Origin of the sequence: Bdellovibrio sp. ArHS, assembly GCF_000786105.1 — a bacterium.
Taxonomy (GTDB): Bacteria; Bdellovibrionota; Bdellovibrionia; order Bdellovibrionales; family Bdellovibrionaceae; genus Bdellovibrio.
This window is the reverse complement of sequence record NZ_JTEV01000033.1, coordinates 1-42,221: the sequence shown is the minus strand read 5'-3', so window position 1 is coordinate 42,221 and position 42,221 is coordinate 1. Positions and strand designations below refer to the sequence as shown.

General features: G+C 44.8%; 45 protein-coding genes. 25 read left to right on the top strand and 20 right to left on the bottom strand.

Annotated features, from left to right (window positions below):
• The 3 genes from rplI to rpsF all read right to left on the bottom strand — a co-directional run.
• Window positions 1-152: 50S ribosomal protein L9 (gene rplI / locus OM95_RS15515; RefSeq protein ID WP_041875789.1), on the bottom strand; the 152-nt coding region annotated here is incomplete at its 3' end.
• Window positions 153-167: 15 nt separating this feature from the next.
• Window positions 168-1,055 (bottom strand): DUF2232 domain-containing protein, encoded by an 888-nt coding sequence (locus tag OM95_RS15510; protein WP_041875786.1) that lies wholly within the window; start codon window positions 1,053-1,055, stop codon window positions 168-170.
• Window positions 1,056-1,070: 15 nt separating this feature from the next.
• Entirely contained in the window at window positions 1,071-1,523 is a 453-nt protein-coding gene (rpsF, locus tag OM95_RS15505; protein ID WP_041875784.1) for a 30S ribosomal protein S6, read from the bottom strand.
• A gap of 149 nt (window positions 1,524-1,672) precedes the next feature.
• Between rpsF and OM95_RS15500 the strand changes: the two genes are divergently transcribed.
• Together OM95_RS15500 and OM95_RS15495 are read left to right on the top strand one after the other, a co-directional pair.
• Window positions 1,673-2,365: an FHA domain-containing protein gene (locus OM95_RS15500; protein WP_041875781.1), complete on the top strand. Its 693-nt coding sequence runs from the start codon at window positions 1,673-1,675 to the stop codon at window positions 2,363-2,365.
• A 9-nt stretch (window positions 2,366-2,374) separates the two neighbouring features.
• Window positions 2,375-3,253, top strand: a complete 879-nt coding sequence (locus OM95_RS15495) for an alpha/beta hydrolase (RefSeq protein WP_041875778.1) — start codon at window positions 2,375-2,377, stop codon at window positions 3,251-3,253.
• Between the two features lie 81 nt (window positions 3,254-3,334).
• Here the strand turns inward: OM95_RS15495 and OM95_RS15490 are convergent, their stop codons facing one another.
• The 6 genes from OM95_RS15490 to OM95_RS15465 all read right to left on the bottom strand — a co-directional run bounded on the left by OM95_RS15490 (window position 3,335) and on the right by OM95_RS15465 (window position 9,833).
• Window positions 3,335-4,978 (bottom strand): S8 family serine peptidase, encoded by a 1,644-nt coding sequence (locus tag OM95_RS15490; RefSeq protein WP_041875775.1) that lies wholly within the window; start codon window positions 4,976-4,978, stop codon window positions 3,335-3,337.
• Window positions 4,979-5,183: 205 nt separating this feature from the next.
• Window positions 5,184-5,432 (bottom strand): hypothetical protein, encoded by a 249-nt coding sequence (locus OM95_RS15485; protein ID WP_041875773.1) that lies wholly within the window; start codon window positions 5,430-5,432, stop codon window positions 5,184-5,186.
• A gap of 134 nt (window positions 5,433-5,566) precedes the next feature.
• Entirely contained in the window at window positions 5,567-6,319 is a 753-nt protein-coding gene (locus OM95_RS15480; protein ID WP_291516599.1) for an SGNH/GDSL hydrolase family protein, read from the bottom strand.
• Window positions 6,320-6,446: 127 nt separating this feature from the next.
• The gene (locus OM95_RS15475; RefSeq protein ID WP_041875768.1) at window positions 6,447-7,235 is read right to left on the bottom strand and encodes a succinate dehydrogenase/fumarate reductase iron-sulfur subunit; all 789 of its coding nucleotides are present in this window, start codon (window positions 7,233-7,235) and stop codon (window positions 6,447-6,449) included.
• A 10-nt stretch (window positions 7,236-7,245) separates the two neighbouring features.
• Window positions 7,246-9,162, bottom strand: a complete 1,917-nt coding sequence (locus OM95_RS15470) for a fumarate reductase/succinate dehydrogenase flavoprotein subunit (protein WP_041875766.1) — start codon at window positions 9,160-9,162, stop codon at window positions 7,246-7,248.
• Between the two features lie 11 nt (window positions 9,163-9,173).
• Entirely contained in the window at window positions 9,174-9,833 is a 660-nt protein-coding gene (locus OM95_RS15465) for a succinate dehydrogenase cytochrome b subunit (RefSeq protein WP_041875763.1), read from the bottom strand.
• A gap of 182 nt (window positions 9,834-10,015) precedes the next feature.
• On the opposite strand from OM95_RS15465, the gene OM95_RS15460 reads away from it, so the two are divergent.
• The 8 genes from OM95_RS15460 (at window position 10,016) to OM95_RS15425 (ending at window position 17,573) form a co-directional block, all read left to right on the top strand.
• Window positions 10,016-10,789 (top strand): electron transfer flavoprotein subunit beta/FixA family protein, encoded by a 774-nt coding sequence (locus tag OM95_RS15460; RefSeq protein WP_041875761.1) that lies wholly within the window; start codon window positions 10,016-10,018, stop codon window positions 10,787-10,789.
• Window positions 10,790-10,799: 10 nt separating this feature from the next.
• On the top strand, window positions 10,800-11,768 hold the full coding sequence (locus OM95_RS15455; RefSeq protein WP_041875760.1) for an electron transfer flavoprotein subunit alpha/FixB family protein: 969 nt from the start codon (window positions 10,800-10,802) through the stop codon (window positions 11,766-11,768).
• Window positions 11,769-11,893: 125 nt separating this feature from the next.
• Entirely contained in the window at window positions 11,894-12,424 is a 531-nt protein-coding gene (locus tag OM95_RS15450) for a lysophospholipid acyltransferase family protein (RefSeq protein ID WP_291516597.1), read from the top strand.
• A 53-nt stretch (window positions 12,425-12,477) separates the two neighbouring features.
• Window positions 12,478-13,287 carry a peptidylprolyl isomerase gene (locus tag OM95_RS15445; RefSeq protein ID WP_041875755.1) on the top strand — a complete coding sequence of 270 codons (810 nt, stop codon included), beginning with the start codon at window positions 12,478-12,480 and terminating at the stop codon, window positions 13,285-13,287.
• 15 nt (window positions 13,288-13,302) lie between these two features.
• Window positions 13,303-14,271, top strand: coding sequence for a peptidyl-prolyl cis-trans isomerase (locus OM95_RS15440; protein WP_041875753.1), 969 nt, complete (start codon window positions 13,303-13,305; stop codon window positions 14,269-14,271).
• Window positions 14,264-15,208, top strand: a complete 945-nt coding sequence (locus OM95_RS15435) for a peptidylprolyl isomerase (RefSeq protein WP_291516595.1) — start codon at window positions 14,264-14,266, stop codon at window positions 15,206-15,208. The genes OM95_RS15440 and OM95_RS15435 overlap by 8 nt, the downstream gene beginning before the upstream one ends.
• Window positions 15,201-16,151, top strand: coding sequence for a 4-hydroxythreonine-4-phosphate dehydrogenase PdxA (locus tag OM95_RS15430; RefSeq protein WP_041875750.1), 951 nt, complete (start codon window positions 15,201-15,203; stop codon window positions 16,149-16,151). Before OM95_RS15435 ends, OM95_RS15430 begins: the two co-directional genes overlap by 8 nt.
• A gap of 51 nt (window positions 16,152-16,202) precedes the next feature.
• Window positions 16,203-17,573 (top strand): phosphomannomutase/phosphoglucomutase, encoded by a 1,371-nt coding sequence (locus tag OM95_RS15425; protein ID WP_041875748.1) that lies wholly within the window; start codon window positions 16,203-16,205, stop codon window positions 17,571-17,573.
• 181 nt (window positions 17,574-17,754) lie between these two features.
• Here the strand turns inward: OM95_RS15425 and OM95_RS15420 are convergent, their stop codons facing one another.
• The 10 genes from OM95_RS15420 to dnaA all read right to left on the bottom strand — a co-directional run bounded on the left by OM95_RS15420 (window position 17,755) and on the right by dnaA (window position 29,031).
• Entirely contained in the window at window positions 17,755-18,075 is a 321-nt protein-coding gene (locus OM95_RS15420) for an ATP synthase F0 subunit C (RefSeq protein WP_041875746.1), read from the bottom strand.
• 36 nt (window positions 18,076-18,111) lie between these two features.
• Window positions 18,112-18,801, bottom strand: a complete 690-nt coding sequence (gene atpB, locus OM95_RS15415; protein WP_041875744.1) for a F0F1 ATP synthase subunit A — start codon at window positions 18,799-18,801, stop codon at window positions 18,112-18,114.
• Window positions 18,791-19,147, bottom strand: coding sequence for a hypothetical protein (locus OM95_RS15410; protein ID WP_041875742.1), 357 nt, complete (start codon window positions 19,145-19,147; stop codon window positions 18,791-18,793). The genes atpB and OM95_RS15410 overlap by 11 nt, the downstream gene beginning before the upstream one ends.
• A 6-nt stretch (window positions 19,148-19,153) precedes the next feature.
• Window positions 19,154-19,378: an AtpZ/AtpI family protein gene (locus OM95_RS15405; RefSeq protein WP_041875739.1), complete on the bottom strand. Its 225-nt coding sequence runs from the start codon at window positions 19,376-19,378 to the stop codon at window positions 19,154-19,156.
• On the bottom strand, window positions 19,378-20,175 hold the full coding sequence (locus OM95_RS15400) for a tetratricopeptide repeat protein (protein ID WP_041875737.1): 798 nt from the start codon (window positions 20,173-20,175) through the stop codon (window positions 19,378-19,380). The genes OM95_RS15405 and OM95_RS15400 overlap by 1 nt, the downstream gene beginning before the upstream one ends.
• Window position 20,176: 1 nt before the next feature.
• Window positions 20,177-22,660 carry a DNA gyrase subunit A gene (gene gyrA / locus OM95_RS15395; RefSeq protein ID WP_041875735.1) on the bottom strand — a complete coding sequence of 828 codons (2,484 nt, stop codon included), beginning with the start codon at window positions 22,658-22,660 and terminating at the stop codon, window positions 20,177-20,179.
• A gap of 26 nt (window positions 22,661-22,686) precedes the next feature.
• Window positions 22,687-25,107 (bottom strand): DNA topoisomerase (ATP-hydrolyzing) subunit B, encoded by a 2,421-nt coding sequence (gene gyrB / locus OM95_RS15390; RefSeq protein ID WP_041875733.1) that lies wholly within the window; start codon window positions 25,105-25,107, stop codon window positions 22,687-22,689.
• Between the two features lie 47 nt (window positions 25,108-25,154).
• A complete protein-coding gene (gene recF, locus OM95_RS15385; protein WP_041875732.1) occupies window positions 25,155-26,282 on the bottom strand; it encodes a DNA replication and repair protein RecF in 1,128 nt (375 codons plus the stop codon).
• Entirely contained in the window at window positions 26,282-27,388 is a 1,107-nt protein-coding gene (gene dnaN, locus OM95_RS15380; protein WP_041875730.1) for a DNA polymerase III subunit beta, read from the bottom strand. The genes recF and dnaN overlap by 1 nt, the downstream gene beginning before the upstream one ends.
• A gap of 227 nt (window positions 27,389-27,615) precedes the next feature.
• Complete coding sequence (gene dnaA, locus OM95_RS15375; protein WP_041875728.1) at window positions 27,616-29,031, bottom strand: chromosomal replication initiator protein DnaA; 1,416 nt, start codon at window positions 29,029-29,031, stop codon at window positions 27,616-27,618.
• Window positions 29,032-29,215: 184 nt separating this feature from the next.
• Here dnaA and rpmH point away from each other — a divergent pair, with 184 nt between their 5' ends.
• The 8 genes from rpmH (at window position 29,216) to rsmG (ending at window position 36,246) form a co-directional block, all read left to right on the top strand.
• Window positions 29,216-29,365 (top strand): 50S ribosomal protein L34, encoded by a 150-nt coding sequence (gene rpmH, locus OM95_RS15370; protein WP_011166211.1) that lies wholly within the window; start codon window positions 29,216-29,218, stop codon window positions 29,363-29,365.
• Window positions 29,355-29,714 (top strand): ribonuclease P protein component, encoded by a 360-nt coding sequence (gene rnpA / locus OM95_RS15365; RefSeq protein ID WP_041875725.1) that lies wholly within the window; start codon window positions 29,355-29,357, stop codon window positions 29,712-29,714. Before rpmH ends, rnpA begins: the two co-directional genes overlap by 11 nt.
• Complete coding sequence (gene yidD, locus OM95_RS17545) at window positions 29,683-29,949, top strand: membrane protein insertion efficiency factor YidD (protein ID WP_363228134.1); 267 nt, start codon at window positions 29,683-29,685, stop codon at window positions 29,947-29,949. The genes rnpA and yidD overlap by 32 nt, the downstream gene beginning before the upstream one ends.
• Entirely contained in the window at window positions 29,933-31,564 is a 1,632-nt protein-coding gene (gene yidC, locus OM95_RS15360) for a membrane protein insertase YidC (protein WP_291516593.1), read from the top strand. The genes yidD and yidC overlap by 17 nt, the downstream gene beginning before the upstream one ends.
• A 45-nt stretch (window positions 31,565-31,609) precedes the next feature.
• Entirely contained in the window at window positions 31,610-32,170 is a 561-nt protein-coding gene (locus OM95_RS15355) for a R3H domain-containing nucleic acid-binding protein (RefSeq protein WP_041875723.1), read from the top strand.
• Between the two features lie 86 nt (window positions 32,171-32,256).
• Entirely contained in the window at window positions 32,257-33,699 is a 1,443-nt protein-coding gene (mnmE, locus tag OM95_RS15350; protein WP_041875721.1) for a tRNA uridine-5-carboxymethylaminomethyl(34) synthesis GTPase MnmE, read from the top strand.
• A gap of 2 nt (window positions 33,700-33,701) precedes the next feature.
• The gene (gene mnmG / locus OM95_RS15345) at window positions 33,702-35,630 is read left to right on the top strand and encodes a tRNA uridine-5-carboxymethylaminomethyl(34) synthesis enzyme MnmG (RefSeq protein WP_041875718.1); all 1,929 of its coding nucleotides are present in this window, start codon (window positions 33,702-33,704) and stop codon (window positions 35,628-35,630) included.
• Entirely contained in the window at window positions 35,581-36,246 is a 666-nt protein-coding gene (gene rsmG, locus OM95_RS15340; RefSeq protein ID WP_041875715.1) for a 16S rRNA (guanine(527)-N(7))-methyltransferase RsmG, read from the top strand. Before mnmG ends, rsmG begins: the two co-directional genes overlap by 50 nt.
• 27 nt (window positions 36,247-36,273) lie before the next feature.
• Here rsmG and OM95_RS15335 read toward each other — a convergent pair whose 3' ends face one another.
• Window positions 36,274-36,774, bottom strand: coding sequence for a hypothetical protein (locus tag OM95_RS15335; protein ID WP_291516591.1), 501 nt, complete (start codon window positions 36,772-36,774; stop codon window positions 36,274-36,276).
• A gap of 121 nt (window positions 36,775-36,895) precedes the next feature.
• Here OM95_RS15335 and OM95_RS15330 point away from each other — a divergent pair, with 121 nt between their 5' ends.
• The 7 genes from OM95_RS15330 to atpA all read left to right on the top strand — a co-directional run.
• On the top strand, window positions 36,896-37,729 hold the full coding sequence (locus OM95_RS15330) for an AAA family ATPase (protein WP_041875791.1): 834 nt from the start codon (window positions 36,896-36,898) through the stop codon (window positions 37,727-37,729).
• Entirely contained in the window at window positions 37,722-38,747 is a 1,026-nt protein-coding gene (locus tag OM95_RS15325; protein ID WP_041875713.1) for a ParB/RepB/Spo0J family partition protein, read from the top strand. The genes OM95_RS15330 and OM95_RS15325 overlap by 8 nt, the downstream gene beginning before the upstream one ends.
• The gene (locus tag OM95_RS15320; protein WP_041875711.1) at window positions 38,738-39,103 is read left to right on the top strand and encodes a polymer-forming cytoskeletal protein; all 366 of its coding nucleotides are present in this window, start codon (window positions 38,738-38,740) and stop codon (window positions 39,101-39,103) included. The genes OM95_RS15325 and OM95_RS15320 overlap by 10 nt, the downstream gene beginning before the upstream one ends.
• Window positions 39,104-39,197: 94 nt before the next feature.
• On the top strand, window positions 39,198-39,629 hold the full coding sequence (locus tag OM95_RS15315) for an ATP synthase F0 subunit B (RefSeq protein ID WP_041875709.1): 432 nt from the start codon (window positions 39,198-39,200) through the stop codon (window positions 39,627-39,629).
• Between the two features lie 10 nt (window positions 39,630-39,639).
• Window positions 39,640-40,188, top strand: coding sequence for an ATP synthase F0 subunit B (locus OM95_RS15310; protein WP_041875707.1), 549 nt, complete (start codon window positions 39,640-39,642; stop codon window positions 40,186-40,188).
• A gap of 3 nt (window positions 40,189-40,191) precedes the next feature.
• On the top strand, window positions 40,192-40,740 hold the full coding sequence (atpH, locus tag OM95_RS15305) for an ATP synthase F1 subunit delta (RefSeq protein WP_041875704.1): 549 nt from the start codon (window positions 40,192-40,194) through the stop codon (window positions 40,738-40,740).
• Window positions 40,741-40,742: 2 nt separating this feature from the next.
• On the top strand, window positions 40,743-42,221 hold a 1,479-nt coding region (gene atpA / locus OM95_RS15300; RefSeq protein ID WP_041875703.1), incomplete at its 3' end, for a F0F1 ATP synthase subunit alpha.

The following is a 42,221-nucleotide window of genomic DNA, read 5'->3' as shown; positions in this document are numbered from 1 at the left end:
TTCAAGTGTTCGTACTCTTTTACGCGTTTTTCAGTAGCTTCCGCAGCCAATTTGCGTGGGAACAAAAAGTTTCTTGCGAAACCTTCAGAAACGTTCACCAACTCACCAACACGACCTACATCTTTAACATCTTTTTGAAGAATAACTTTCATGTGATCTCCATTTCGTTAGTTGTTTTCAGCAGGCTTCACCTTGTTCAGGCGCGCTCTGAAATCAACCCAGTAATCGATCAAGCCAACTACGCTCAAAACAAGCAATAACTGACCGACCAAAATTATGTACGTCAGAACTCGCATGAAAACACCGGCTTTCATTGAGTTCAGAAATACCTCCAACACTGCCAGCCCTTGAAAGAAATAAAGAACGATAACAACGTTCACAATATTCACTGCGAGGATGGAAGTGGCCTTACCGCCAAAACTCACCATTGTCAGAAGGAAGGCAGTCATCGCAACCCAAATTACAAAATCCGGGACACGATATTCCAACAACTTGAGCTGAGAGGCAATTTTCTCACGGGGCAAATTGAGCCATGAAAAAACCCTTCTCTCAAATATAAGCCCCACACCCAGCGCTATTATTAATAAAATAACGATGGCTGAAGGGATCTGCTGCACCAGAATCGCCGGATCCAACTTTACGGCTGGATTCATTTTCTGAACCTGACCCGAAAACTGCTCCATTAATTTTTGGACTTCAGCATACGTGTTGATTCCGTTCTTTTGAAGTGCTCCAAAAAGTCCCAAGCCAGCGGCTGCAGAACCGATTGCGACACTCGCAAGTCCAGAGATCCACCACCCAACACCCTTTTGCTCTAACTCCATGTAGGCCCCTAAAGTCATCCAAACAGAGCCAAGGAAAAGCGCCAGAGGTTGTGCGTTCAGGAGCCACGCTGCTCCTGTTACCACCAGTCCCAAAATCCAAAAGGCGACGGGACCGTAGGTTTTACGTAGCACACGAAGAAGAGGCGCGCCCATAACCACAGTCAACATCGACAACAAAATCGAGAGAGATGAAATTGTGATGAACTTCTGTGGCGTCGCGGTCTTCTTCATGGATTACGCTCTTAATTATTCGCCTTTATCGAAACGTTCTGCTTTTGCAGCTGCGAAAGCAGCTTTACGAGCAGCGGCTTTTGCTTCACGCTCTTTTTCGCGTGCAGCAGATTCAGAAAGACCTTTTTTGAAGCCTTCCATGAATTTAGCCAAAGAAACACGCTCGTCTAGACGAGTGTGCATAAAGCGAAGAACTTTGTCGTTGATACGCATAGTTCTTTCAAGCTCAGAGATAGCTTGAGTATCTGCTTCGAACGTAGAGTGGAAGTAGATAGCCTTTTTTGTTTTGCCAATTGGAGTCGCTAGAGTTCTTTTGCCCCAAGTTTCCAAAGAGTTAACAGAACCTTTGAAAGATTCGATTGTCGCTTTGTTCTTTTTGAACAAATCTTTTTGCTCTTCAAGAGTTGCATCTGGGTGCATAAGGACCACAACTTCGTATGGCTTCTTTGCAGATTTAGTAGTTTCCATGAACTATATCCTTTCGGTTTAAGCCCCCACCATAGCGAGTGGGAACAAGGATGACTTTTTTAAAATGTTTAGAGGGTTTAGCACGGCTTAGGACCAAGCACAAGGATTAGGCATTTGAATAGTGAATAAACCAGCCCTAGAATAGGTAAATGGTCACTTTTATTGAGATTCTGGATGGTCCCAACGAAGGTTCTCGCTTCAAGGTAGAAGACGGAATCACCCTGGGACGCTCTAAGGCTGACATCATTATCAAAGACCCCAAAGTTTCGGGGACCCACGCCCAAATCGCTATAGACGGGAAGGGGCAATTTGTTTTGATGGATTTAGACTCATCCAATGGTATTCATATCAGCGGACGCCGTGTAAAAAAAGTCGCGTTATTACCAGGAGTTATCTTCGAAGTCGGGCGGACTCAGTTTCAAGTCATCGCGGTGGAAGAAGAGCTCGCCATCGACTTCAGCCGCCTTGTGACTTGGCGCAATATTTTGAAAGACAAACTCGCAGAGGTTCCTCCTCCGGAAGCACCCGAGGAAAGCCTCATATTGCAAAGATTTAGCCCCGCGTTAAAGCTGACGTTCACCCAAGGCATTCAAGCCGATGAAGAAATTATTTTAGGCTATGGCCCCCGCAAGGCGGGTTCCGAGTCCCTGGATATTGAGCTTCTAGATGAAGAAGCCCCGAAGGAGGCCTTCGAGCTTCGTCCGGGTCCAGGTATGGTGGAGTTAAAAATTAAAGCTCTAGGGCGTGTGACTCTTAACAATAAGTCCTCAGATGCCGAAATGCTTAAAGATGGTGACTTGATTTCTTTTGGAAACACGCTCATTAAAGTGACCTACTTGTAGAGGATTTTCATGTTAACGACACCCAAGACCACCGGCAGCTTTGAAAGCTTCGACGGCACTTCGATATATTACGAAGTGCGCGGGCAGGGTGAGCCTCTGATTCTTATTTATGGAATCGCCTGTATCATGAATCACTGGCACCATCAGATCGAATATTTTTCGCACCGATACCAAGTCATCACCTTTGATCTTCGTGGTCATCAAAAAAGCAATCCGGTGACGGACATGAGCCAATTGACGATGGAAGCTTTGGCTAAAGACGTCTTTGCGCTTATGGACCATCTTCAGATAAAGAAAGCCCACTTCGCAGGACACAGCTTTGGCGTGCCAATTATGCTTAAGGCTTATGAGGAAAAGCCGGACATATTCTTATCGATGATTTTCATCAATGGCTTTGCTCGCAATCCCATCAAGGGAATGTTCGGCCTGGATGTCATTGAACCTTTTTTCTATTTCGTGAAAGAACAATACGAGAAACAACCCGACGTGTGGAATACTCTGTGGAAATTGGCTGTCGACAACCCGATGTCCGTTTATATCGCCGCACTAGCTGGTGGTTTCAACTTACGAGTCAGTCACATCAAAGACATTGAAGTATATTTACGGGGTGTCGCAAGGCTGAACCTAGAGGTTTTCATCACGCTTTTTGAAGAGCTGATGGAATATAACGGTGAATCCGTTCTAGAAAAAATTGCTGTGCCAGCACTGATCATTTCTGGTGAAAGAGATATGGTGACGCCACTGCGCTTTCAATATCACTTCAAAGAAACCATTCCGCACTCAGAGTTCGTACTCGTGCCTTACGGGTCGCACTGCACCCAGTTGGATTTTCCCGACTATACGAATCTTAAAATAGAGAAGTTTCTTAAGGAAGTTTCCGGGAAGTAGCGGCTTCTTTCCCTTTGCCTCTAACTTAAAACAAGAAAGCCACCCTTAAGGTGGCCTTCTTTATTAACGGTAACAGACGAATTATCTGTAAGCCGCTTTTGTGATATCAAATCCGTAGCGCTGAACAGAGTCATCAGATGTGAAGACAATTTTCACATATTCGCCGTCAATAGTCGTCGAGAATGAGTCATCATTCTTTCCGCTCATATCGGCAATTTTTTTACCTTTAGCATCGAAGAACTCAACTTTGTCATAGTCTCTTTCAGTATCAAACTTCGAGAAATATAACGCGATCTGTTTTGCACCAGGAACACGCACTTCGAATTCTTCCTTCGTCTTTTCTTTGTAAGGATGAGCCGAAGAAATGTTCACAGGAACAGTTTGCCAGTTTACAGGATCATTTGGATCTGGCGCTGGCAATGTATTCGTCAACATCGCATACGCATTCACCATGCCGCCCTTGGATTTACCACGAAGGCCCGCGATAGGCTTAGACGTCGCGATAATTCTTTCTTTCATTTCAATCGCTGTTAGATTGGGCTCATTAGCTGCCAACAAAACCGCCATACCAGAAACGTGTGGCGTTGCCATCGAAGTTCCTGACCATGAATCGTATTTACCACCCGTGATCGAAGAAACGATGTTAACACCAGGAGCGCCGACGTGAACTTTCGTTTTACCGTAGTTCGAGAAAGAAGCAATTTGACCTCTGTTGTCTACCGCGGCTACTGAAAGCACGTTTGGCACGTCATAAGTTGCTGGATAAGTAGGGCTTGCGTCGTTGTTGTTCGACTCATTTCCCGCCGCCGCAACAAATAAAGCTCCGGCTGCGTTGGATCTTTCAATTGCCTGCTTCAGAGTTTCAGAGTAACCGCCGCCACCCCAAGAGTTCGACATAATTTTCGCACCCATTTTTGTCGCGTAGTCGATACCTTTAAGAGCGCCATCTAAGGAACCTGAACCACTTGCGGAAAGGAATTTCACGCCCATGATACGAACGTTCCAAGCAACCCCGACGATACCTTTGCCGTCATCGCCTGTACCACCGATAGTGCCCGAGCAGTGTGAACCGTGACCGTGATCATCCAAAGGATTTCCGGTCGGCGCATTTGCGTTCACAAAATTAGCACCATGAATGTCGTCGATGATGCCGTTTCCATCGTCGTCAACACCAGGTTTGCCGTTAAGTTCCGCTTCGTTCGTCCACATATTGTTAATCAAATCAGGGTGATTATAATCAACACCTGTATCAATAACCGCTACGATTACATCTTTCGAACCCGTCGTGATGTCCCACGCTTGTTCCGCGCCAATATCAACGCCAGCGACACCTGCTCTGCGTTCAGAGTCTTGTTGTCCGCTATTTTTTAATCCCCACAACTGACCCAGCATAGGATCATTTGGAGTTTTATTAATACGATAGATGTAGTTTGGTTCTACGATATCGACGATTGGATTTTCAGAAAGGGATTTAACAACATTCGACTGGATTTCAAAAACCGGGCGCTTGATCACCACGATGTTTTGTCCCGGAATTGTGTCTTTAATGTAAGACCCAAGTTGCGCGCTAAGAACATTGACTGAAGATTTCGCGGAAACAGAGTCTTTCAATTTGACAATGTACTCACCTGGAACTGATTCAGCCGGCGCTGCGAACGCGTTTGCACCAACTAGTAGTAAGCCCAACATGGCTACTTTTGAGGCTCTTTCCATAAGCCTTTTCATATCCCCTCCTTCAATGGGTGATTCGATCGACGACGAGGAAAAATTTTCCCTGCACGTGCCCAGTTCCAAAATGGTACCAATGTGAAGGTGAGCTGGTTATTAAATTTTGAAGAGAAGAATTAATTGAGGCCAATTCTTGGCACTAGGTCTTGCTTTTCTCGACGAAGGACCAGAGAAGTTCTAGCCCTTCTACCCTTAGGCACGACTAAGAAACGGCTTTTTTTCCAGACGAAGGACTTGTTTTTTCCTCGATAAAATCAAAACTCAGTTGCTGCGGAGATTTGAGAGTCGCAATCTTCTGTGGATTCGCAGCGATCTCTTTTTTCTCTGTCGGCGTTGTAACATTGACGCCATAAGAGGTTTTCATGAGGTGTTTGATAAACGCTTCTTTGACACCCTCTGGAGCATCTTTGTTAAAACCTAACTCTTGCATCAAAACATCAATCTTCTTCATAAGCCAATCCTTGGTCTAGTTTCGGAAGTTTGTTGCGTTAGCTTTAGAGGGAATTCAGAAAAGATGTGATGTCGAAGATGTCTCTCAATGAGACGACCTTCGCTGCGCAGTTTAAAGGTTAAAATTTAGAATAATTATTTCGTGCCGAGGGGATTTTTCGCTCGCGACGTCGCTGGCGAGGCTTCTATTTCGCGAATACGATTTGCCACGCCGCGCGCCCATTTCGCGCCATTTTTTGCGTCGAAATGAAGGCCGTCCGCAGTGGTGCGAATATCCTTTTCAGTGACACCGATGTCGCGAGTGCTGTCGATCACCCTACAACGCGGTTCCACTTCTGTTTTTATAATTGAAATCACTCGCGCCAGGCGTTCGTTTGACTTGTAGTAGGGTTTAGAGCCAACTTTGTCGGTCCACGTTGGCGTCACCCAATAGCAAGAGCCACTGAATTTGCCTTTGGTTAAAGTCTCTGTGATTTGTTTAACTTGAGCGACGACGGCTTTATCTGATTGGGGCGTTGGGCTTTTATAGTCTGCAAAATTATCACCCAGCTCAACGATCAATCTTTGTGGTTTCGTCTCATCCAAGAGGGCCGAAAGAAGGGGAGCTGTGGCCTTCGTGCCGCCAGGAATTATTTTTTGACGATCATTTTGGCGATCGGCAAAACCATAGCTTAGTGTTCGTTTCGCTGCAGAAGAGTCGGTGAATGAACGAGCCGTGCCACCGGCAAGTCCGACCGTGCGCACGTTTTCCTGCGCGACTTCATTAAAATATTTGTGAAGATTTTCACCAAACGGGCCGACAACATGGGAGTCACCAATAATAAGTGTGTTGGCAAAAGAGGCCTCTGAAAACAGGCAGAAGATTAAAGCAGACGCGATGTATTTCATATAAATATCGTGCCGTCGATCCATCACAAAAACAAGAATGCCTGGCAAAGACTGGTCTGGGTTTCTTAGAAATAAAAAAGGGAGCCCGCTGGACTCCCTTTTTACATGGCTTTATCAAGGCTCAGAGTTAGCCTGCGCCGCCATCTTTGTGCTTTTCACGTTTTGTCACGTTGGCCACAAAAAACTCACGGTTCATGCGGGAAATATTGGTAAGTTGAATTTCCTTTGGACAAGCCGCCTCACAGGCGCCTGTTGTCGTACAAGAACCGAAGCCTTCAGCGTCCATCGCCGCAACCATGCGCATCGCGCGTTCTTTTCTTTCAACCTGTCCTTGGGGAAGCAAGGCCATGTGCGAGATTTTTGCAGAAGTGAAGAGTGCTGCAGACGCATTTTTACAAGCCGCCACGCAAGCACCACAACCGATACATGTCGCCGAAGACATCGCCTCGTCCGCATCGGCCTTGGGAACCAGAACCGCATTTGCATCAACTGCATTTCCTGCATTTTGGCTGATATAACCACCGGCAGAAATGATGCGATCCAAAGAAGAACGATTTACCATCAAGTCTTTAATCACTGGGAAAGCTTGGGCGCGGAACGGCTCGATGGTCAAAGTAGCACCGTCCGTGAAGTTTCTCATGTGCAATTGGCACACCGTCGTAGACTTCATCGGACCGTGGGCTTCGCCGTCGATAACAAAACCGCAGGCCCCACAAATACCTTCACGGCAATCGTGATCAAATGCGATGGGCTCGTCACCTTTAGCAACTAGCTCTTCGTTCACGGCATCTAGCATCTCGAGAAAAGAAGCATCTTCAGACACATTCTTCGCTTGAAGATCCACGAAGCCACCTTGGTCTTTAGGACCTTTTTGTCTCCATACTTTTAAAGTCAGATTTAATGTTTTTCCAGCCATTTTACGCCTCTTATTTATAGCTACGAGTTGCTAGATGTACGTTTTCAAATTTCAATTCTTCAGTGTGGCGAACAGAGGCTTTGTTTTCGCCTGTGTATTCCCACGCAGCTACGTGACAGAAGTTCGTATCATCACGCTTCGCTTCGCCGTCGACTTGATATTCTTCACGGAAGTGACCGCCGCAAGATTCTTTGCGCTCAAGAGCATCACGACACATCAACTCGCCCAACTCCAAGAAATCGGCCACGCGTCCTGCTTTTTCAAGCTCAACGTTAAGATAGCTTGCCTCACCTGGGATGCGTACGTTTTGCCAGAATTCTTCACGAAGTTTAGGAATCTGCTGAAGAGCTTTTTTAAGACCCTCTTCGTTACGACCCATACCACAGTATTCCCACATGATGTGACCCAGCTCTTTGTGGAAGCTGTCAACCGTGCGGTTTCCTTTGATGTTCATAAGCTCAGAGATTTCTTCTTTAACCCCATGTTCAGCCGCTTTAAAGGCGTCGTTGGTCACGGACACTTTTTCAAGCTTGGTGTTTCCAAGGTAGTTACCCAAAGTGTAAGGAAGAACGAAGTATCCATCTGCCAAACCTTGCATAAGCGCCGAAGCACCCAAACGATTGGCGCCGTGGTCAGAGAAGTTTGCTTCACCGGCGACAAACAATCCAGGAATCGTCGATTCCAAATTGTAATCAACCCACAAGCCACCCATTGTGTAGTGAGGCGCAGGGTAGATCATCATCGGTTGTTTGTAAGGATTTTGACCCGTGATCTTGTCGTACATTTCGAACAAGTTGCCATAGCGCTCGGAAATTTTATCTTGGCCCAAACGCTTGATGGCGTCCGCAAAATCCAAGTAAACAGCTTTGCCGCTTTCGTTGACTCCGCGGCCTTCGTCACAACGATATTTAGCCTGACGAGAAGCTACGTCTCGAGGAGCCAAGTTACCAAACGAAGGATAGACGCGTTCTAGATAGTAGTCGCGTTCATTTTCAGGAATATCGTTTGGATGGCGTTTGTCGCCGACAGCTTTAGGAACCCAAACACGTCCGTCATTGCGGAGTGATTCAGACATCAACGTCAGTTTTGATTGGTTTTCGCCGTGAACAGGAATGCAAGTTGGATGGATTTGCGTGTAACAAGGGTTCGCAAAGTAAGCACCACGTTTGTGAGCTTTCCATGCGGCCGTCACGGCACAAGCCATCGCATTCGTAGAAAGGAAGAAAACATTCGAGTAACCACCACTTGCGATCACAACCGCATCGGCTTCGTGGGATTCAATTTCACCAGTGACAAGATTGCGTACGATGATTCCGCGCGCTTTCCCGTCGATAACAACAAGATCCAGCATTTCGCGACGAGTACGAAGCTCGACAGTCCCTGCATCCACTTGTCTCATCATTTCGGAGTAGGCTCCCAACAGAAGCTGCTGACCTGTTTGGCCGCGCGCATAGAACGTACGGGAAACTTGCGCTCCACCAAAAGAACGATTTGCCAAAGTTCCGCCGTATTCACGCGCAAATGGAACACCTTGCGCCACCATTTGGTCGATGATGTTTGCAGATACTTCTGCCAAACGATACACGTTCGCTTCGCGGGCGCGGAAGTCTCCGCCTTTTACTGTGTCATAGAAAAGACGGTAAGTTGAGTCACCATCGTTCTGATAATTTTTCGCGGCATTGATACCACCTTGCGCGGCCACAGAGTGCGCGCGGCGCGGAGATTCGTGCACGCAGAAGGCTTTCACTTTGTATCCCAATTCACCCAATGAGGCGGCTGCGGATGCTCCCGCCAAGCCGGTGCCAACCACGATGATGGAATGCTTTCTTTTGTTCGCCGGATTTACCAGTTTGTAGTCGAATTTAGATTTGGTCCATTTAGATTCAATTGGGCCACTAGGAATTTTGCTATCTAATTTGTTAGCCATTTATGTGCTCCTTAGTGTGCAAACACAAAAAGATAAAGTGGTTGAGCGATAAAACCCAAAGCTACAATGACGCCATAAGCGTAGCTGAGTTTTTTCCAAAGACCGCGGTAAGTGCCTTCCATCAAACCAAGCGATTGGAATGAAGAACCAACACCGTGACTAAGATGGAATCCAAGAAGGATCAGTGCCACCACATACCAAACAACATAGCCTGGCTGTTGAAAGACTTCTTCCATCAGCTTAGCAAGATCACGCATGACCACGCCGTTCACGTTTGTTTCGTAGTGAGTGCCGTATTTGAAAGTGATCAAATGAAGAATGATAAATACCAGGATCAAGGAACCCTGCACTGCCATCGTACGGGAAGCAAGGCTGACTTGTTTTTTCCCTGATGCAGAAACCGCGTAGCGCGAAGCCTTTGCGGCCCTGTTTTGCGCGGTCAAAGAAAACGCCATGAAAACATGCGTGAACAAAGCCAGAAGCAAAACGGCTTCCGCAACGTACAGTATGTTACCGCTGGTGATCGCATGTCCGTAAGCATTGTATGCATCGTGACTGACGAAGATTAATAAATTTCCGGCCATGTGAGCGAGTACAAAACCTGCCCAAACAAGACCAGAGATCCCCATTATGTATTTTTTCCCGACGGTTGAACCGAGAAATCCTGACATGGTGAAAAACCCCTTGTGTTGTTACATTGTATTTTCTCAATAAGTTTACAGTTGAACTTACTCCTCGGGGGCTGGACTTGTCTATGACACCCGTCATGTATCGCGACACGTTAAATATGGAATTTAGTTTTGCCTTTCCTAGACTTGCGATAGAACAAGGCCTCTAAAAACGGGGTAAAAACATGAAGATTTTTGTGTGTATTAAGCAGGTGCCCGACACCGAAACAAAGATTAAAATCACTCCCGACCAAAACGGAATCGACACGGCGGGAATTAAATGGGTTTTGAACCCTTATGATGAGTATGCAGTTGAAGAAGCCGTTAAGCTTCGCGACGCCAATGCCGGTTCCCAAGTTTGGGTTTTGAGTGCTGGCCCTAAGACGCGCGTTATCGAATCCCTAAGAACAGCTTTGGCGATGGGCGCAGATGAAGCCATCGTGGTAAATGCCGAAAATCTAGACAACTTCTCAACGGCGAAGGCTTTGGCGGAAGTTATCAAGGCTGAAGGCGGCGCTAAAGTTATCTTCTCTGGTAAACTGGCGATCGATGACAATGCCTCTTCAGTAAGTCAAATGCTTGCTGAGTTTTTGAATGTTCCCCATACAACTGTCGTATCAAAATTTGCTTTTAACGGCGAAAACGTTGTTGTTGAGCGCGACATCGAGGGTGGCGCAAAAGAAGTTGTGCAAATGATGACTCCGGCCGTTGTTGCTGCCAACAAAGGCTTAAATATGCCTCGTTATGCCAGCCTGCCAGGTATCATGAAAGCAAAGAAAAAAGTGATCAAAGAGATCGAGTTTGCTTCTTTGAATATTCCTGCTACGGACCTCAAAGTTAAGTACTCTAACTTCTCTCTTCCTGCCGAAAAGCCGCCGGTTAAAATGCTTGGTGGTGATTCTTCAGCACAAGCAGCGGAACTAGTTAAACTTCTTCGCGACGAAGCGAAAGTTCTATAGAGGTAAAATCATGGGAAAAGTATTAGTATTTGCTGAACAATCTCACGGAAATCTTAAGCGCAGCTCTATCGAACTTCTTCAGGCAGCTGCAAAGTCTGGAAACACTGTTGTCGCGGTGGTTTTTGGATCACATGCCGGTGACGTTACCGCGGCCGCTGGCCATAATGGCGCAAGTGAAGTTCACGTCGTGAAAGACGCTTCTTTGGATTCCTACAATCCTGAGCTTTTTACGGCAAACATTGTCTCTGTTGTCGAAAAGGTTCAGCCGACGATTCTATTGGCTTCCGCTTCCTCAACAGGTCGTGACTTGTTTCCTCGCGTGGCGGCTCGTTTGAATACGGGAATTGCCAGTGACTGTACCGAGTTGAGTATTTCTGGCGACACTGTCACTGCAACTAAGCCGATGTATTCTGGAAAGTGCTTTGCAAAAGCCAACTTTGAAAACAGCGCTGTAAAAATTGTTTTGATGCGCGCCAATCAACTTCCAGTTGCGGCGGCAGACACATCTAAATCAGCAAACGTTGTCGAACAAGCTGTTGTTAAGCCAGATCTTAAGACTTTGATCAAAGAGATCGTCAAAGGTGCCAGCGAAAAGCTTGATTTGACTGAAGCCAACATCATCGTCAGCGGTGGTCGCGGTTTGAAAGAAGCTGCGAACTTTAAAGTTCTTCATGACCTGGCAGACGTTTTGGGCGCAACTGTGGGTGCTTCTCGCGCCGTTGTTGATGCGGGCTGGGTTGGTCACGGAATGCAAGTTGGACAAACTGGTAAAACGGTGGCGCCAACATTGTACATCGCTGTGGGTATCTCAGGCGCGATTCAACATTTGGCAGGGATGAGTGGCTCTAAAGTGATCGTTGCGATCAACAACGATGCAAATGCTCCGATCTTCCAAAAGGCAACTTACGGTATCGTGGGTGATGCTCTTGAAATCGTTCCTAAACTCACTGAAGAGTTTAAAAAGGCTCTTCATCACTAATCGTGTTTAGAAAATACATTCTTCCGATTATTGTCTTTGTTTTCTACCGAACCCTTTCATGGACATGGAGGGTTCGGCTTGTCGAACCGGATTCTCTAAAACAATCCTTAGACACTCAAAACCCTGTGGTTCTCGCACACTGGCACGGCGACGAATTGGCTTTGCTGTCTATCGTAAAACGCTATCGAATCGCGACCATTGCTTCGCAATCAAAAGACGGCGAATTGATGGCTACAGTATTAAAATGGTTGGGAGCAAAAACCAGCCGAGGCTCATCCACTCGTGGTGGGGTTCAGGCACTGAAGGGCCTCTTGCGTTTAATAAAAGACGGGGGAAATTGCAGCTTTGCCGTCGATGGACCCAAAGGTCCGTTACACAAAGTGAAGCCCGGGGTTTTTGAAATTTCTCGTATGATTTCCGGTCCGATTTATGCGGCGGGTGTCGCTTGCGATCGGGCGATACACTTTCCGAAATCATGGAACAAAACTTTCCTTCCGAAGCCTTTTGCAAAAGTGATCATTTACTGGGTCGGTCCCATGACGGCGATCTCTCGCGAGGTCGATCCACGAAACCCAGACCTTGCTCTAGAGTTAGAAGGGCTTTTGCACCACGCGAGACAGCAAGCTCTTAAATTCATTGCGGATAATGATGCCTAGTGCTAGCGTTTTAGGGTGACTTGTCTTCAACTTTTTAAAGGGACTTTTAAAGTATGAAACTTCTATTAAGCATCTTGATGCTCATCTCTGTGAACTCCTTTGCGCAAAAATCCACGGATGTTGTGGCTCAGGTTGGCAAAAAATCCATCACCGTTGAAGAGTTCAACAAAAAGTACAATGAGGTTCGTTCACAAACGATCAATCCTCCGACAAAAGAACTTTTCCTTGAAGACCTGATCCGCTACGAAACCGGCCTTCAAGAAGCTGAAAAGCGCGGTTTAGCAAAAGATCCAATCGTTCAAGAGCGCTTTAACCAAGAAATGTACAAAGCCCTTCTTGAAAAAGATCTAGGACCTCGTATTCAAAAAATCCAAGTTTCAGATAAAGAAATGCAGGATTGGTACGCTAAAAATCCAGAACTTCGCACAAGCCACATCCTGATTGAGTTCAAGCCCGGAGCAACACCAGCCCAGGTTGCAGAAGCGAAGAAACGTGCGACAGAAATTTTTGAAGAAGTTAAAAAGAGCAAAAGACCGTTTGAAGAGCTAGTGAAATTGTATTCTGACGATGCTCTTTCCAAACAAGCCGGTGGTGATATCGGCTGGCAGTCTCGTGTAACGCTTGTTCCAGGTTACTATGAAGCGGCGGCATCCATGAAAGTCGGTGAAATCAAGGGGCTCATCGAATCTCAGTTCGGATTCCACATCATTAAACTTACGGGACGCAGAAGCTTTGAGAACGCGAACAAACGCCAAATCAGAGCCGCTGTTTTCGACGAAAAAAGAAAGCAGCTTTTCAACGAGTACTTCGATAAGTTGAAGAAGTCGTACTCTATTAAAGAAAACAAGAGTGCGATTAAATAATAAGGAATATTTCATATGAAATTTCTAAAGAGCCCCGCCAGCACGGGGCTTTTTGTTTTAATGACCCTCGCTTTGGCGGGCTGTCCTTCCAGCTATCAGAAAATTTCTACTAAACCAGTAGAAAAGGTGAATGAACACGTTCTGACATCCAAACAATTCGCCAATCAGTTGGCTCGACGCCTGCGAAATTTTGATGCCCTGGCGGCCAAAGATCCCAATAACATTCATCGGGTGAAAGAAGAGATCCTGCGGGATTTCTTGGTTAAAAGTCTGACCCTAGATTGGGCTCGTTCACAGAACATCGTTATTTCCGAGACTGTTTTGGACGCTGAAGTTGATAAACTTCGTGGGAACTATCCCGATGATCTTTCGTTTCGTCGCGCCCTGGCTCTAGAAAATCTTTCTTTTTCTGAATGGCGTGAAGAGCTTCGCTATAGTTTGGTGGAAAAAGAGGTCTTTAAGAAACTGAACGACAAAATCAAGCCGCCTACTGACGAAGAAATCAAACGTTACTACGAAGACAATAAGGACCGATGGAAACGCAAAGAACGCATCTACATCCGACAAATCGTCGTCGACGAAGAAGCGAAGGCAGATGCCATTAAAACCGATTTAAAAACCACGGATTTCGCCGAACTAGCCCGTAAATTTTCTATTACTCCTGAAGGTAAAACGGGCGGCGTTATCGGTTGGATTGAAAAGGGCACCGTAGACTATTTTGACCCCTTATTTAGTGCAGGATCGGGCTTGCAAACCGTCAAGAGTCCCTTTGGTGTGCATCTGATTCGCGTTGAAAAGAAGGCTCCTGCGACCACGCAACCACTCGAAGAGGTCAAATCACAGATAATTCGCGCCCTTCGTGCTCAACGCGAGCAGGCGGAATACGTCGCTTGGCTTGATGCTCAGCTCAGAAGTAGTAAAGTCCTAAAGGACTACGACTTAATGAATTCGATTACGGTCGATACGCGAGGACCCAATGATTAGTTTTCTTTTTCCATTTCTGATTGCCACTCCCGTTCATGCCGAGGTTGTGGAAAAAACCGTGGCTATCGTAAATACCGAGCTAGTTCTAGAGTCGGATTTCAAAGATTTGCAGAATCGGATTGGCAAACCCGGCCTTGTCGACGAGGCCTTGCTTTTTGATAAATCTCCGGAAAGCCTAAAAGGCAATCGCAAAGCTCAGTTAGATTATCTTATCAATGAAAAGATTTTAGAATCCGAAGTGAAACGCCTGAATCTTACCGTCACTTCCGATCGTGTTGAGTCCGAACTTAAGAGCATGGCAAAGCGTAATAATGTGACTGAGGCAGAGCTCCTGAACATTATCAAAGGGCAGGGTATTGCGCCTGCGGAATATAAAACATTTCTAAAACACAGTATCGAAAAACAATCGCTCATGGATTCGGAAATTATTTCGAAGCTTCGCATTTCTGACGAAGATGCTTTGAACGAGTACTTGAAAACAAATCCAAGCAGCCGACCTTCCATTGATGAGTTCAGCGTTTCGCACATTTTCTTTAATCCCAAAAAAGGTGGAGCCGAGGCTGCGCTGCAAAGGGCTCAAGTCGCGGCGGGAAAAGTACGTAGCGGCGAAAATTTTGAAACACTTGCGCAACAATTCAGTGAAGACCCTAATTTTTCTTCCGGAGGAAGTCTTGGTACCTTCAAATCCGGCGAGTTCCTTCCTGAAATTGAAGAAGCTATTTCCAATCTAAAGGTGGGCGAAACAACGCCGGTTGTGAAGTCCCGCATGGGCTATCACATTGTGAAACTTACAGGGAAAAAGCTAACAACAGACCCTAAGTTTGAACGCGCTAAAGATCGAATCAAGGCACAACTTCTTGAGACGAGCTTTAAACGCCAGCTTAAGACTTGGTTGCAAAACAAACGCGACGAAATTTTCGTTCGTATCAATGAGTAAACTTCGCCTCGCCCTGACAACGGGGGATATTGATGGTATTGGCTTTGAAGTTACAGCCAAGGCCCTCCATCATTTGGGCCCACAGAAAAACGTTCAGTTTATTCTGTGGCGATCTGAGTCCGCTGATAAAAAATATCTGCGCCTGATCGACAAGAAGTTCGAACGCATCACCGTTGATTCTCTTTCGGAAGCTCTAAAAATTGACGGTCCTTACTTAGTCGATATCGCCTCTGACGAATCTCCAGCCACATGGGTTGAGGTCAGCGCGGAGGCGTGCTTAGAAAATGCCTTGAACGGAATGGCCACGGCTCCTCTTTCGAAAACCAGCATTAAGAGTGCCGGCTTTAAGGATCTGGGCCACACCGATATTTTGAAAAGACTTTCGGGCAGCAAATACGTCAACATGGGGTTTGTGGGGGATCAGTTCAATGTCGTTCTTGCCACGGCACATACTGCGATTGCAGAAGTCACCAAACATCTCAGTTTCACAGTGCTAGCCGAGACATTAAAAAACGCCAATGAACTTCGAAAAAAGCTGCCTGCGGCGCAAGCTAAGCGTTCCATTGCAGTCCTAGGATTAAATCCACATGCGGGTGAACAGGGGCTTATTGGCAAAGAAGAGCTGCTTTTATTTCCTCAGCTAGCCGCTTTCGCCAAAGAAAATAAAATCCCGGTGGAAGGTCCTTTGGTGCCAGACGCGGCTTTCTTCCCAGCAAATTGGAAGCGTTATTCGATTTATGTGGCGCTTTATCACGATCAGGGCCTTATTCCTTTTAAAATGATCCACGGACAGAATAGTGGAGTCCATATCAGTTTAGGCATACCCTTTGTTAGAACCAGTGTAGATCATGGAACGGCGAAGGATATTTTTGGCTTAAATAAAGCAAATCCAAATTCCATGATCGATGCCATTCGCTGGGCTATAAAATTAGCTCGACTCTAGCTTAAAAAAATCATATTTCTAAATACTTCCACTTATTTACAGAGGTGACTTATGTTTCAACCGGTAATTTTTAGAGAGTACGATATCCGTGGTGTTTACAACGGACAGTTCGATGATGACTTCGCGTACCTCTTGGGCCGCGCCTATGTTGTTTACATGAAACAAAATAAAGGCCTTACCAATCCAACGGTCGCGTTGGGCTGTGATGCTCGCGAAAGTTCTCCTGCAATCATTAAAAATCTAGCAAAAGGCATGATGGAATCTGGTGCGAAAGTGATTCACTTAGGCCTTGTGACGACTCCGGTGTGTTATTTTTCAACGTTTGAGTTGAAAGGTGTTGATGGCGCCATTCAGGTAACGGGATCGCACAATCCTCCCGAATACAACGGCTTCAAAATTTCTGTTGGTAAAGGCACGATCTTCGGCGCTGAAATTCAAAAACTTCGCGAGATCATTCAAAAGGGTGAGTATATCGATGGCCAAGGTTCTGAAGAGCACTTCGACATCAAACCGATGTACTATGAACGCTATAAAAAAGAATTCGGAACAATCAAAGACACCAAAGTTGTTCTTGATTGCGGAAATGGCGCCGGTGGATCTGTGGTTCGCGGCCTGTTCAATGCGGTCGGCTTGAATCCTACCATCCTTTTTGAACAACCAGACGGCACATTCCCAAATCACCATCCAGATCCCACTGTGGAAGAAAATTTGGAAGACCTTAAGAAACAAGTGGCCAAAGAAGGGGCTCTTTGTGGCATCGGCTTTGATGGTGATGCAGACCGTATCGGCGTTATCGATCACACAGGCCGCATGGTTTACGGTGACGAGTTGATGGTGATTATCGCTCGTTCCATCCTAGCCGAACAAAAAGGTGCAAAAATCATCGGCGACGTAAAGTGTTCTGATCGTTTGTATCACGACGTCACTGCGCACGGTGGTCAGCCAATCATGTGGAAAACAGGTCACTCGTTAGTAAAAGAAAAGATCAAAGTTGAAAAGGCTCCGTTCGGCGGAGAAATGTCTGGCCACGTGTTCTTCGCAGACCGCAACTATGGCTACGATGACGCTCCCTATGCAGCTTTGCGCTTGGTAGAGATCCTGGCAAAAACCGGAAAAACAATTCCGCAACTGCTAGAGGGTTTGCCGCCAGCCTTCAACACTCCAGAAATCCGCATCGACACGACTGAAGAGAAAAAAGTTTTGATCGTAGAAAAAATGATCGAAGCCTTCCCCAACAAGCCCGATGCTGACTACAAAGTGGACTTCACTGACGGTATTCGTCTGTCTTTCGAAGACGGCTGGGCTCTTTGCCGCTCCTCCAACACACAACCTGTGGTCGTAGTCCGCTACGAATCCACCACCCAAGCCGGCCTAGACAGAATCCGCAACCGAGTAGAAGCCGTAGTAAAGAAGTACCTCTAAAGGTACCTGCTTCCTACCGTTTCAAAAAAGAACCAACTTAAAAACAAAAGCCCGTTCCAAAAGAGCGGGCTTTTATTTATCTAAGTACACAAAATAAAAAAGGCCGGTATTACTACCAGCCTTTTATTTTTCATCATCTACGCCAACCAACTAAGGTCGGCGATAAGGACTTCTGCCGCAATTAAGCAAGACGAAGAGCGATGATCAACGCGTAGATAACTAGAGACTCGATAAGAGCTAGACCCAAGATCATTGGGATCAATAGTTTACCAGAAGCCGCTGGGTTACGAGCGATACCATCAAGAGCTGTAGAAGCTGTTTTACCTTGAGCCATTGCGCCTGCGAATACAGACAAAGCGATAGCGATAGCAGCTGCGATAGCAACCAAACCGCGGTCAGTAGCAACAGAAGCAGCAGCTTCAGTAGCAGCTGGAGCAGCTTCTTGTGCGAATGCAGATACAGAAGCCAACAAAGCAACCATAGCAACGATCATTTTTTTCATGTGTTTCTCCTCAATATGAGTGGTTAAGTTTGCTCTCTAGTGATCGTGTGCAATCGCGAATGCCACGTAGACCATTGAAAGCAATGTAAATACAAAAGCCTGAACAAAACATACGAACAATCCCATGATATAGAATGGGATAGGTACACCAATTGGAACTAGATCCAAGAACACAGACAATACTGTGTGGTCACCCATCATAACGTTCGCAAGACGAAGACCCAAAGAGAACGGACGAACAAAGTGTGAAACCAGTTCGATCACAAACATCAAAGGAGCAAGAAAAAGAACCGGGCCCATGAAGTGCTTAAGATATGCGAATACGCCGTTTTCTTTTACACCTTGGAAGTTATAGAACAAGAACATCAAAACACCGAAGCCGAATGTTGTGTTGATGTTTTCAGTTGCAGGAGTCATCCCTGGAATCATCCCGATCAAGTTATTCAAAAGAATGAAGAAGAAAACGGAAGTGAAGAAAGGAACGTAGTGTTTACCGTGTTCACCGATAACCATCTCTGCCAATCCGTCCATCATTTCAGTCAACATTTCCATGATGCCACGAAGAGAGAATTTGCTGGCTGGAAGAACGGCTGTTTCACCTTTACCAAGTGATGCGCGAGCTGCCATACCGATCGCCATTGTTGCGACAGTAGCGGCACCAAGAGTTGCAACGTGTGCGTACTCGTGACCAACACCAGGAATGAGTTGTGTCCAGTTAAATGACATGGTCTTTTCCCTCTCGTAAGGATTCTTTCACCGCATACACAAACGCTGAAAGAATAAAGCTAGCAACCCCAATCGCGAACCATAAGGTATCGAACCATGGCATGGCCGTTAGCTTAAAGATAATAATCCCTAAAATCGCGTACTTAAATACAATGATACCGATAGACAGGGCAACCAATTTCTTCTGGAAGATAAGGCTCCAGCCCCAGCCCAGTAATAAAAAGCTCAGAAAGATGGTGGAGGACCCAGCTACAAAGGAAAGTGCGTGTTGCGGTGCGGAAAAAAGATGCAAAAGCAAGCCGCCAAGAACGATCACACAGATTTGCGCTATTAAAACAGGTTTCATGGGTTCCTAGGGTTTATCGGAATCTGAATTCTTCTCATCCTCTTTTTGCAGTTTACGAAGAAGCCAGATAACTCTCCATAACCAGCCAATCAAAGCCGCAAAGGTCAGACCGACAAAGATAAGGCCCTTGGATTGGTACTTTTGATCGAGGAATTGCCCTAGGTAAAAACACCCTAAGATCAAACCGACAAGTTCAAAGCCCATGGATGCAAAAATTATATACTTCTTCATTACTTCCTAAAGCCTTTCGCTCCCGGAGCATTTTTCATACGCTCTTGCATGCGTTTGATTCGAAGTTCAATGTATTCAGGCGGGTTGTACTTTTCTTTGTGAGCCTCAAGGACCGCAATGGCACTTTTGAAATCCAAGTTTTCTTCATAACAGACGGCTAAAGTCAGAGCGACATTTTCCTGAATCGCCTTTTCCGGATACTTCAGGATAAGTTCTTTAAAGATTTCCGCGGCTTTTATAAAATCTTTTCGAGCGACGAGGATATTTCCCTTCAACATTAACGCACTAAAGCGGGTGTTTTCGTCGCCTTTAAGTTTCAAAAGAGAATCGATTTCGGACTCAGCCTGGAAAAAATTATTTTGATAGTACTGGGCGCGGGCAATATTCATTTTATACTGAGCCGCTTCTAAATCCGTGTGGGGCATTTGTTGAAGCTTGCTGTATTCGATGATCGCTTGTTGATAATTTTGCAGATTATTAAAGTAAATGGCAGCAATCTGCTTTTGCGACTCTAACCGTTCCTTTTCATCTGTCGAATGAAGAACGATAAAGTGATGATAATCAATCGCCTTATTGAAGTCTTTGATTTCAAAAAAGGAAATGCGTGCCGCCTCGCGAGCGGCTTCTAAAGGATATTTTGTCGGTGCATTTCTTTTGATAACTCGATCCAAATAGCTCAGGCCGATTCGGTAGTGCTCCTGAGCTATTTCTTTTTGTGCTTGCTTGTAGTCCGCCTCCTCTTGGGATGAGCAGGCGGTGAGGGCCAGCACTAAGACAATCAGAAGGGCTCTGAACATCTTAGTGAGTGACTCCTGCTGGTGCTGGTGTCGTTTCTTCAGTTGCATCGTCTTCCTCAACAACCGCGACACCCGTTACCGTTTCTTCTTTTTCGTCGATATTAATCAAACGAACACCTTGAGTGTTACGTCCAAGAACCGAGATGTCCGTCACTTTCATGCGGATAACCTGCCCTTTATCAGTGGAAAGAATAAGTTCCATTTTTTCTGAAACTTTCTTCGTACCGATAACCACGCCCACTTTGTCTGTCGTTTTTTGTGTGATAATACCTACACCACCACGAGATTGGATGCGGTATTCCGTCGTTTCAGAACGTTTACCATAACCTTTTGAGGTCACCATCAAGATCGTATCCTTGGTGTTCTTTTCCAGAACTTCCATCGCAACGACGATATCTTCTTTTGCGAGTGTAATAGCCTTCACGCCGCGAGCAGTCCGTCCCATTTCGCGAACATCCGCTTCGTTAAAGCGAATCGACATACCCTCTTTAGTCGCAATGAAGATATCACTTTGACCGTCAGAAATCTTAACGTCGATAACGCCGTCATCAAGATCTGTCGTCAATGCGATGATACCAGCAGCCCTTGGATTCGCGAATGAATCCAAAGATGTTTTCTTGATCACACCTTTTTCCGTCAACATCACAACGTATTTGTTTTCGCTGAATTCATTGACCGGAAGAATTGCTCGGACACTTTCACCACTTGCCAACTGTACAACGTTTGCCAAAGATTTACCTTTGGAAGTGCGGCTTCCTAGCGGAAGTTTATGCACTTTACACCAGTAAACCTTCCCTTTATCAGTGAACACCAAAAGCATGGTTTTCGTCGAAGCCGAGAATAGATCCGTGACGTAATCTTCCTCTTTAGTCTCCATGCCTTTCAGACCTTTACCGCCGCGTTTTTGCACACGATATTCGGCCGTCGGCATGCGCTTGATCAGACCTGTGTTCGTCACAGTTACAACCATATCTTCGTCAGCAATTAAATCTTCGTCTTCAATATCATCAAGGTTGCCTTGAATTTGCGTGCGACGAGGATCTGCATAACGTTTTTTGATATCTTCAAGTTCGCCAACGATAATTTTGTAAATTTCGCGAACGTCAGCAAGAACGAATTTCAACCATTCGATTTGCTTCATTAGCTCTGCAAGTTCTTCGATGATTTTATCACGCTCTAAACCTGTCAAACGTTGTAAACGCATTTCAAGAATCGCAACAGCTTGACGTTCAGAGAATTCAAACTTCGACATCAAGGCTTCACGAGCCGCGTGCGCTTCTTTAGAAGCACGAATCGTTTTGATCACTTCTTCAATGTGATCCAAGGCTTTCTTCAAACCTTCCAAGATGTGCGCGCGTTCTTGGGCTTTTTTGAGTTCAAAGATACAACGTTTCGTAACGACGTCACGGCGGTGATCAACGAAAGCTTCCAACATGCCTTTAAGATCGAAAGTGACCGGTTGGTTTTTCGCATCCAAGGCCAGCATGATGATGCCTAAGCTGATTTGCATTTGCGTGTACTTATAAAGGCGATTCAAGATCACGCTGGCATTTTCACCACGTTTTAATTGAATCACGATACGCATACCTTCACGAGAAGACTCATCGCGGATATCAGAGATACCTTCGATTTGTTTGTCGCGAACTAGGTCAGCAATGCTTTCGATCAATTTTGCTTTATTAACTTGGTAAGGGATCTCAGTAACGATGATCTCTTCACGGTCTTTACCCGGAACTATTTCCGCAACCGCTTTCAACGTGATGATACCACGACCTTTTTTGTAAGCCTGCAAGATACCTTCGCGGCCAGCGATCACTCCGTAAGACGGGAAGTCAGGACCCTTGATGTGAACCATCAAGTCTTCAAGAGTGCACTCGGGTTTATTGATCAATTCAATACAACCATCAATCACTTCGCCCAAGTTGTGTGGCGGAATGTTTGTCGCCATACCAACGGCGATACCTGAAGAACCGTTCACCAAAAGATTGGGGAATTTCGCCGGAAGAACTAGAGGAATCTGTAAAGAGTCGTCGTAGTTCGGTCCGAACGGAATAGTTTCTTTATCGATATCCTGCAGAAGTTCTTCCGCAAGGTGAGTCATGCGAATCTCAGTGTAACGCATAGCTGCCGCGCTATCACCGTCGATTGAACCGAAGTTTCCTTGTCCATCCTCAAGCGGATATCTCAAAGAGAAATCCTGGGCCATACGAACCATAGTTTCGTAAACCGCAGAGTCGCCATGAGGATGGTATTTACCGATAACATCACCGACCACACGCGCTGACTTCAAATAAGGGCGACCCGGTCGATTATTCATCTCACTTTGTGCGAACAAGACACGACGATGAACAGGCTTTAGACCGTCACGAACATCGGGGAGGGCACGACCCACAATAACAGACATCGAGTATTGAAGATATGCATCACGCATTTCTTTACTGACGTCGACGCGGGTTACGCCTTTTTCTTCACTATTATTTTCCATAACATCACCAACTTAAAAATCTAAAATTAAACGTCCAAACTACGAGCAAGAAGGGCATTGTCATGAATGAACTGACGACGCGGTTCAACCATTTCACCCATCAGGATAGAGAATGTTTCATCTGCAGCTACAGCATCATCAATATTCACTTGTAGAAGTGTGCGATTTTCCTTATTCAGTGTCGTTTCCCACAACTGCTCAGGATTCATCTCGCCCAATCCTTTGTAACGTTGGATGTACATTCCTTTTTTCGTAGATTCCATCACGTGACTGTAGAATTCATTATAGCTATCAAACTCGACTTCTGTTTCGCCTTCAAGAATCGTCATAGGTAAGGTGCTAACGCCTTGGATTTCGTTCCAAATCTTACGAAGTTCAATGATCTCAGAAGAACGTAAGTTGTCGAGACTGAACTTCGTAGTCATGCGATCCGCGTAACGAACAGTGTAGATATCAGCGTAAGGTTTTCCTGTTGCTTCATCCGTTTTTACTTCGCCTTTGTATTCAGTAATACCCAGCTTTTGATTTCCTTTAATCCAATCACCCAAATCGTTTAAGGAGGTCTGGATTTTGCCGGCGTCTGCGAAAGTCTGTTCGAAGTCGCGAACTTTGCTTAGCAAGAAATAAAGAACGTCTTTGTCGTATTTTTTAGAAGAAACGCGAAGAAGATCATTGAACCTTTGAATGTTTAAAATTAATTGGCGAAGATCCGCTTCTTTTAGGTTCTCTTTGCCTTTGATCTTGAAAGCATTCAGGCCTGAACTTAAAAGGAATTCTGTCAGAGCCGCTTCATTTTTCAAATATGTTTCTTCTTTACCTTTTTTCGCACGGTAAAGAGGTGGTTGCGCAATATAAACGTAGCCACGCTCTAAAACTTCAGGCATTTGACGATAGAAGAACGTCAAAAGCAAAGTCATGATGTGTGATCCATCGACGTCGGCATCGGTCATGATAATGATTTTGTGATAGCGGATTTTATCCACGTTCACGTTATCTTTGCCGATACCTGTACCCAGTGCGGAAATGATAACCTTGATTTCTTCAGAAGAAATAATTTTATCGAAACGCGCCTTTTCTACGTTCAGGATTTTACCTTTCAAAGGCAAAATTGCCTGTGTACGACGGTCACGGCCTTGTTTCGCGGATCCACCGGCAGAGTCTCCCTCCACCAGGTAAAGTTCACAAAGTGCAGGATCACGTTCTTGGCAGTCCGCCATTTTACCCGGCAAAGAGCCACCATCTAAAGCCGTCTTACGACGAGTTAAATCACGAGCTTTACGAGCTGCCTCGCGCGCACGTGCAGATTCCACACACTTAGAAATAATATTCTTAGCGACAGAAGGATTACGATCCATCCAATCCGCTAATTTTTCATTCACCAAAGCCTCGACAATACCTTTCACTTCGGTATTACCAAGTTTGGTTTTTGTTTGACCTTCGAATTGTGGTTCACGGACTTTAACAGAGACTACGGCGGCAAGACCTTCACGGATGTCTTCACCTTCAAGATTCGCCTTTAAATCTTTCAAAAGATTTTTTTCAGTCGCATAGGCGTTTGTCGTACGAGTTAGTGCCGCACGGAAGCCGACAAGGTGAGTACCACCTTCGTGCGTATTGATGTTATTACAGTAAGTGAAAATAGATTCCGAGTACGAATCGTTCCACTGCAAAGCAATCTCAACATCGACATTGTCTTTTTCACCTTTGAAGTAGATCACTTCGCTGTGTAAAGATTTTTTCGACTGGTTCATGTATTTTACGAACTCAGCGATACCTTCTGCATATTGAAAATCTTGTTTTTTTCCATTTCGCTCATCCGTCAACGAAATATGAAGACCCGCATTTAGGAAAGCCAACTCACGGAAACGGTTTGCTAGAGTGTTGAAATCGTAAATAACCGTTTCGTCTTTAAAGATATCGCGGTCTGGTTTGAAAGTTGTTTTTGTTCCCGTTTTAGTCGAGGGTTCACCCTGCTGAATGGGTGCAAGAATTTTTCCACGCTCGTAGTTCTGTCTCCAGAAATAACCATCACGTTGAACTTCAACATTCACACGATTGGAAAGAGCATTCACCACGGAGGCACCCACACCGTGCAAACCACCAGATACTTTATAACCACCGCCGTCAAATTTACCACCGGCATGTAGAACGGTCATAACAAGTTCAAGCGCAGATTTTCCAGTTTGCTTTTGAACTGCGACAGGAATACCGCGACCGTCATCTTCCACGGTAATGGATTCGTCGGCGTTAATAGTAACTTTGATCGTCTTGCAGTATCCTGCAAGATGTTCGTCGACCGAGTTATCCACAATCTCATACACAAGATGGTGATAACCCTTGAAACCGGTATCACCGATATACATCCCTGGACGTTTACGAACGGCTTCAAGTCCTTCTAGAACCTGAATCGAGTCGGCGGAATATGACTTTTGTTCTTCGACTGACACTGTGTACCCCTCACTGACTGCATACACTTCGGCAAAACGAAGTGAAGTTATTCATCGAGGATGTGACCATCCTTGATGCGCAAAACGGAAAGCTGATCGAGGCTGAAAGAATCAGGCAATGTAAAATCTGTCGTCGTCACAAAAATCTGCGTGTTGATCTCGTGCAAGAACGTAATCAGTGCATCTCTTTTGGCTTTATCGAGTTCAGATAAAACATCGTCTAACATCAAAACCGGATAGGTTCCGTGAGCCTTCCTATGATACACAATTTGGGCCATTTTGAAAGACAATATGATGGCTCTTTGCTGCCCTTGGCTACAATAAAATCTTGAGTCTTTTTGCCCATATAGGAACACAATATCGTGCTTGTGAGGGCCGACCAGACTACTTCCTGAAGAGAGCTCTGCATCATGCAGTTCACTCATCCTTTTTTGCAGAGCAAAATGGACTTCTTCTCGGGAAAATTTCACCGCATTTTGATCCGAAATCACGTATTCCACGGAGATATCCACAGCTTCATTTTTAGAAATGTATTGCATGGCATTATTGAAATCTTTAGAAAGACCCGCCAGCGCCGTGATGCGGGCGTAGCTTAAATCGGCCGCTAAACGCAAGAATTGGGGGTTCAGGCTGTTCAAAAGGTCCTGGGTGACGGTTAGGGTGGTTAACCCCTCCAAATAGTTTTTAAGGAACTTATTGCGTGTTTTTAGAGCTTTACGATATTCCGCGATCAAATCGGCATTTTTTCGATCAAAGGTGATCAACAGGTCATCAACCAACTCACGGCGATAATCTGCACCTTCTTTGATCGAAGCTAAACTTTCGGGACTAAATACAACGCTCGCAAAAATTTTACGAACGTCGGCGGATGAAACCTTCTTGTCATTCAAAGTCAGTACTTTGCGACTTTTGCTTAAGCCAAGTTTGAGTTTGTAATGCAGATCATTTTGAGTAATCAGCGCTTGAATCAAAGCTTCTTGGTTATTCGAATTGATCAAGGTGCGGTTATCGCTATAGCGGAAGGAATCTCCTTGAGAAATAAGATACATCGCCTCAAGAAGATTTGTTTTACCTTGACCATTCTCTCCGACAAAAACATTCACGCGTGGGGAAAATGGAACTACTACGTCCCGATAATTACGAAAATTAACAAGACGTAGCTTTTCAAAAATCATCAGATTCTCATAGGCATCACAACGCAAGTGTAAGAACTGTCGTTATGAGGGCGGATCAGTCCAGGAGACAGGTGATCGTTCAATTCAAAATCAATCTTGTCCTGACTCATGCTTGTGAGAATATCAGTCACATACTTCGCATTGAAACCGATTTTGATTTCATTGCCAGAATATTCAACTTCGATTTCTTCTTTCGCGTCTCCTAGTTCTGGATTGTTAGAAGAAATCTCCATGCGACCATTGGAAAGATTTAACAACACAGCTTTGGATTTTACGTTTGCCAAAAGTGATACGCGCTTCAGTGAAGTCAAAAATGCTTCACGGTGAATCATCACTTTTTGTGGAAGTTTCTGTGGAATAAATTGTTGATAATTTGGATACTTTCCTTCGATCAAACGAATCATCAAAATCGTTGATGAGTGTTTCAATACAAATTGAGAACCTTCAATTGCGATTTCCACATTTCCTTCAATGCCTTCCAAAATCTTTTTGATTTCGTGAAGACCTTTGCGAGGAATGATAACACCTTGAGTAGCCGCGACTTTCACTTCCGAAAGCGGTTTATTCACAAGACTCATACGGTGACCATCTGTCGCCACCATTTTAAATCCGCCCTGAGGCGACAGTTCAAAGAAAACGCCGTTCAAGTGATAACGAGTTTCATCGTTGGATACCGAGTAGATAGTTTTATCAATCATCTCTTTCAACACACCAGCATTGATGCTGATGAAACCTTGAGAGTTGTAAGTTGGAAAGATCGGATATTCTTCAGCGGAGATACCAACAATTTTCGAAGTGTATTTACCTTGCTTGATTTCCAGCCAGTTGTTTTCTTTTTTGATTAAAGTGATCGGACCTTCTGAAAGTTCCTTAGCAATTTCAAAAAGGCTTTTTGCCGAAACGGCGACTTTACCCGGTTGATGAACTTGAACTTTTGTTTGGTCCGTGAGGCTGACTTCCAAATCTGTGGCAAAGACTTTCAAAGCATTTTGGTCAGCTTCCAAAAGAACGTTGATAAGAATTGGCATAGTGTTGCGCTTCTCAACAATGTTCTGAGTCTTTCCGATAAGGCTTAATAAATCTCTTTTATCAATTTCAAGTTTCATACAACCTCTTGAGCCCTCTTATTAACTATTACTATTAATATAAATAACTAGTAGTAGTAGTAGGGGCGTGGAAAACCTAACAAATCCCCTAAACCCATGTAAACACTAAAAAACACTTGTGGATAAAGACTCTGTATAAATCGTCTTAAACTCGGTCGATTTTGGGGGTAACTCGGATCCACATTTTTAGCCCCAAATTTTTCCCCAACCTTATCCACATTCCACATTCACACGCCTGTGATATTGTGGATTCTCTGTTCTAAATCTTCGATATCTTTAGAGATATCTTGATCCGCGGATTGTAGATTCTTGACCCGATCTAGGGCGTTCATCACAGTTGTGTGATCTTTTCCGCCAAATGCCTTGCCGATATCCACTAAAGATTTATCCAAAAACTTCTTAATCAAATACATCGCAATTTGACGTGGAACGACAATTGGTTTGGCCCGAGTTGAAGATTTAAGATCCAAAACACGCACTTTATAGTGATCCGCGACAAGCTTCATAATCTCTTCAACTGAAATCGTGGATTGAGTCTCGTGATGCGAAAGAATGCGTTTAACAAGCTCGTGGTCGATCGGAAGGCCTTGGAGCTCAGAGAACATCTTCACCTTTTTAAGGTTGCCTTCCAGCTCTCTGATGGAACGTTTAGAGATTCTGGCGATGTAATTGACGACATCTTCTGGCAGCCGAACGTTATACTTTTCGGCTTTATAACGCAAAATTGCGATTCGAGTTTCTAGGTCCGGCATGGTGATATCGGCAATCAAACCACGCTCAAGGCGGGTGCGGCTACGATCTTCCAATCCGTGAATGTCTTTCGGCATACGGTCGCTCGCTAGAATAACCTGCTTGCGGCTGTCGATGAAACTATTGATTGTGTGGAAGAATTCTTCCTGAACAGCCTCACCACGCGCAATAAACTGAACATCGTCGACCAAAAGAATATCCGAATTTTCGCGGTACTTCTGGCGAAATTTATCCATTTCGTGGCGACGAATGGATGAAATACACTCATTCATGAACCTTTCGGCAGAAATATATGTAATTCTAAGTTGTGGATATTGTTCGCGAATGTGATTTCCGGCGGCGTGAAGAAGATGGGTTTTACCCATTCCCACCGGTCCATATATATATAGAGGATTGTAGTCGTCTGCCCCCGGATTGCGGGCAACGTTAAAGCAGGCAGCATGCGCAAACTCGGAATTTTTACCCACTACAAATGTTGAAAAGGTGAGTTCCTGGTTCAATGTGTCTTGACCAGACCTTGGTTGAGTAATCTGGATATTCTGAGCACGCGCCAATTGAGCCTGGAGGATCTCAGTTCCTCCCATCACTTCGTCAGGAATGTGAGAAGTTTCAATATGCGTATTTACTTTGTTCCCCGTAATACTGAACTCGACTTCAAATGGTTTTCCGTAAGTATCTGAAATCTCTGTGTAAATTTTATCTTGCAGATTTTCGATAACAAAATATTGATGAAGCGCATTAGGTACTCCGAGTACCAATTTGGGACGATCTTGAGTACCCGCCGTATTGACGTACTCAATAGGATCTAGCCAGGTATCCAATAACTTATTGTTATCGTTCCGGCTTTTCATCTTTGATTTGATAAGTGTCCAAAAAGACGAGTTTAACTCCACGTGACTCCCCTCAAGCAGGGTGGGTCTTAACAAGGGGAGCTGAAGTTTTCAACAGTTGACCTTATTGCCGCAACGTGCTTTATTAGTGCCCCACGTATCTAGTTGTGAACAACTTTGTGGCATACATATATAGATGTAACTGACGTCATTTAGCGTCGTAATTTTCTGTCCGGGGAGAAGAGTAATGAAACGTACATACCAACCTTCAAATAAACGTCGTAAAACTACACACGGTTTCCGCGCTCGTATGGCTACTAAAGCTGGCCAAGAAGTTCTTAATCGTCGTCGCGCTAAAGGAAGAAAGCGTTTGACGGTTTCTACAGGTGGAAAATAGTTCTCCACTAGTTATTAAGCGAAGTTCTGAATTTCTCTCTTTAAAACAAACGGGAAAAAGATACTGGCCTACTAAATGGTTGCTTCTGAATTATCAGAAGAACTCTGTGGGTCAGTTGCGTTTCGGAGTTACGGCAAGTCGTAAAATCGGCTCTGCTGTTGTTCGGAATAAATTGAAACGTTGGTCGCGAGAATATTTTAGGGCTTCACTTGTGGCGGGAAAATCTATTGAAGCCGACATCAACATCATCTTTAAACCTATTGATACAAACTTTTACAAAGGGCTCCCTCACGAGGAATTTGTCAAAGCTTTGGATCGTGGTTTGGAAGTCCTTCGAAAAAATATCTAAAGCCTTGCTTTGGTTGTTTATCGGGGCTTACCGAACATTAGGGACTACTCATTTGGGTGGTTCTTGTCGCTTTGAACCTAGTTGTTCCGCCTACGCATTAGAAGCTATTCAAACTCATCATACTCATAAAGCTCTGTGGTTAATCACAAAGAGAGTATGTAAATGTCGTCCGGGCGGGCCTTATGGGTACGATCCGGTTCCTCAAAAAGGAAGTATCCATGCAACAAAAGAATGACAACCCCTCCTTCTTTGATCCTAAAACACTGATTGCTGTAGCCGCTGTAGCTATTGTTTATTTTGGTTGGCAAACTTATCTCGGAAAAAAGTATCCCGGTTACAATCAGCCTAAGACAGAGCAGACTCAAGCTGATCCAACGACAACTCCCTCTGCAACAGCCACTCCCGGCAGCGCTATCGAAACCAAATCAGAAGTCGTAGCTGCACCTCAAGCCGAAGAACAAATCTTTACTTTCAAAACTGACAAAGTCTCTTTCTCTCTGACTAATCACGGTATGGGTTTGAAGAACTTCACTGTGAATAATTACCAGGACAAAGAGAAGAACAACATCAAGATTGGTCTATCTGACAAACTTGCGATGTTCGAAATGCGTTGGGCGGGCGACGAAAAGCCGGTGATCTTCAATGTCGTTGAAGAAAGCCCTGGTCACTATGTCGGAACAGCCGCTATGGGTGAAACTACGGTAAAGCGAGAACTTAAGTTTGATCCCGTGAAGTCTTCGTTCACGAACACGATCACGGTGTCCAATCCAACTGAAGATTTTAAAAAAGGTTTTTCACTATTGATTCCTGAAACGGTTCACGTGAAGGGGTCCTCGTCTTTCTTTTTCCCTTCTTATGAGCACCAGGATTTTTTCGTTGTTCATTCTGGTGGGAAGCATGAAACGGTTAACTTTAGCAATGCGAAAGAAAACGTCACTCAACAATTTCAATCGACTTCAATTCTTTCGGTAAGTTCTCAGTACTTTGCTTCGGCAATTCTTGATAAGTCCGAGATCATTCCTGAAGTAAAAGTGTCTTCGGAAGTAGCAAACAAGTCGGCTTTAGCAGAGTTGGTTTACAAGCCCGTGCAACTTAAACCCGAGATGAATTTCTCTGAGATATTCTATGCCGGTCCGAAATCCATCGATGCTTTGAAGGCTGTCGATCCTGAGCTTGCTCAAATCATCGATTTTGGCTTCTTTGGATTCATTGCCCGTCCACTTCTTTACGTGATGAAGGCATTCCACTCTATGGTGGGTAACTGGGGTTTTGCCATTATCCTTTTAACTTTGTTGGTTCGTCTTTGTGTTCTTCCTTTTAACATCATGTCTTTCAAATCAATGAAAGCGATGCAAAGGGTTCAACCAATTATTCAGAATCTTCGCGAAAAGTATAAAGACGATCCAATGCGTTTGAATACTGAGATGATGGCAGTGATGAAGGAAAATGGTGCCAACCCATTGGGTGGCTGTTTGCCGATGTTGCTGCAAATCCCTGTCTTTTTTGCTCTTTATCGAGTTATCGGTTCCAGCATCGAACTATATAATTCACCGTTCGTCGGCTGGATTCATGATCTAAGTGCGCATGATCCATTCTACGTTTTGCCGGTTTTGATGTCGGTCTTCATGTTTATTCAACAAAAGATCACTCCATCAACAATGGATCCTATGCAGGCAAAAATCATGCTGTTCTTGCCGGTGGTGTTTTCGTTGTTCATGTTGCAACTTCCAAGCGGCTTGACGCTTTATATGGTCGTTTCAACTTTGTTCGGTATCATCCAACAATGGTTAATTATGCGTGATAAATCGCCGGCTCCTGCCGCAGCAGTTGTAGCAAAGGCGAAGAAGTAAGAGCCAAGCTCTGTTTGAATTTGATATTTATACCTAGGAGGTAAAATGGGTTTTTTTAGCAAGCTTTTCGGGGGAAAAAGCAAAGGTGCCAACAGCGAAGTTGAGGCCCTTATTCAAAAGACCTTAGAGGGGATCATCGAGAAAGCACAGTTCGATCTTACTTTCGAGCTTAAAACTGAGAAAGAAGAAGATGGCGGCTCTACGCTGGCTGTAGAATTCAACGGTGCGGACGAGGAAATCCTTAAAGATAAAAAAGGTCAGATGCTAGACGCTTTCCAATTATTCCTTAAGCGCGTCGTTCAACACAATTTCCCAGAGGACAAGACGAACATCACAGTAGATTGTGGTGGCTATCGTGATGAATCTGCAAACGCCTTGATTGAGCGCGCAGAGAACCTGAAGGCTATCTGCATTGAGCAAGGTAAATCCGTATACTATCGTGCTCTTCCGCCGAAAGATCGTAAGGTTGTTCACCAGTATCTTGCCAAAGATCCACGTGTTAAAAGCCGTTCTTTGGGTGATGGCCTTTATAAGAAAATCAAAATTTATCCAGCTAAAGGACCATCTCAAGGTTCTGCGGATGATTCTGCAGCAACACAAGATTAGTCAGCAGATGCTGAGAAGCGCGGAGGGCCGCAAGGCCCAAAGCGGAAGCAAAGCTCTGCTTCAAAGATAACCAAGAGGAGTTTCAAATGTTTCGTGGGGATCGTGATAAGGACACAATATGTGCGGTCTCCACTCCTCACGGAGTCGGCGGTATCTCTGTCATTCGTGTGAGTGGTCCCGACACTTATTCCATCGTCTCAAAAATCTGTTCTTTTTTGCCTGAACATCCTGAGTCTCATAAAGCTTATTTTGGTAGTTTGAAGAGTGTGGCTCTTCAGAACCAAGAAGCCGAAGAGATTGACGAGGTTTTGGCAACCTATTTTAAACACGGCCGTTCTTTTACTGGCGAAGAAGTCATCGAAATTTCTTGTCATGGAAGCCCGGTAATTTGCCAAAGCATTCTTCATCAATTAGTACTTTTGGGCGCTCGTCCAGCTGATCGGGGAGAGTTCACCTACCGTGCATTTATGAACGGAAAGCTTGATTTGGTACAGGCTGAAAGCGTTCTTTCTTTGATTGAAAGCCAAAGCCAGCAGGCCGCGCGACTTGCGCTTCGTCAGTTAAAAGGCTCTGTTTCCCAAAAGCTGGAAGTCATTGAAGATGATATGACATGGGTTTTGGCCTTAGCCGAAGCCGGCATTGATTTTTCCACCGAAGGCATTCAGGTCGTGGAAGACAGTGTTGTGATCGCACGTCTTGAGAAAATTCAAAAGGGACTGGAAGAATTGGTTGCGACTTTTAAAGTCGGCCGTCTTCTTAAAGATGGGTTTCGTATCGTTCTTACGGGTCTTCCAAACGTCGGCAAATCCAGTCTTTTAAATCTTTTCCTTGAAGACGAACGGGCTATTGTTACGGATATTCCGGGCACAACCCGAGACGTTATTCATGGGGACACCAGCTATAAAGGTGTGAAATTCACTTTTTTGGATACCGCAGGCCTTCGCGAGTCGGTTTCGGACCTCGTTGAAAAGATCGGCATTCAGAAGAGCCGCGAGGCCACAGGCGAATCTGACGTTGTTTTCTTCGTTTTTGATATTGAAAAGGGTTTATCTTCGGAAGAAATCACTATTCTGGATGGTTTGGACCCGCAAAGAACTTATATTTTGGCCAATAAAACAGACCGGTTGTCAGGTTCGCCTGATACTAAAAGTGTCGAACAGGCACTTAAAAACAGTAAATTTTTTCAAAAAATCGGGGACTTAGAAGGCTTCTTCAAAAGAAAAGTGTTCTTTGTGAGCGCTCTTGATAAAAAGGTGCGTACCCAGGTTCTTGATGAACTCGTGAAAGAATTCGCCGATTTGCAGATGGAAAACACGGTTTTGATTTCCAACTCTCGTCATTTGGAAAACCTTTCGCGAGCACTTGAGAACACGAAGCGCGCAAAGAGTGTCGTAGAAGGTGGTTTGGGTGAAGAGTTCCTAGCTTTGGAATTCAAAGAAGCCCTTATTGCGATTCAAGAAACTTTAGGCAAACGCTTTGATGATCAGATCATGGATCGGGTGTTTAAAGAGTTTTGTATCGGGAAGTAACTATGAATTCAAAAAAGTATGATGTGATTGTCGTTGGCGCGGGACACGCGGGCGTTGAAGCTTGCTTGGCATCTGCACGCCTGGGCCTTCAAACTTTGATGGTCACTTCCAATATCAATCGTATTGCTTACATGAGCTGCAATCCTTCCATAGGTGGTTTAGCTAAAGGCCACATGGTTCGAGAAATTGATGTTTTGGGTGGACAGATGGGTGTCGCCGCCGATGAAACTACCATTCAGTATAAACGTTTGAATTCCTCAAAGGGTCCTGCAGTACGTGGCACTCGCGTTCAGAACGACAAACATCTTTATTCCCAGTTTCAAACTGACGCGCTTAAAAATCAGCCGAACTTAGATCTTTTAGAAGGAGAAGTGAAACGTCTTATCCTAGAAAAAGATCTGTGCGTTGGAGTCGTCCTTCAAGATGGATCAGAAATTTTTGCGAAGGCGACGATTATCACCACCGGTACATTCATGAACGGTGTTATGCACATTGGTTTACGTCAGGAAGCCGGCGGTCGAGTGGGCGATAAACCTTCTATCGGACTTTCTGATCAGTTGGCCCAATTCGGTTTCGAAGTGAAGCGTCTAAAAACCGGCACTCCGGCGCGTCTTCATAAAGACAGCATTGACTGGTCGAAGACGGTTCCTCAGGCTGGCGACGAAAAGATATATCCATTTAGTTATAGATCTTCCAATCAGTTGAAGCTTCCGCAGATTCTTTGTTATCTGACCCGGACAACCGAAGAAACACACGAAATTATTCGCGCGAACTTGGATAAATCACCCATGTTCTGCGGGATCATTGAGGGTGTTGGTCCACGTTATTGTCCTTCCATCGAAGACAAGATCACTCGCTTTGCCGAAAAGAACAGTCATCAAACATTCTTGGAGCCGGAAGGTTTGAACACGGACCTTATTTATCTTCAGGGCATTTCCACAAGTCTTCCCGAAGACGTCCAAGATGCCTTTTTGAAAACCATTCCTGGATTAGAGAACGTGAAGGTAGTCCGTTACGGTTATGCGGTGGAGTACGACTATATTGAGCCGACGCAAATTTGGCATCGGCTTGAGACTCGAACAATCCGTCAGCTTTTTCTTGCCGGTCAAATCAACGGAACTTCAGGTTACGAAGAGGCCGCGGCTCAAGGTTTTGTCGCTGGCGTAAACGCCGCCCATAGTATTTTGGGACGTGAAGAGTTTATTTTGAATCGTGATGAAGCCTATATAGGTGTGCTTATTGATGACCTTGTCACCAAAGGCACTCGTGAGCCGTATCGAATGTTTACGTCTCGTGCGGAACATCGTTTAGTTCTTAGGGAAGATAATACTATCGATAGGTTAGGTGCTATTGCTGAAAAGATTGGTATTGTCTCTAAGGCTTCTTTGCAAATCCTGACGGATCTTCAAGCGAAAAGAAAAAGTTTGCTGGAAAGATTGCGTTCCGAAAAGGTTTATCCAACTAAAGACGTCCAAGAATTACTTGCGACCTTTCCCACTCCAGAACTAACAAAGTCTTTAACTTACGAGGAGTTGCTGCGTAGACCCGAGATTTCTTGTTCACACTTAGAACAACTTAATTTCAGCGTCGATGTGGATCCAAATGTTAGTGAACCCGTGGAAATCGAAGTTAAGTACTCAGGATACGTGAAGCGACAGATGGAACTCATCAATCAGTCAAAAAGATTGGAAGAAATGGTTCTTCCTGCGGATCTGATTTACGCAGATATTCGCGGCCTTTCTAACGAAGAGAAAGATAAGTTGCAGCGCGTTAGACCACGTACCTTAGGCCAAGCTCAACGCATAAGTGGTGTCAATCCATCTGCTGTTCAGGCTATAATGATCCATCTAAAAGGTCACAAAAAGATCAAGGAGATTGGGCTTGAACAACAAGGATCAACAGGACGTTCCGACCATATATTGGAGAATTGACGAATGGTTTCCGGATCTAAGTCCTGAGACACGAACTCGACTTAAGGCTTATCACGAAGAGCTTTTGAAATTTAACCGCACACTCACTTTGATTTCTCCAAAAACAGTCTTTGTTGCTGATGCTGTTCATTTTGCTGATTCGATCTTGGCCTCTCGGACTATACAAAGGTCGAATCCCAAAATTGATAAGATCACGGATGTTGGAAGCGGAAACGGATTCCCTGGAATGGTCTTCGCTATCCTGTACCCGCAAATCCAAGTGACACTTCTAGATATTGATCAAAAGAAGTGTGAGTTTCTAAAGCACCTGGCGTCTCACTTAAAACTTTCGAACGTGACGGTTGAAAATAAGAATGTAGAGTCTTTACCTGAGAACAGCCTTCAGTATGCGATGGCTCGAGGTTTTGCAAACATCTCAAGAACCATTCTTTCTTGTCGTAAAGTCATGCAAAAGGGTGGCGCATTCTATCATCTTAAGAGTGAAGAGTGGGGAATTGAAGTCGGTGAGATTCCAACTCAGCTTTGTTCTATTTGGACTCCCTCACTAGTGGGCGAGTACAAGCTTCCGGTGGGAGCAGTTAAGTTTTCAGTCGTTAAAACAGATAAAATCGCTTAAATTTGAAATGTTCCACGTGGAACATCACTAATGTGAAGCCTCAGCCGGTACAGCTGGGGCTTTTTCGTCTCCGAAACCCATTTCTTGCATTCTTTGCTTTACGTCCCAGGTTCTTTTGGCTTCCCGAAGTTTCTTTTCGGCCTGATAATCCTCAAATTCCTTAGGATTTGGCCAGATATCACCCTTTTTAAAGGCGGCAAGATAGGCTTTTTTAGAGGACTTCTTTCGAGCTTCCAATTTTAACTCTAGGTACTGCTTTTCCTGCTCGAGCCTAGATATCTTCTGTTGAGATTCAAAGACTCTCTTTTGCGCGTACTTAATTTGACCTGTCTGTGGAACTACGTCGACGAGTTCTTTTTGAAAACCCTCAAGGGCCTTTTTCTCGGCCTCAAGTGCCGCATTTGCTGCCGCCAGCGTAGTGTTTAAGTCAGAATATATAGGATCTTTGAGCTCGGGGTTTGGATCCGGCTTATTACACGCTGAAACAGCGAAAGAAAGAATGATTAGACAGAAAAATCTTATAAACATGGTTGTTCCACGTGGAACATCGGCTGTTTTTCAAAAAATCATAAGGTGTGGCGCGAAAAACTAGTCTTTATTCTTGCAAGTTTTTCCAAAAAGTCCGACTTTTGAATCTCAAGGAGGAAAAATGGCAAAAACGATCTGTATAGCTAACCAAAAGGGTGGCGTAGGCAAGACAACGACGTCTGTTAATATCTCTTCTGCCCTGGCTACTCTTGGTAAAAGAGTTCTTTTGATCGATATGGACCCTCAAGGCAACGCTTCGAGTGGATTGGGTATCAAAAGATACGAAAGCCAAGATGCGAATAGCTACCACGTACTCATCGGTGAAAAAACACTTTCCGAGGCTACTCAAAACACGGCAAATCCAAACTTAAAGGTATCCACGGCTAATCCTGATTTGGTTGGGGCGGAAATTGAACTTGTTGATATGCCGCATCGTGAATATCGCTTAAAACAGGCAATTGCCACAGTCGCTGATCTGTACGACTTTGTTATCATCGACTGCCCACCATCCTTGGGTCTGATTACTCTTAATGCTCTCAATGCGGCGGACAGCTTCTTGGTTCCGCTTCAATGTGAATACTATGCTCTTGAGGGATTGAGTCAGCTTTTGAATACGGCCGGTCTGATCAAAAAGAATTTAAACCCGCAACTTCATATCGAAGGCATCGTGCTAACGATGTTTGATAGCCGTAATAATCTCAGTCACCAGGTTGTGACTGAAATTAAAAACCACTTTGGCGATAAAGTATTTAACGCCATCATTCCTAGAAATGTACGCCTCAGTGAGGCACCAAGCCATGGACAATCCATCTTCGAATACGACAGCAAATCCATCGGCGCGACAAGATATTTGGAGCTAGCAAAAGAAGTGATTGCACGTTCGGTGCAAAAAAACACCTCTGAAGCGGTTCCGCAGACACAACAAAATGCTTACGAAGGGGAAGTAAATGTCTGATTTTGCTGTTGAATCTTCAAACAAAAAGAAGGGATTGGGTCGTGGGCTGGGCTCTTTGCTTGGCGGACCCGCCCCAGAGGCACCTGCAAAAGCTCCTTCTGTAGCAGCTCCGGCTGGCGCGGCTGCGAACTCTCAAAATGTAACTTCATCGTCAACTCCCACTGCTCCCGTGAGCTCTCAACCCGCGACACCCGTCGCCCCTCCCGTAGATCCTGAGAGTAAAATCTGGAAGGTGGGAATTGATAAACTTTCGCCTGGAAAGTATCAACCTCGTACGTCTTTTGAAAAAGAGCCTCTTCAGGAGCTTTCTCAATCTATTAAAGAGAACGGAATTCTTCAGCCTATCGTGGCTCGTCGTACGACATCAGGGAAACTTGAAATTGTCGCCGGTGAACGTCGTTGGCGAGCTGCTCAGCTGGCGGGACTTCATGAAGTTCCAGTAATTCTTAAGAATTACGATGACAAGCAGGCCTTGGAGCTTGCGATTGTTGAGAATATTCAGCGTGAAGACTTGAATCCAATTGAAGAGGCAGAGGGATATTCTCGCTTAATTACTGAGTTTAAACTGTCTCAACAGCAGGTAGCCGAGAAGGTTGGTAAGGATCGGGCGACGGTAGCGAACGCCGTTCGTCTTCTTTCTTTATCTGAAGAGATCAAAACCATGATTTCCGAAAATACGCTTTCAGTCGGTCATGCAAAAGTTCTTTTGGCGTTGCCTGATCCAAAGAAGCAGCTCGAGTTTGCGAAAAAAGTCGTAAATGAAAAAATTGCGGTTCGTAAGCTGGAAAAAATGGTGCAGGCCGTTGTAAAGGGAGCAGAGGAAAAAGAAGAACCTGTTTCCTTTGATTCAAACGTTACGCAGCGCTTGATCGCGGGTCTTGGCGATGAGTTACAAAAGATCATGGGCACAAAAGTGAACATTGATTATTCCAACTCAAAAGGTAAGATTAGTATTCATTTCTATTCAGACGATGAATTAACGAATTTAGTAGATAGGCTTAAAGAAGGATGGCAGTAGCATTTCCTCCCTCATTACAAGAAGATCTCCTTTCTGGTCATGTGACGGCAATCCTTGACCAGGGGACGCATTTCGAAGGAAAGCTCAGCTTCGAAGGCACCGTGCAAATCGGCGGGGACTTTAAGGGGGAAATCTTTACCAAGGACACCATCGTTATTAATGAAGGTGCCTTTGTAACTGCTCAAATTGAGGCTGATACTATAGTTATTAGCGGCCGGGTTGAGGGAAATCTCTTTGCCCGTCGCAGAGTTATTATGCACCCACCTGCCGTGTTTAAAGGCACGGTGACAAGCCCCAGCTTACGTATTGACGAAGGGGTTGTTTTCGAGGGCGCGTCCTATATGCCTAAGTCTTAGGCAGCAACATTATCAACTAGTAAAATTACGTTGACCACTTCCAAGCCCGAATGCTAATCCCAAAGCTCAAAAAATCAGTAGGGATTTCAACCAAATGGACATTTTTGGACAATTAGGTATCAATACCACAGCGGCCTTTCAGTTTGTTCTTTTTGCTATTGCTTTGATCTTTCTGAGCAAAGTCGTGTTCGCGCCTTATGCGCACGCACTCGATGAAAGACAAAGAAGAACAAAAGGGGGAGAAGATCTTGCTCTTGAATATCAAAACAAATCCGTAGAGTTGCAAACAGAGTACGAGACCAAAACTCGTGATCTAAACTCTCAGATTAAAGGCATCGTCGATGCTGCAAAATCTCAAGCTAACAAAGACTACGAAGTTCTTGTTGCTAAAGCTCGTTCTGAATCGGAACAGCTGGTTCAATCCAACCGCACAAAAATCACTTCTGCAGTTCAAGCGGCGACATCTGAGTTGAAAGCTCAAACAAGCGCCGTGGCGATGGCAATCACTACTAAGTTGTTAAAATAAGAGGGCAGACATGAAGTTGCTTGTATCACTTTTAATTATTTCAGCGCCTGCACTGGCGATTGCGGCTGGCGGCGGTCACCATGATGGTATTCCATCAGCGGTCATGTACCAGGCGATTAACGTAGCCATTTTGGTTGCCGGTCTTATCTATTTCACTAAAGACGGAATCGTTACTTTCTTCTCTGGAAGAAAAGCGGCCTACCTTGAGGCTGCGCAAAAATCTGCATTTGCTCGCGAGCAAGCGGAAAAAGAATTCGTTGATATCAAAAACAAGTTGGCGAACCTGGATGCGACTCGTGAAGAGTCTCTTCGTAAGGCGCAAGCTCATGCTGATGATATGAAAAAACAAATCTTGGACGAAGCTAATGAAGTTACAAAACGCATTCGTCAAGATGCAGAGTTGACTGCGAAGCTTGAAGTTCAACGCGCACAAAACGAATTGCGTGCTCAACTTTTGAAAGACTCTATGGAAGCGGCCCGCACTGTTTTGACAAAAGACATTGGGTCCGCAGATCAACAAAAACTTCAAAAAGATTTTATCAACCACGTTGGAGTGTAGCCGATGAGAACTAGTGAAGTAGCAAAAAGTTACGCGAAAGCCCTTTTGGCCGTAGCAAAACAACAAGGCACACACTCAAAGGTGTTTGGTGAATTGAAAGCGATTTCTGAAGCTTTCAAATTGGACGCCGCTGTAAAAAGTTATTTTGCAAACCCGATGATTTCATCCGATCAAAAAGTGACTGCTGTGAAGGCCGCTTTGACTGGTAAAGGTGTTTCTCAAGAAGTCCTAAATACATTGGTATTGATGGGTGAAAAGGGTCGTCTTGAGGCTCTTGATCAAGTCGTTCATGCATTCCAGGAAATGTTGGACCTTGAAGAGGGCATCACTCGTGGTGTGGTTCGTTCTGCTCAGCCTCTGTCAGCTGATGCACAAAAAGAAATCGAACAAAAAATCAATAAAGTTCTTAATAAGAAGATCGTATTGACTTACGAACAAGATCCAAAGCTTTTGGGCGGCGTTGTTGCTCAGGTGGGCGGATGGACTTTTGATGACAGTATCGACACGCACTTAAAAAAATTGAATGAAGAATTAAACAGGAGAGCCAACTAAAAATGGAAACACAAATCCGTGCCGACGAAATCAGTCGCGTTCTCAAAGAGCAAATCAATCAATACAATAAAAAGATTGAAGTAAGTGAAACAGGTAGCGTTCTTGCAGTAGGGGACGGGGTTGCTCGTATCTACGGTCTTGAAAATGCAATGGCTGGTGAACTTGTTGAGTTCCCAGGCGAAGTTTACGGAATGGTATTGAACCTTGAAGAAGGTCACGTTGGTACCGTTTTGTTCGGTGAAGATCGTCAAATCAAAGAAGGCGACACTGTTAAAAGAACTAAAAAAATCGTTTCCGTTCCAGTTGGTGAGGCTCTTCTTGGTCGCGTCGTAGACGCTCTTGGTAACCCGATCGACGGTCGTGGACCTATCAACACGCCACACTCTCGTATCGTTGAGACGAAGGCTCCTGGTATCGTATACCGTCACCCAGTTGAAGAACCTCTTCAAACAGGTATCAAAGCTATCGACGCTCTAGTACCAATCGGTCGTGGTCAACGTGAGCTGATTATCGGTGACCGTCAAACTGGTAAAACGACTATCGCGGTTGACGCTATCATCAACCAAAAAGGCCAAAACGTTCATTGCTTCTACGTGGCGATTGGTCAAAAACAATCGACTGTTGCGCTCGTAGTTGAAAAATTGCGTGCAGCGGGTGCTCTTGAGTACACGACTGTTATTGCAGCAAATGCGTCTGATCCAGCGCCACTTCAATACCTTGCGGCTTATTCTGGTACAGCAATGGCTGAATACTTCCGCGATACTGGCAGACATGCTTTGATCGTTTACGATGACTTGACGAAACAAGCGCAAGCTTACCGTCAATTGTCTCTTCTTCTTCGTCGTCCTCCAGGACGTGAAGCTTATCCCGGCGACGTGTTCTATTGCCATAGCCGTCTTCTTGAGCGTGCTTCTAAATTGTCTGCAGATAAAGGCGGCGGTTCTTTGACTGCGTTGCCAATCATCGAGACACAGGCGGGCGATATCTCTGCATATATCCCGACAAACGTAATCTCTATCACTGACGGTCAGATCTTCCTTGAATCAGATCTATTCTACAAAGGTGTGCGTCCAGCGATCTCTGTAGGTAAATCAGTTTCTCGCGTGGGTGGTGCGGCGCAAATTAAAGCGATGAAACAAGTTGCAGGTTCTTTGAAACTTGAGCTTGCTCAGTTCCGCTCTATGGAAGCATTCGCAGCGTTCGCATCTGACTTGGATAAAGCGTCTCAACAACAGTTGGCACGTGGTCGTCGTTTGATCGAAGTGTTGAAACAACCTCAATACTCTCCAGTAAAAGTTGAAGAACAAATCGTTATGATCTTCGCAGCTGGAAATGCATTTGTTGATGCTTACCCAGAGACAGACGTTAAGAGATACGAAAAAGAGATGATCGAGTTCTTGAAAAACAAGCACTCTGACATCATCAAAACAATTAGCGAGAAGAAAGCGATTTCTGACGACACTAAAAAAGCGTTGTTGGCA

Coding starts and splice junctions, on each gene's coding strand:
- OM95_RS15470 (WP_041875766.1), bottom strand. CDS start 9,162: ATGGCTAACAAATTAGATAGCAAAATTCCTAGTGGCCCAATTGAATCT.
- OM95_RS15455 (WP_041875760.1), top strand. CDS start 10,800: ATGGGAAAAGTATTAGTATTTGCTGAACAATCTCACGGAAATCTTAAG.
- yidC (WP_291516593.1), top strand. CDS start 29,933: ATGCAACAAAAGAATGACAACCCCTCCTTCTTTGATCCTAAAACACTG.
- mnmG (WP_041875718.1), top strand. CDS start 33,702: ATGAATTCAAAAAAGTATGATGTGATTGTCGTTGGCGCGGGACACGCG.
- OM95_RS15495 (WP_041875778.1), top strand. CDS start 2,375: ATGTTAACGACACCCAAGACCACCGGCAGCTTTGAAAGCTTCGACGGC.
- OM95_RS15315 (WP_041875709.1), top strand. CDS start 39,198: ATGGACATTTTTGGACAATTAGGTATCAATACCACAGCGGCCTTTCAG.
- OM95_RS15460 (WP_041875761.1), top strand. CDS start 10,016: ATGAAGATTTTTGTGTGTATTAAGCAGGTGCCCGACACCGAAACAAAG.
- gyrA (WP_041875735.1), bottom strand. CDS start 22,660: ATGGAAAATAATAGTGAAGAAAAAGGCGTAACCCGCGTCGACGTCAGT.
- OM95_RS15490 (WP_041875775.1), bottom strand. CDS start 4,978: ATGAAAAGGCTTATGGAAAGAGCCTCAAAAGTAGCCATGTTGGGCTTA.
- OM95_RS15485 (WP_041875773.1), bottom strand. CDS start 5,432: ATGAAGAAGATTGATGTTTTGATGCAAGAGTTAGGTTTTAACAAAGAT.
- dnaN (WP_041875730.1), bottom strand. CDS start 27,388: ATGAAACTTGAAATTGATAAAAGAGATTTATTAAGCCTTATCGGAAAG.
- OM95_RS15480 (WP_291516599.1), bottom strand. CDS start 6,319: ATGAAATACATCGCGTCTGCTTTAATCTTCTGCCTGTTTTCAGAGGCC.
- OM95_RS15320 (WP_041875711.1), top strand. CDS start 38,738: ATGGCAGTAGCATTTCCTCCCTCATTACAAGAAGATCTCCTTTCTGGT.
- OM95_RS15430 (WP_041875750.1), top strand. CDS start 15,201: ATGAGTAAACTTCGCCTCGCCCTGACAACGGGGGATATTGATGGTATT.
- OM95_RS15335 (WP_291516591.1), bottom strand. CDS start 36,774: ATGTTTATAAGATTTTTCTGTCTAATCATTCTTTCTTTCGCTGTTTCA.
- OM95_RS15425 (WP_041875748.1), top strand. CDS start 16,203: ATGTTTCAACCGGTAATTTTTAGAGAGTACGATATCCGTGGTGTTTAC.
- OM95_RS15510 (WP_041875786.1), bottom strand. CDS start 1,055: ATGAAGAAGACCGCGACGCCACAGAAGTTCATCACAATTTCATCTCTC.
- atpB (WP_041875744.1), bottom strand. CDS start 18,801: ATGTCATTTAACTGGACACAACTCATTCCTGGTGTTGGTCACGAGTAC.
- OM95_RS15330 (WP_041875791.1), top strand. CDS start 36,896: ATGGCAAAAACGATCTGTATAGCTAACCAAAAGGGTGGCGTAGGCAAG.
- recF (WP_041875732.1), bottom strand. CDS start 26,282: ATGATTTTTGAAAAGCTACGTCTTGTTAATTTTCGTAATTATCGGGAC.
- OM95_RS15445 (WP_041875755.1), top strand. CDS start 12,478: ATGAAACTTCTATTAAGCATCTTGATGCTCATCTCTGTGAACTCCTTT.
- OM95_RS15325 (WP_041875713.1), top strand. CDS start 37,722: ATGTCTGATTTTGCTGTTGAATCTTCAAACAAAAAGAAGGGATTGGGT.
- rpsF (WP_041875784.1), bottom strand. CDS start 1,523: ATGGAAACTACTAAATCTGCAAAGAAGCCATACGAAGTTGTGGTCCTT.
- OM95_RS15400 (WP_041875737.1), bottom strand. CDS start 20,175: ATGTTCAGAGCCCTTCTGATTGTCTTAGTGCTGGCCCTCACCGCCTGC.
- mnmE (WP_041875721.1), top strand. CDS start 32,257: ATGTTTCGTGGGGATCGTGATAAGGACACAATATGTGCGGTCTCCACT.
- OM95_RS15435 (WP_291516595.1), top strand. CDS start 14,264: ATGATTAGTTTTCTTTTTCCATTTCTGATTGCCACTCCCGTTCATGCC.
- OM95_RS15420 (WP_041875746.1), bottom strand. CDS start 18,075: ATGAAAAAAATGATCGTTGCTATGGTTGCTTTGTTGGCTTCTGTATCT.
- atpH (WP_041875704.1), top strand. CDS start 40,192: ATGAGAACTAGTGAAGTAGCAAAAAGTTACGCGAAAGCCCTTTTGGCC.
- rpmH (WP_011166211.1), top strand. CDS start 29,216: ATGAAACGTACATACCAACCTTCAAATAAACGTCGTAAAACTACACAC.
- OM95_RS15405 (WP_041875739.1), bottom strand. CDS start 19,378: ATGAAGAAGTATATAATTTTTGCATCCATGGGCTTTGAACTTGTCGGT.
- OM95_RS15410 (WP_041875742.1), bottom strand. CDS start 19,147: ATGAAACCTGTTTTAATAGCGCAAATCTGTGTGATCGTTCTTGGCGGC.
- OM95_RS15465 (WP_041875763.1), bottom strand. CDS start 9,833: ATGTCAGGATTTCTCGGTTCAACCGTCGGGAAAAAATACATAATGGGG.
- OM95_RS15310 (WP_041875707.1), top strand. CDS start 39,640: ATGAAGTTGCTTGTATCACTTTTAATTATTTCAGCGCCTGCACTGGCG.
- OM95_RS15475 (WP_041875768.1), bottom strand. CDS start 7,235: ATGGCTGGAAAAACATTAAATCTGACTTTAAAAGTATGGAGACAAAAA.
- OM95_RS15355 (WP_041875723.1), top strand. CDS start 31,610: ATGGGTTTTTTTAGCAAGCTTTTCGGGGGAAAAAGCAAAGGTGCCAAC.
- OM95_RS15440 (WP_041875753.1), top strand. CDS start 13,303: ATGAAATTTCTAAAGAGCCCCGCCAGCACGGGGCTTTTTGTTTTAATG.
- OM95_RS15500 (WP_041875781.1), top strand. CDS start 1,673: ATGGTCACTTTTATTGAGATTCTGGATGGTCCCAACGAAGGTTCTCGC.